The 57,671-nt window shown below is 71.9% G+C and carries 46 protein-coding genes (1 of these 46 cut by a window edge); 18 read left to right on the top strand and 28 right to left on the bottom strand.

Features of this window, described 5'->3' with window-relative positions:
- The 3 genes from sigM to murJ all read right to left on the bottom strand — a co-directional run.
- Positions 1 to 771 carry the 5' portion of an RNA polymerase sigma factor SigM gene (sigM, locus tag O7626_RS34290; protein WP_347404826.1) on the bottom strand. Its footprint begins 135 nt before the window's first position, so 771 of the gene's 906 nt are visible here — the first part of the coding sequence; the start codon lies at positions 769 to 771; its stop codon lies off the left edge, out of view.
- A gap of 46 nt (positions 772 to 817) precedes the next feature.
- Positions 818 to 2,443, bottom strand: coding sequence for a protein kinase family protein (locus O7626_RS34285; protein WP_278065131.1), 1,626 nt, complete (start codon positions 2,441 to 2,443; stop codon positions 818 to 820).
- A gap of 424 nt (positions 2,444 to 2,867) precedes the next feature.
- Positions 2,868 to 4,586 carry a murein biosynthesis integral membrane protein MurJ gene (gene murJ / locus O7626_RS34280; RefSeq protein WP_278065130.1) on the bottom strand — a complete coding sequence of 573 codons (1,719 nt, stop codon included), beginning with the start codon at positions 4,584 to 4,586 and terminating at the stop codon, positions 2,868 to 2,870.
- A 174-nt stretch (positions 4,587 to 4,760) separates the two neighbouring features.
- Here murJ and O7626_RS34275 point away from each other — a divergent pair, with 174 nt between their 5' ends.
- The gene (locus tag O7626_RS34275) at positions 4,761 to 6,239 is read left to right on the top strand and encodes a CCA tRNA nucleotidyltransferase (RefSeq protein WP_278065129.1); all 1,479 of its coding nucleotides are present in this window, start codon (positions 4,761 to 4,763) and stop codon (positions 6,237 to 6,239) included.
- Between the two features lie 22 nt (positions 6,240 to 6,261).
- Here the strand turns inward: O7626_RS34275 and O7626_RS34270 are convergent, their stop codons facing one another.
- Positions 6,262 to 6,993, bottom strand: a complete 732-nt coding sequence (locus O7626_RS34270) for an NIPSNAP family protein (RefSeq protein WP_278065128.1) — start codon at positions 6,991 to 6,993, stop codon at positions 6,262 to 6,264.
- Complete coding sequence (locus O7626_RS34265; protein ID WP_278065127.1) at positions 6,990 to 7,427, bottom strand: Rrf2 family transcriptional regulator; 438 nt, start codon at positions 7,425 to 7,427, stop codon at positions 6,990 to 6,992. The genes O7626_RS34270 and O7626_RS34265 overlap by 4 nt, the downstream gene beginning before the upstream one ends.
- A gap of 140 nt (positions 7,428 to 7,567) precedes the next feature.
- Here O7626_RS34265 and O7626_RS34260 point away from each other — a divergent pair, with 140 nt between their 5' ends.
- Positions 7,568 to 8,200, top strand: a complete 633-nt coding sequence (locus O7626_RS34260) for a hypothetical protein (RefSeq protein ID WP_278065126.1) — start codon at positions 7,568 to 7,570, stop codon at positions 8,198 to 8,200.
- A gap of 121 nt (positions 8,201 to 8,321) precedes the next feature.
- Here the strand turns inward: O7626_RS34260 and O7626_RS34255 are convergent, their stop codons facing one another.
- From O7626_RS34255 to O7626_RS34240, 4 genes are all read right to left on the bottom strand, one after another.
- A complete protein-coding gene (locus O7626_RS34255) occupies positions 8,322 to 9,851 on the bottom strand; it encodes an SPFH domain-containing protein (RefSeq protein ID WP_278065125.1) in 1,530 nt (509 codons plus the stop codon).
- A 95-nt stretch (positions 9,852 to 9,946) separates the two neighbouring features.
- Positions 9,947 to 10,468 (bottom strand): hypothetical protein, encoded by a 522-nt coding sequence (locus tag O7626_RS34250; RefSeq protein ID WP_278065124.1) that lies wholly within the window; start codon positions 10,466 to 10,468, stop codon positions 9,947 to 9,949.
- 265 nt (positions 10,469 to 10,733) lie between these two features.
- Positions 10,734 to 11,975 carry a hypothetical protein gene (locus O7626_RS34245; RefSeq protein ID WP_278065123.1) on the bottom strand — a complete coding sequence of 414 codons (1,242 nt, stop codon included), beginning with the start codon at positions 11,973 to 11,975 and terminating at the stop codon, positions 10,734 to 10,736.
- Positions 11,972 to 12,496: a SigE family RNA polymerase sigma factor gene (locus O7626_RS34240; RefSeq protein WP_278065122.1), complete on the bottom strand. Its 525-nt coding sequence runs from the start codon at positions 12,494 to 12,496 to the stop codon at positions 11,972 to 11,974. The genes O7626_RS34245 and O7626_RS34240 overlap by 4 nt, the downstream gene beginning before the upstream one ends.
- A gap of 189 nt (positions 12,497 to 12,685) precedes the next feature.
- Here O7626_RS34240 and O7626_RS34235 point away from each other — a divergent pair, with 189 nt between their 5' ends.
- Positions 12,686 to 13,780 carry a phosphotransferase gene (locus O7626_RS34235; protein WP_278065121.1) on the top strand — a complete coding sequence of 365 codons (1,095 nt, stop codon included), beginning with the start codon at positions 12,686 to 12,688 and terminating at the stop codon, positions 13,778 to 13,780.
- A 97-nt stretch (positions 13,781 to 13,877) separates the two neighbouring features.
- Here O7626_RS34235 and O7626_RS34230 read toward each other — a convergent pair whose 3' ends face one another.
- The 5 genes from O7626_RS34230 to O7626_RS34210 all read right to left on the bottom strand — a co-directional run bounded on the left by O7626_RS34230 (position 13,878) and on the right by O7626_RS34210 (position 19,330).
- Positions 13,878 to 16,109, bottom strand: a complete 2,232-nt coding sequence (locus O7626_RS34230) for an MMPL family transporter (RefSeq protein WP_278065120.1) — start codon at positions 16,107 to 16,109, stop codon at positions 13,878 to 13,880.
- A complete protein-coding gene (locus O7626_RS34225) occupies positions 16,085 to 16,705 on the bottom strand; it encodes a TetR/AcrR family transcriptional regulator (protein WP_278065119.1) in 621 nt (206 codons plus the stop codon). Before O7626_RS34225 ends, O7626_RS34230 begins: the two co-directional genes overlap by 25 nt.
- 229 nt (positions 16,706 to 16,934) lie before the next feature.
- Positions 16,935 to 18,515 (bottom strand): alpha/beta hydrolase, encoded by a 1,581-nt coding sequence (locus tag O7626_RS34220; RefSeq protein ID WP_278065118.1) that lies wholly within the window; start codon positions 18,513 to 18,515, stop codon positions 16,935 to 16,937.
- A gap of 177 nt (positions 18,516 to 18,692) precedes the next feature.
- A complete protein-coding gene (locus O7626_RS34215; protein WP_278065117.1) occupies positions 18,693 to 18,983 on the bottom strand; it encodes a hypothetical protein in 291 nt (96 codons plus the stop codon).
- Entirely contained in the window at positions 18,980 to 19,330 is a 351-nt protein-coding gene (locus tag O7626_RS34210) for a winged helix-turn-helix domain-containing protein (RefSeq protein ID WP_278066446.1), read from the bottom strand. Before O7626_RS34210 ends, O7626_RS34215 begins: the two co-directional genes overlap by 4 nt.
- A 146-nt stretch (positions 19,331 to 19,476) precedes the next feature.
- Here O7626_RS34210 and O7626_RS34205 point away from each other — a divergent pair, with 146 nt between their 5' ends.
- Positions 19,477 to 20,010, top strand: a complete 534-nt coding sequence (locus O7626_RS34205; RefSeq protein ID WP_278065116.1) for a methylated-DNA--[protein]-cysteine S-methyltransferase — start codon at positions 19,477 to 19,479, stop codon at positions 20,008 to 20,010.
- Positions 20,011 to 20,210: 200 nt separating this feature from the next.
- Here the strand turns inward: O7626_RS34205 and O7626_RS34200 are convergent, their stop codons facing one another.
- From O7626_RS34200 to O7626_RS34190, 3 genes are all read right to left on the bottom strand, one after another.
- Entirely contained in the window at positions 20,211 to 22,376 is a 2,166-nt protein-coding gene (locus O7626_RS34200; RefSeq protein ID WP_278065115.1) for a heavy metal translocating P-type ATPase, read from the bottom strand.
- A gap of 127 nt (positions 22,377 to 22,503) precedes the next feature.
- Entirely contained in the window at positions 22,504 to 23,583 is a 1,080-nt protein-coding gene (locus O7626_RS34195) for an inositol-3-phosphate synthase (RefSeq protein WP_278065114.1), read from the bottom strand.
- A 23-nt stretch (positions 23,584 to 23,606) separates the two neighbouring features.
- Entirely contained in the window at positions 23,607 to 24,251 is a 645-nt protein-coding gene (locus O7626_RS34190) for a PadR family transcriptional regulator (protein WP_278066445.1), read from the bottom strand.
- Positions 24,252 to 24,450: 199 nt separating this feature from the next.
- On the opposite strand from O7626_RS34190, the gene O7626_RS34185 reads away from it, so the two are divergent.
- From O7626_RS34185 to O7626_RS34175, 3 genes are all read left to right on the top strand, one after another.
- Positions 24,451 to 24,918, top strand: a complete 468-nt coding sequence (locus O7626_RS34185) for a DUF5318 domain-containing protein (protein WP_278065113.1) — start codon at positions 24,451 to 24,453, stop codon at positions 24,916 to 24,918.
- Between the two features lie 200 nt (positions 24,919 to 25,118).
- Entirely contained in the window at positions 25,119 to 28,022 is a 2,904-nt protein-coding gene (locus O7626_RS34180; protein ID WP_278065112.1) for a transglycosylase domain-containing protein, read from the top strand.
- A gap of 151 nt (positions 28,023 to 28,173) precedes the next feature.
- A complete protein-coding gene (locus tag O7626_RS34175) occupies positions 28,174 to 29,676 on the top strand; it encodes a glycosyltransferase 87 family protein (protein WP_278065111.1) in 1,503 nt (500 codons plus the stop codon).
- Between the two features lie 89 nt (positions 29,677 to 29,765).
- Here O7626_RS34175 and O7626_RS34170 read toward each other — a convergent pair whose 3' ends face one another.
- Positions 29,766 to 32,171, bottom strand: a complete 2,406-nt coding sequence (locus O7626_RS34170) for a hypothetical protein (RefSeq protein WP_278065110.1) — start codon at positions 32,169 to 32,171, stop codon at positions 29,766 to 29,768.
- Between the two features lie 13 nt (positions 32,172 to 32,184).
- Positions 32,185 to 32,964 (bottom strand): deoxyribonuclease IV, encoded by a 780-nt coding sequence (locus tag O7626_RS34165; protein ID WP_278065109.1) that lies wholly within the window; start codon positions 32,962 to 32,964, stop codon positions 32,185 to 32,187.
- 961 nt (positions 32,965 to 33,925) lie between these two features.
- Between O7626_RS34165 and rpsF the strand changes: the two genes are divergently transcribed.
- The 4 genes from rpsF (at position 33,926) to rplI (ending at position 35,599) form a co-directional block, all read left to right on the top strand.
- Positions 33,926 to 34,216, top strand: a complete 291-nt coding sequence (rpsF, locus tag O7626_RS34160; RefSeq protein WP_101368798.1) for a 30S ribosomal protein S6 — start codon at positions 33,926 to 33,928, stop codon at positions 34,214 to 34,216.
- Between the two features lie 74 nt (positions 34,217 to 34,290).
- Positions 34,291 to 34,851 (top strand): single-stranded DNA-binding protein, encoded by a 561-nt coding sequence (locus O7626_RS34155; RefSeq protein WP_278065108.1) that lies wholly within the window; start codon positions 34,291 to 34,293, stop codon positions 34,849 to 34,851.
- A 44-nt stretch (positions 34,852 to 34,895) separates the two neighbouring features.
- A complete protein-coding gene (gene rpsR / locus O7626_RS34150; RefSeq protein ID WP_007073789.1) occupies positions 34,896 to 35,135 on the top strand; it encodes a 30S ribosomal protein S18 in 240 nt (79 codons plus the stop codon).
- Between the two features lie 14 nt (positions 35,136 to 35,149).
- Complete coding sequence (rplI, locus tag O7626_RS34145; RefSeq protein WP_278065107.1) at positions 35,150 to 35,599, top strand: 50S ribosomal protein L9; 450 nt, start codon at positions 35,150 to 35,152, stop codon at positions 35,597 to 35,599.
- Positions 35,600 to 35,732: 133 nt separating this feature from the next.
- On the opposite strand, the gene O7626_RS34140 is transcribed toward rplI, so the two are convergent.
- Positions 35,733 to 38,144 (bottom strand): hypothetical protein, encoded by a 2,412-nt coding sequence (locus tag O7626_RS34140; protein ID WP_278065106.1) that lies wholly within the window; start codon positions 38,142 to 38,144, stop codon positions 35,733 to 35,735.
- Positions 38,145 to 39,001: 857 nt separating this feature from the next.
- Here O7626_RS34140 and dnaB point away from each other — a divergent pair.
- Complete coding sequence (gene dnaB / locus O7626_RS34135; RefSeq protein ID WP_278065105.1) at positions 39,002 to 41,776, top strand: replicative DNA helicase; 2,775 nt, start codon at positions 39,002 to 39,004, stop codon at positions 41,774 to 41,776.
- A gap of 48 nt (positions 41,777 to 41,824) precedes the next feature.
- On the opposite strand, the gene O7626_RS34130 is transcribed toward dnaB, so the two are convergent.
- From O7626_RS34130 to O7626_RS34100, 7 genes are all read right to left on the bottom strand, one after another.
- Complete coding sequence (locus tag O7626_RS34130; RefSeq protein WP_278065104.1) at positions 41,825 to 42,538, bottom strand: maleylpyruvate isomerase N-terminal domain-containing protein; 714 nt, start codon at positions 42,536 to 42,538, stop codon at positions 41,825 to 41,827.
- Positions 42,539 to 42,715: 177 nt separating this feature from the next.
- On the bottom strand, positions 42,716 to 43,120 hold the full coding sequence (locus O7626_RS34125) for a zf-TFIIB domain-containing protein (protein WP_278065103.1): 405 nt from the start codon (positions 43,118 to 43,120) through the stop codon (positions 42,716 to 42,718).
- A gap of 19 nt (positions 43,121 to 43,139) precedes the next feature.
- Positions 43,140 to 43,775, bottom strand: coding sequence for a phosphoribosyltransferase family protein (locus tag O7626_RS34120; RefSeq protein ID WP_278065102.1), 636 nt, complete (start codon positions 43,773 to 43,775; stop codon positions 43,140 to 43,142).
- Positions 43,776 to 43,877: 102 nt separating this feature from the next.
- A complete protein-coding gene (gene crcB, locus O7626_RS34115; protein WP_347404825.1) occupies positions 43,878 to 44,234 on the bottom strand; it encodes a fluoride efflux transporter CrcB in 357 nt (118 codons plus the stop codon).
- A 121-nt stretch (positions 44,235 to 44,355) separates the two neighbouring features.
- Positions 44,356 to 44,877, bottom strand: coding sequence for a fluoride efflux transporter CrcB (gene crcB, locus O7626_RS34110; RefSeq protein ID WP_278065101.1), 522 nt, complete (start codon positions 44,875 to 44,877; stop codon positions 44,356 to 44,358).
- A complete protein-coding gene (locus tag O7626_RS34105) occupies positions 44,874 to 46,382 on the bottom strand; it encodes a glycosyltransferase 87 family protein (protein WP_278066443.1) in 1,509 nt (502 codons plus the stop codon). The genes crcB (O7626_RS34110) and O7626_RS34105 overlap by 4 nt, the downstream gene beginning before the upstream one ends.
- A gap of 146 nt (positions 46,383 to 46,528) precedes the next feature.
- A complete protein-coding gene (locus tag O7626_RS34100; RefSeq protein WP_347404824.1) occupies positions 46,529 to 49,048 on the bottom strand; it encodes a bifunctional diguanylate cyclase/phosphodiesterase in 2,520 nt (839 codons plus the stop codon).
- A 711-nt stretch (positions 49,049 to 49,759) separates the two neighbouring features.
- Between O7626_RS34100 and O7626_RS34090 the strand changes: the two genes are divergently transcribed.
- From O7626_RS34090 to O7626_RS34065, 6 genes are all read left to right on the top strand, one after another.
- Complete coding sequence (locus tag O7626_RS34090) at positions 49,760 to 52,276, top strand: tetratricopeptide repeat protein (protein ID WP_278065098.1); 2,517 nt, start codon at positions 49,760 to 49,762, stop codon at positions 52,274 to 52,276.
- Between the two features lie 386 nt (positions 52,277 to 52,662).
- Entirely contained in the window at positions 52,663 to 53,109 is a 447-nt protein-coding gene (locus tag O7626_RS34085) for a hypothetical protein (protein ID WP_278065097.1), read from the top strand.
- A gap of 140 nt (positions 53,110 to 53,249) precedes the next feature.
- Complete coding sequence (moaC, locus tag O7626_RS34080; RefSeq protein ID WP_278065096.1) at positions 53,250 to 53,813, top strand: cyclic pyranopterin monophosphate synthase MoaC; 564 nt, start codon at positions 53,250 to 53,252, stop codon at positions 53,811 to 53,813.
- Entirely contained in the window at positions 53,810 to 54,292 is a 483-nt protein-coding gene (locus O7626_RS34075) for a MogA/MoaB family molybdenum cofactor biosynthesis protein (protein ID WP_278065095.1), read from the top strand. Before moaC ends, O7626_RS34075 begins: the two co-directional genes overlap by 4 nt.
- Before the next feature lie 95 nt (positions 54,293 to 54,387).
- A complete protein-coding gene (locus tag O7626_RS34070; protein ID WP_278065094.1) occupies positions 54,388 to 55,656 on the top strand; it encodes a molybdopterin molybdotransferase MoeA in 1,269 nt (422 codons plus the stop codon).
- Position 55,657: 1 nt separating this feature from the next.
- Positions 55,658 to 56,131: a molybdenum cofactor biosynthesis protein MoaE gene (locus O7626_RS34065; protein WP_278065093.1), complete on the top strand. Its 474-nt coding sequence runs from the start codon at positions 55,658 to 55,660 to the stop codon at positions 56,129 to 56,131.
- An 18-nt stretch (positions 56,132 to 56,149) separates the two neighbouring features.
- On the opposite strand, the gene O7626_RS34060 is transcribed toward O7626_RS34065, so the two are convergent.
- Positions 56,150 to 57,604, bottom strand: a complete 1,455-nt coding sequence (locus O7626_RS34060; RefSeq protein ID WP_278065092.1) for a glycosyltransferase 87 family protein — start codon at positions 57,602 to 57,604, stop codon at positions 56,150 to 56,152.
- Positions 57,605 to 57,671: the final 67 nt, after the last annotated feature.

Here is a 57,671-nt window from a genome sequence, read left to right as displayed (position 1 = left end):
CCCGCCGATGACCGAGGGCACCCTGGGACCCGGTGCCGGGTCCCGACCGTCGGCGACCGCGGGCCGGAGATGGCCGAGCAGCACGGCGAGTCTGGCTCGTCCCCGGGCGCAGCGGCTCTTCACGGTGCCCTCGGCCACGCCGAGGATCTCGGCCACCTCGGCGACCGGATAGCCCTGCAGGTCCACCAGCACCAGCGCGGCCCGCTGCTCGATCGGGAGTTCCCCGAGCGCCTGCCGCACCACGAGTGTGGTGTCGTGGTCGGTGGCCGGCGCGGCCGGCTCGACCCCGCCCTGCCACCGGGCGCCGTCGAGCGGGCGGGTGGGCTCCGGCAGGGGGACGGTCGGATGGGCCTGCCGGCGACGGATCCGGTCGAGGCAGGCGTTCACCACGATGCGGTGCAGCCAGGTGGTGACGGCCGCCTCGCCCCGGAACCGGGCCGCCGAACGGTGCGCGGAGAGCAGCGCGTCCTGGAGGGCGTCCGCGGCCTCCTCGCGGTCTGCCACCGTACGCAGCGCGACTGCCCAGAGCCGGTCCCGGTGCCGGTGGAAGAGGGTCGCGAAGGCGTCGCGGTCACCGTCGACGTGCGCCCGGAGCAACTCGGCGTCACTGCGCTCGCCGTCAGCCCGGGCGGCCGGGTCGAGCCGTACCCCGGGTGCGTCGGCGGCGCCCACGGTCGTGCCCGCCGTCCGGGCCGGGTCGGTCGGCGCCCAGGGGCGGACGGGGGGCGAACCGGCCCGGCCGGCAGCGTCGGAACCCAACCCGCCGGTCATGGCCGCACGATATCCGAGTCGCGCACGCGCTGCGGCGGCCGGTGGCTCACCGACTCTGGACCGTGATCTCCTGAACACCGACCTTCCACCGGGCGGCACCCGGCTCGGTCTCCGGCAGGTCGGTGATCCACAGCATCAGGTACTGGTACTTCTGGCCGGGGACGAACTGGCTGAACGTGACCTTGGTGCTGTCGGTCTTCTCGTACGCGTTGCCGATCCGGGTGCTGTACGCCTGGACGAGCGCCTGGTCGCCGCTGGCGGTAGCCGGGAAGTCCTTGCTGCCCGAGCGGAGCTCGGCGGAGACGCCGCTCTCGGAGAACTCCACCTGCACGCTCGTCACCTCCCGGGGCTCACCCAGGTTGATCAGGATGCCCATGCCGGACTTCTTGTTGCCGAACTTCGACCCGTTCCGGTAGGTCTCGGTCTCCCAGCCCTCGTTGGCGTCCCCGTCGACCGCCTTCTCCACCTCGTCGAGCTCGCTCCGGGTGCCGTCCGGGTCGATCACCCGGACCTGGTCGCCCTTGAGCGTGACCTTGCGCGGGGGAGCCGCCGGCGGCTCGGGGTCACCGGCGACGGCGGGCTCGGTGCTGACCCCGGCGCTCGGGGTGGGCCCGGCCTGCCCGGTGTTCGGGTCCCTGTCGCCGACCAGCGCGTTGATGCCGAGCGAGAGCCCGACCAGGGCGAGCACCAGCAGGACGGCGATCCCGATCAACATCCTGCGGTTGCTGTGGCTCGGCAGGTCGGGGCCGGCGTCGTCGCCGGAGGTGAAGCGGAGCGGTCCGCTGTCGAGGTAGTGCTCCTCGGCGGCGGCGTCGAGCCGGCCCAACTCGGCGGCGAGGACGTCCGACGACGGCACCGCGAGCTGCGAGTCGAGCAGGTCCATGGTGAGGTCGTCGAGATAGGCGGGAACGCCGGCGCGGACCTGCCGGGGAGCGGCGATGCTGCCGCTGGCGTCGCGTACCGCGTCGGGCAGCGGTGACCGGGACCGCCGGGTCGAGCCGGCGGTCAGCGACGCCTCGGCGTGCGGCCAGTGGCCGGTCAGTGCGTAGTAGAGAATGCCGCCGACCGCGCGTACGTCGGTCTCGGGGGTGTCGGCACCGTCGGTGCGTGCGTCGGCGAGCACCACCCGGCCGTCGTCGGCGACCATCACGGTGCCGGGGTGCAGGTTGCCGTGCACCATGCCGGTGGCGTGGATGGCGGCGATCGCCCCGGAGACGGCGTGCGCGACGCTGGTGGCCCGGGCCGGGTCGAGCACGCCGTCGGCGACGAGTTCCCGCAGCGAGTGGCCGTCCACCCACTCGCGGACGACGTACGCCCGGTCCTCCTCGTCGATCGCGTCGTAGACGCCGACCAGGTTGGGGTGGATCACCCGGCTGGCCGCCACCGCGGCCTGGAGCATCTCCTTGGCCGATTCGCCGCCGGGATAGCGCAGCACCACGGCGACCGGCCGGCGCAGCACCACGTCGACACCGCGCCAGACCTGCCGGCCGGCGCTGTCGTCGTTGATGTGCTCGGCGAGTTCGTACCGCTCGGCCAGGATCTCACCGAGGGTGGGGGCACCGAAGGTCATCACGGACGGAGCCGCCTCGTCCGCCTCCTGACCTTCGCCGACCTGGGTCACCCGTCCTCCCTCGGTGATCGTGTCGATCGATGGACCCGTGCTGCTAGGCATCTGGCTTCCCGCTCCGCCTCGAAGGAAATCGGACGGCCACCGGCACTCCTAGCCTAGGCGCTCGCCGCACCCGTCGAGAGCGACCTTACCCGGGTCTGACTGATCCCCGACACGCCATCTTGCGCCCGTGCGCCAACCTGCTGGGCGGATGTGTCGGGAAGCGCGCGGGATCGCCCGCTGTCAGCCACTGATGGCCCGTACTTTTCATAATCTATAGGTTGATTTCAACGCTTTGCTACCTGCTGTGCCGGCTTGGTCCCCGACCCGGCCCTCTCGTCGTCCGGGGTGGGCGGACACCCCGCACCTTCCCGGGTGCGCCGGAAGTATGCCGGACGCGGGCATCCGGAAGCACCGGGTCGCCGTCCGGACGGCGTCAGGTCGGTCACACCACACCGTCTGGTCGGGACACACACCGGCCCGCCGCTCACCGGCCCAGCCGGCGCCGGACCATGCCGACCACCGCGCTTATCTCCTCGACCCGCAGCAGCAGCGCCAGGCCCATGTAGGTGGCACCGATCGCCGTGCCGCCCATCGCCACCTCCAGGAAACCCAGCCAGCGGTTGTCGATCGCCTGGCCCGGCAGCAGCCACACCACCAGCAGGCCGACGAGGGTGGCACCGAGAGCGGCCACGACCACCCGGCCGAAGGTGTCGAGCATCGCGCGGAGGCCGATCGGGCCGATCCGGGGACGGAGCAGCCAGGCGGAGATCACCGCCGCGGCGACGTACGAGACGGCGTTGCCGGCCATCATGCCGGAGGCGAGTACCGAGGTGGAGAAGGCGACGAAGACGAGCACCTGCACCAGGATCCGGAGCAGTACCACCGGAATGTTGATCAGCGCCGGCATCCGGGTGTCGGGCAGTGCCCAGAACGCGAAGGTGAAGACCTGGCTGACCGCGAACGGGATCAGCGCCAGCGCGGCGACCAGCAGTACCGGCGAGATGGCCCCGGCATCGCCCCGGGCCGCACCGTAGTCGAAGAGGCTCACCGCGATCGGCTCGGCGAGTACGGCGTAGCAGACCGCGATCGGCGCGAGGACGGCGGTGACGGTCCGGACCGTACGGGACAGGTCGCCCGCCATGTCTCCGAACCGCCCGTCGGCGGCGGCGGCGCTCATCCGGGGCAGCAGGGCGGTGATGATCGAGACCGCGATGATGCCGTGCGCCATCATCAGCAGCAGGAAGACGTTGTTGTAGATCGCCGGCCCGGCCGACTCCCGGTCGACCTGGTTGAGCAGGTTGATCAGTACGACCAGGCCGATCGAGTTGACGGCGACGTAGCAGAACATCCAGCCGCCGAGCCGGCCCAGCTCGCGCAGGCCCAGCGCCCGGAAGTCGAACCGCCACCGCCAGCGGAAGCCGACCTTGCGCAGCGCCGGCAGCAGCCCGACGGCCTGCACGACGATGCCGAGCAGGGTTCCACCGCCGAGCAGCAGGATCCGGCCGGGACTCATCTGGCCCGGGTCGATGATCCGGGCGCCGTAGATGGCGATATACAGCGCACAGGCGGCGATGATGACGAGGTTGTTGAGGATCGGTGTCCACATCGGCGCCGCGAAGTGCCCGCGGGTGTTGAGGACCGCGGCGACCAGGGCGCTCAGGCCGGCGAAGAAGATGATCGGCAGCAGCAGGTAGGAGAGCTTGGTGACGAGGCTCTGGTAGTCGCCGCCGCGTCCCCCGGCGTAGATCGAGGTCAGTAGCGGCGCGGCGACCATGGCGAGCACCAGGGCGGCGCCGAGGGCGAGCACGGCGAGCGTGAGCAGGCGTTGGGCGTACGCCTGGCCGCCGTCGGCGTCGACCCGGCGTCGGCGTACCAGCACCGGCACCACCACGCTGGTCAGGATGCCGCCGAGCAGGAACTCGTAGACCATCTGCGGGATGAACAACGCGGTGGTGTACGCGTCGTTGACGGCGAACGCGCCCAGCGCGGCCGTCAGCATCAGGGTGCGCAGGAAGCCGGTACCCCGGCTCACCAGGCTGCCGATCGCCATGATCGCGCTGTTGCCGGCGGCGCTGCCGGCGGTCTCCGGCGGCGGCGAGGCGCCCTCCAGGGCCGGCGACGCGCCGATCAGCGTGGCGCCGTCCTGGGGCGGCGGGACACCGTCCGGCATGGCGTTCGCGCTGCGGTACAGCCCGCCAGCCATGTCAGCCTCCCAAGGGGTACGGCGGGCAGGGCACCCGCCAGCACTGTTGGAACCTTAGTCAACCCGGTCACCCGCCCGCCGGGCCGGCCGCGTCACCGCTCGATCCGGTCACCCGCCACGGCCGGCGTGCCCGGCGCCGGGAGGTTCCGGGCGGTTAAGTAGGCTGGCGATCCCATGTCCGAAACATCCGCCCCGAACAGCGCCGCCGGCACGCCGTCCGCCAGCCGGTCGGCGCTGAGCGCTGCCCAGCGCAAGGCCGTCGCCGAACTGCTCCGGGTCTCGCCGGTCGCCGACGAGTTGGGCCGCCGGTTCGCCCGGGCCGGCCACGAGCTGCACCTGGTCGGCGGTTCGGTCCGGGACGCCCTGCTCGGCCGGCTCGGCGACGACCTCGACTTCGCCACCGACGCGCACCCGGACGAGACGCTGCGGCTGCTCAAGGGCTGGGCCGAGGCGACCTGGGAGACCGGGCGCGAGTTCGGCACGATCGGCGCACAGCGGGACGGGCTGCGGCTGGAGATCACCACCTTCCGCGCCGAGTCGTACGACCAGGTGAGCCGGAACCCGGTCGTCCGGTACGGCACCAACCTCGGCGACGACCTGCGGCGGCGCGACTTCACCGTGAACGCGATGGCGGTCAGCCTGCCCGGACACGAGTTCACCGACCCGCACGGCGGGCTGGCCGACCTCGCCGGCCGGCTGATCCGGACCCCGGGCACCCCGGCCGAGTCGTTCGGGGACGACCCGCTGCGGATGCTCCGGGCCGCCCGGTTCGCCGCGCAGCTGCGCTTCGCCGTCGCCCCCGAGGTGCGTTCGGCGATGCGGGCGATGGCGGCCGACCTGGACCGGATCACCGCCGAGCGGATCCGGGACGAGTTCACCAAGCTGCTCTGCGGGGCCGACCCGATCGCCGGGCTGCGACTGCTTGTCGACACCGGCCTCGCCGACCGGTTCCTGCCGGAGCTGTCCGGGCTGAAACTGGAGATCGACGAGCACGCCCAGCACAAGGACGTCTACGAGCACACCCTGACGGTGGTGGGCAACGCGGTCCGGCTGGAGGAGGCGGGCTGCGACTTCGTACTCCGGATGGCCGCGCTGATGCACGACGTCGGCAAGCCGGCCACCAAGGCGGTCGGGCCGGACGGCCGGGTCAGCTTCCACCACCACGAGGTGGTCGGCGCCCGGCTGACCAGGCAGCGGATGAAGGCACTGCGTTACCCGAAGGACGTGACCGGCCAGGTGGTCGGGCTGGTCGGGCTGCACCTGCGGTTCTACGGGTACGGCCGGGGCGAGTGGACCGACTCGGCGGTGCGCCGGTATGTCACCGACGCCGGTGACCTGCTGCCCCGGCTACACAAGCTGACCCGGTCCGACTGCACCACCCGCAACCGCCGCAAGGCCGCCGCGCTGGCCGCCGACTACGACGCGCTGGAGGAGCGGATCGCGCGGATCCAGGCCGAGGAGGACCTCGCCCGGGTCCGCCCCGACCTCGACGGCAACGCCATCATGGAGCTGCTCGGCGTACCGCCGGGGCCGATCGTCGGTCGGGCCTGGCGGCACCTGAAGGAACTCCGCCTGGAGCGGGGGCCGCTGGACCGGGACTCGGCCGAGGTCGAGCTGCTGCGCTGGGCCCGGGAGCAGGGCATCACCGACTGAGCGGTGTCCCGGCGCCGCTGGGTCAGCGCAGTGCCGAGCGGGCCGTCGGGGCCAGCCGCAGCAGTCGCGGTGGCGTGCGCAGCGTGCCGGACAGCTCGGGCAGTACCTCGTCCCGCCATCGGCGCGACCGGTCCAGGTGCCGGATGTGGTCGTCGAGCTGGCCGGCGTCGGCGAACCGGCTGAGCCAGCAGACGACGTGCTCCCCGGTGCGTACCGGCAGTGCCGGGAAGGTGTTCTCGGCGTACTCGGTCGACAGGCAGGCGACGGCTGCGGCGCCGGTCTCGACGAGCAGCGGACGGATCCGCCGGTGGAAGAGGTCGACGAACGACCTGTCGACCGGCCCTGTCCGGTGGCAGAGCGTCGCCGTGAACCGCGTCGCCGGCCGGTCCCGGTGACCGACCGGCGGGCGTACGGCCGGCGCAGGAAAGCCGAACCGTCCGTCGAGCGGTCGGAGCAGGAGCACGTCGTCGGAGTCGACCATGGTGGCGTTGGCCTGCTCCCGGTGCCGCCGCCAGACCGGGCCGCCGTAGAACTCGTGCAGTGCGGCGGCCCGGCGGGGCATGTCGGGGAACCCGCGGAGCCAGACGAAGCGGTCCGGGTCGGCCAGGTCGTGGAACTGCCCGACGACCGCCATCCCGGCCGCTTCCTGCGTCTCGACGAACTCGCGGTCGAAGAGGTCGACGAGCGCGTCACGCCCGCCGCTGTGCAGGGTGTACTGCCGCAGTTCGACGACCGGGTGGCGTAGCTCGCTCATTCCTGTTCCGCTCCCAGCGTCTCGTCCAGTACCTCGGCGATCGACGTGCCCGCGAGTTCCCGGCGCAGCGCCCGGTCGACGTCGCCGTAGAACCGTCCGAGGGCCGGTCGGATGCCCCGGCCGACCGGGCACTCCTGGTTCGGCTCGCTGGGATGCAGGGCGAAGAGTGGCTCCCGCTCGACAGCGGCGTAGACGTCGAGCAGGGTGATCTCGTCCGGCGGGCGGGCCAGCCGCCAGCCCGCGCCGGCCCCGTGCCGGACGGTGACCAGACCCGCCTGTCGGAGGTGGCCGAGACTGCGCCGGATGACCACCGGGTTGGTCCGCACGCTCGCCGCGACCTGGTCGGAGGTGAGCACCGCTCGGCCACGCCGCTCGGAGAGCGCCAGCCAGGTCAGCGCGTGGACCGCGATCGTGAGCCGACTGTTCGCCGCCATCGTGCCGCATCGCCTCCTCGGATTGGCTGTAACAGCTTCTGTTACAGCCAATCGGGATGTCAATGCCGGAACGGACGGTTCGCCGGCCCGACAACGTTCGATACCGTGCTATCCGGTGTACGACCGGCGGGGAGGTGACCGTGGCCGTCTCGGGTCGGCCGGGCGACCGCTCCTTCCTGGTGCCGATGGTGGCGCTGGCGTCGACGTTGCTGGCCCTCGTCGTCGCGACGGTGCTCGTACTCGTACTCCGGCAGGCCGGCGCGTCGGACCCGACCGGCGCCGGCTCGACCGGCTCGACCGGTACCGACGGCACCTCCCCGGCGGCGAGCAGGCCGGGCGGCGACGGACCGGTCCCCGCCGACTGTCTGTCCGGCCGCTGGCGAGTCGTCTCGCACCGGGAGGACGTCGACGTGCCCGGGGTGGGACGGCTGAGCTTCACCGGCGGCACCGGCTCGACCCTCTCGCTCAGCGCCGACGGCGTCGGGATCGCCGACTACGGCACCGGCACCGCCTTCGCCAGCAGTTACGGCGGTCGGGAGGTGGTGCTCGAACTGCGGGGGCGGGTCGACTACCGCTACGCGCTGGTCGGCGACCGGATCGAACTGCGGGACGTGCGTTCCGCCGCCGAGGTGCGGCTCCGGGTCGGTGCCGGTACGCCCGGACCGTGGCGGCCCTACACCGCCTCGACCGCCCCGTCGGACTACGTCTGCGCGGGCGACTCGCTCGACCAGCGGTCCCTGGTCTCCACCACCTCGTACGAGCGGACCCGGTAGGGAGTCCGAGCCGGGTCGACGGCCGCGTTCCCGCCCCGGCGGGCATGGCTGCCGGGACGCCAGGCGGCCCGGCGCCGGAGCGGCAACTCCGGGGCCGGGCCGCAGGTGGAAGGTACCGCCGTCAGCTCTTCGGCTCGACCGCCTTGCCGCCGTTGGTAAGCGTGCCGTCGACGACCTGGTCACCACCGCTGCGGGCCGTGCCGAGCCGGGCGAGCAGCCCGGTCAGGTCGACCCCGGTCAGGTCGCTGCCGAGCTGGAGCCCCTGGGCCACGTTCGCCGCCACCGACTTGGTGAGCGAGGAGGCGCCGTCAGTGGAGATGACAGTGATCTTGTCGATCGCGCCGACCGGCGCACTCGCCGCCTCGACCACCTGCGGGAGCACCTTGACCAGCAGGTCGAGCACGGCCGCCTCACCGTACGCCGAGAAAGCCTCGGCCTTGCGGGACATCGCCTCGGCCTCGGCCTTGCCCCGGGCGAGGATCGCCGCCGCGTCCGCCTGGCCCTCCCGCTCGACCGCCTCGGCGATCGCGGTACGACGGCGCTGCTCGGCCTCACCCTCCTTGGCACCCTCGATCGCGTTCGCCTCGGCCAGCGCCGCCCGGCGGGCCCGCTCGCCCTCACCGGTCAACCGGGCCTGCTCGGCGGCAGCCTGGGCGGCGGCAATGGTGGCCTGCCGCTCGGCGTCGGCGGCCAGCACCGCCGCGTTGCGGGACGCCTCGGCCTCCTGCTCCACCTTGTACCGGGCCGCGTCGGCCGGCTTGCGGACCTCGGTGTCGAGCTGCCGCTGCTTCAGCTCGGCATTGCGCTCGGCGACCTTCTGCTGCTCGGTCAGGATCGCCTGGTCCCGCTCGGCCTGGGCCAGCGGCCCGGCGGCGGCGGACTTCGCCTTGGCGGCGTCGATCTCGGCCTGGATGCCGGCCTGCTTCAGCGCCAGGTTCCGGTTCGCCTCGGCGATCTTCTCCTCGGCGAGCAGCCGCTCCGTCTCGGCGACCTGCCGGGCCCGCGCCTCGGCGATGGCGGCGTCCTTGAGCACCCGGGCGGCCTCCGGCCGGCCCAGGTCCTGCAGGTAGGAGCCCTCGGCCAGGATGTCCTGGAGCTGGAAGGTGTCCAGCACCAGACCCTGGTTGGTCATCGAGTGCTCGGCCTCCTCGGCGACCGCGCTGGCGAAGGCCGCCCGGTCCCGGATGACCTCCTCGACGGTGAGGCGGCCGACGATCGAGCGGAGCGCACCGGCCAGTACCTCCCGGGTGAAGCTCTCGATCTCGTCCTGCTGGTGCAGGAACCGCTGCGCCGCCGCCCGGATCGCGTCCTCGGTGCCGCCGACCTTGACGATCGCCACCCCGTGCAACTCGGCCCGGATGCCCTGCTTGCTCACCGCGCCCTTGATGCTGACGTCGATCCGCCGGCTGGACAGGTCGAGCGACTGGAGCTTCTGCACCACCGGCAGGACGAAGACCGAGGCGCCGAGTACGACCTTCTGGCCGGACATGTCGGTGGACCGGCTACCGTCGGCGCTCTGTGTCGTACGGCCCTTGCGGCCGGTGACGATGAACGCCTCGTTCGGCCCGGCGACCTTGATCCGGGAAAGCACGAAGAGGACGAGGATGAAGGCCAGGAGTACTGCTCCGCCGATGGCGACGAGGATCAGCATGACAGGCGTCCGTTCGGTGAGGGGGTTGGCGTGTGCGGTCGGCCACCCACGCGCGCGTGGGTGGGTTCGGTCGTGCGTGGGAGTGGGTTGGTGGGTCAGAAGGTTTCGACGAGGACGCTGGTCTCGGTCAGTGCCTCGACGACGAAGATCTGTGCGCCGAGCGCGATCGGCCGCTCGGCCCTGGCGTTGAGCTTCACCGGCTGGCCGGCGACCCGGACCCGCACCTCGCCGTAGCCGGTGCCGGGGATCGGGGTGACCACCACGCCGAGTGCTCCGACCAGGTCGTTGCGGGTCGGCGTGGCGTCGGTGCGCATGTTCCGGGCTGCCCGGGAGAGCCGGGCCGCGAGCCAGCCGGCCGGGACCGCCGCCAGCGCGCCCAGCCCGGCAGCGGCGACGACCTGGCTGACGGTACGGCCACCGAGCAGCTCGTTGGCGATGGCCCCGCCGAATCCGAGTACGCCGGCGAACGCGGCGATCGCCTCCAGGCTGATCGGGCCGTCGACGTCCGGGTTGCCGATGTGCGCCAACTCCGTGCCGAGCAGGGCGAGCACCAGCACCGCGACTCCGGCGCCGCCGATGATGAGGAAGATCAGAGTCCCCGCTGCCACGACTTGCAAGGTAACCGCCCCGGGCAACCTGGACGTCCGCTGAACGCGACCACCTGGCTCTGGGCCGATGCCGGGCGGCGGCCGCAGGAAGCCGGACGTCCACTGTGGTGTGGTCCGGTTCCGGTTCGGACGCCGGCCGGTGGGCAGCGGATCGGGGCCTGGTCACCGTACCCACCCCGGCCGGACGTCCGTGCGACATTAGCCGTTCGGCGTCGGCCGTGGGTGCGGATCCATCCGGTATCCGGGCCCTGCGTACCGGATCGTTACCCGAGAATCACCTGACCGCGACCGTGAACTCGTCGCTCCGCATCAGCTCGGCGGGAAGCTCGACCCGCTCGTGCTCGGCCCCGGCCGGGTCGACGAGCAGTGCGACCAGCCTGCCAGGCTGACCCGTACCGTCCAGATAGAGCAGTCGGGCGGGCCCGACCCAGGCGACGTCGGCGCTCGGCAGTTGCCGGAGCACCTTTCCGGTGTCCGTCGAGACGAGCTGTGCCGCCGTCTGCGCCTCGCCCCTGCGGCCCGCGGCATCCGACGCCCGCGGTATCGCGCCACTCTCGGCCCCCGACACCGCGCCACCCGAGCCCGGCGACAGTACGGAGACCACCACCATCGAGCCGTCCGGAGACCACGCGGCCGAACTGAGGATGTCGCCCCGGACCGGCAGGAACCGGGTCGGCACGCCGTCGTCGACCGCGAAGAGTTGCAGGCCGGATTTTGCGGCCGGCGGGTTTTCCCCGGAAAGGTCGAACACCGGGCCGGCCAGCGGCAGCGCCACCTCCTTGCCGCTCGGCAGCCAGGTGAACTGGCATGCCTGGACGCAGCCGCCCAGGTCACGCGTCTTGACCGGGTAGCGCTGGAACGAGCCGTTGTCGGGAGTCAGCAGCCCGATCGAGTACATCCCGGTCTTGCGGTCCTGGAGGGTGATCAGCAGCCGTCCCCCGTCCGGCGACCAGTCGAACGCCAGGACAGTTCCGCCGGCCCTGAACCAGCGCGGCTTGCCGGTCGCCAGGTCGTAGAGCCCCACGTCCGTCGGACGGTCCGTCCGGCGCACCGCCGCGACCGTCCGGTGCGGGCTGGCCCGAACCGCCGTGTAGGTCGCCGGCAGGCTGACGTAGCGACGGTTGGCCGGGTCGTACACCCAGGTCGGGCCGGCCGCCCCGGTCGAGCCGGCGGTCAGCAGCAGTGCGCCGCCGGGCAACTCGACGGGGTTGTGCGACCAGTCCTGGCCGGGGGTCGGCCGGGGTGTCGGCGAGCCGGTGGCGGTCGCGACCGGAGCGGTCGCCGCCGGTGGCCCGCCGACCGCCAGCGGTGGCCGCGGATCGGGCCGGAGCCAGACGTACGGCGCCACGATCGCGCCGATCGCCACCACCGCCGCTGCCGCCGCCATCGTCTGCCGGCGCCGGCGGATCCGCCGCCCCTGTGCGATGGCGGCGGACGCGAAGTCCGGCGGCTGGTGGGGACTACCGGCCAACTCGTGTACGGCCTCCCGCAGCAGCCGATTCGCGCGCTCACTCATCGCAGGGCCTCCGCCCGCTCGGTCAGATCCGCGAACTCCGGCACGAGTTCACGGAGTTTGCCCAGTGCCCGGGACGCCTGGCTGGCCACGGTGCCAGGGCGGCAGCCGAGTGCGGCGGCGGTCTGCTCGACCGTCTGGTCCTCCAGATAGCGCAGCACCAGTACCGCCCGCTGCCTTGGCGGCAACATCATCAGCGCGTCCCGGAGCATCATCCGGACCGCCGTCTCGTGGTCGTGCTGGGTGTCGGCGGCCGGGGGTTCCGGCACCTCGGCGTGCGGCACCTCGGCCCGCCGGCCGCGCCGCCGCCAGGCCGAGACCTGGTCGTGGTAGAGGATCTGCCGGACGTACGGCTCCGCGTCACCCCGGATCCGGGGCCACCGGGCGTACGCCTTCGCCAGCGCGTTCTGCAACAGGTCCTCGGCGGCGTAGCGGTCACCGGCGAGTGCCTGGGCGACGCGGAGCAGCACATCGCCCCGCTCGTGCACGAACGCGGTGAATTCCCGCTCGGACGCCCGACCCACGGCACACCTCCCGCTGTCCTAGACGCCGCTGACCGGGAGAAGTTTGCCTCCTTGCCGAAGACTTGTCGGCGAGCGGCATCACCATCGGCCGTCGGTACAGTCGCCGGACGTGCGCCGAGCCGCGGCCAGGCACAGGGTTGGGCGGCGGGCGAGGCGACCGGCCAGGACGGGGCGACGGACGGGGGAGAGATGGATCGGCGGTTCGCCGACCGGGCGTGGCTGGCGGCTTTGGTCCGGGACGGTCTCGGCACCGACCGGCGGATCGAGGGGCTGACCCGGCTGCGCGGCGGCACGAAGAAGGGCGTCTACCGGCTCGGCCTCGACGACCGCTCGACGGTGGTCGCGTACGTCTGGAGCCCCGACGAGAACTACTGGCCCGAGCGGCGCCGGCCGGCCGGTGACGATCCGTCCGATACCGCCGGCCGTGCCGACGACCCGGCCCGGGACGTGTTCGGGGACGCGTCCGGCAGCGAGCTGTTCGAGGCGGCCGACGCCATACTCGCGGCGGCCGGAGTCCGTACCCCGGAGGTCCTGCTGCTCGACCGGAGCCGGAGCCGTTACCCGGCCGACGTGGCGTTGGTGGAGGACGTGCCGGGGCCGAACCTGGAGCAGCGGTTGGCGGCCGACCCGGTGCGGGCGGCCGGCACCCTGGCCCGGCTGGCCGAGCTGCTGGCGGCGATGCGCGACTGCCGGGGCACCCGGCTCGGCAAGGTGGCCACGCTGGCCCGGCCGACGGACGGGACCGACCGGACGGCCGACGCGTCAACTCCGGTGTCGGGCGCGTCGGCTTCGGTGTCGGGCGCGTCGGCTCCGCAGCCGTCGGCGGTCGAGGTGGTACGGGACCGGGCGCTGGCCGACCTCGCCGAGGCCGCCCGCCGGGACGGGCGGATCGCCGGCGACCGGGTACGGCTGACCGAACTGCTGTCCGGCCTCTCCGCCGGGATCGCGCCGCGTACGACGTACGGGTTGGTACACGGGGAACTCGGCCCGGACCACGTACTGGTCGACGCCGACAGCGAGCCGGTGCTGATCGACATCGAGGGGCTGATGTTCTTCGACGTGGAGTGGGAGCACGTCTTCCTGCGGCTCCGGTTTGGCGAGCACTACTCCCCGCTGGCCGTCGACGGCCTCGACGAGCGGCGACTCCGGTTCTACCAGCTCGCCCAGCACCTGTCGCTGGTCGCCGGTCCGCTGCGGCTGCTCGACGGCGACTTCCCCGACCGCGATTTCATGCGCGGCATCGCGGCCCGGCACGCCGAGCGCGTACTGGCATTCCGTCCCTGATCCTGACCCGGGCCTGTGCCGGCCGGGCGCCGGAACGGGCCGTGGGCTGTCACCACCCCTCGGCGGGGTGGTGACAGCCCACGGCGCGGCCGAGGGTTCAGACCCCGGCCGGAACCCGCTCGGACTCGGTCTCGGTGGCGAGGTGGTGGCGCAGCCGCTCGCCCTCGATGTCGACGTTCGGCAGGACCTTCGACAGCCAGCCCGGCAACCACCAGGCACTGCGGCCGAGCAGCGAGATCACCGCCGGCACGATTGTCATCCGGACCACGAAGGCGTCGATGGCCACCCCGACGGCGAGGGCGAAGCCCATCGACTTGATCACCGGGTCGTCGAGCAGGATGAAGCCGGCGAAGACCGAGGTCATGATGAGCGCGGCGGCGGTGACCACCCGGGCACCGTGCCCCATCCCGTTGATGGTGGCCTGGGTCGGGGTGTCACCGTGCACGAAGTCCTCCCGCATCCGGGAGACCAGGAACACCTCGTAGTCCATGGCCAGGCCGAACAGGATGCCAATCAGCAGGATCGGCAGGAAGCTGACCAGCGGACCCGGGGTGTCCAGGCCGACCAGCGCACTGAGGTGGCCCTGCTGGAAGACGAGTACGGTGAGCCCGAACGTGGCGCCGACGGTGAGCAGGAAGCCCAGCGCCGCCTTCAACGGGACCAGCACGGACCGGAACACCAGCATCAGCAGCAGTACCGACAGACCCACCACGAGCAGCAGGTACCACGGCATCGCGTCGGCGAGCTTCTCCGAGACGTCGATCCCGATCGCCGTCTGACCGGTCAACGCCACCTCGGTGTCGGCGAGCCCGTCGATCGGGGCGACCTTCTCGCGTACCTGGTGTACCAGGGTCTCGGTCGCCGGGTCGGTCGGACCGGTCGTCGGGATCACCGCCAGCACGGCGGTCAGCCGGTCCCGGCTCAGGTTCGGCGGGCTTACCGCGAGCAGGTTCTCGGTGCCCTGGAGCATGCCGGTCACCTCCTGGGCGACCGTGCCGGTCCGCTCCGGCGAGTCGCTGGAGACCACGAGCGCGAGCCGGTTGTTGAAGCCCGGCCCGAACCCCTCGGTGATCAGGTCGGCGGCCTCGCGCTGCGGCGTACCGTGCGGGGCGGTGCCGTGGTCCGGCAGCGCGACCCGCATGTCGGCGGCCGGCAGTGCCAGCGCGCCGAGGCCGAGCACGGCGACCAGGATCAGCGGTACCCGCAGCCGGATGACCAGCCGGGCCCAGCGGAACCCGAACCCCTCGGCGCCGGCGCCCGTTCCGGTGGCGGCGCCAGATTCGGTGGCAGCGGCCGACGCCGCAGCGGGCGCGGCGCGCCGCAGCCGGCGCGGCAGGATGCGCCGGCCGGCGAAGCCGAGCAGCGCGGGAAGCAGCGTCAACGCCACGAGTACGGCGACCGCGACGGTCCCGGCGGCAGCCAGACCCATGATGGTCAGGAACGGGATGTTCACCACCGCCAGCCCGGCGAGTGCGATGACCACGGTCACCCCGGCGAAGAGCACCGCCGAGCCGGCCGTGCCGATCGCCCGTCCCGCCGCCTCCTCCGGTTCCAGCCCTTCCAGCAGGTTCTGCCGGTAGCGGGAGGTGATGAAGAGCGAGTAGTCGATCCCGACCGCGAGGCCGAGCATCAGGGCGAGTACCGGCGCGGTGCTGGTCAGCTCGACGACGCTGCTGAGCGCGTAGAGGCCGGCCATTCCGGCGCCGACCCCGATCAGCGCGTTGAGCATCGTCATCCCGGCCGCGACCAGCGAACCCAGCGTCACGACCAGTACGACCAGGGCGACCACCACGCCGATCGCCTCGGTGCCGCCCACCTCGGGCACGCTGGACATCACCTCGCCGCCGTGTTCGACCCGCAGCCCGGCCGCCGTCGCTGCCGAGCCGCTGCGCTCGTACGCCTCGCGCTGGGCGTCGGTGACATCGTCGGCCCGGTCGGCGAACTGGACCTGCACCAGCGCGTGCCGGCCGTCCTGGGAGAGCGCCCCGGTGGTGAACGGGTCGAGCGCGCCGACCACGCCGGGCAGACCGTTCGCCTCGCGTACCAGCTCGGCCACTGCCGCCTGGCGTTCCGGCGTGCCGAGCTGCTGGCCCTCGGGGGCGGCGACCACGATGGTGCCGGTGGCTCCGCTCGCCTCCGGGAACTCCTGCTTGAGCGCGTCGATGGCGCGCTGCGACTCGGTGCCGGGGATGGTGAAGTTGCTCGAGGTCGGGCCCATGAACGCCGCTGCGGCCCCGCCGAGCGCGGCCAGTAGGACGAGCCAGAGGATCACCACGAGCCGGCGGCGCCGGAACGAGGCCCGGCCTAGTCGGTAGAGGACAGTCGCCATGTGTCGTTCGCTTCCTTGGTCGTCGGTCGGATCGGGGTGTCTGGTGTGGTGGTGGTCCGGAGGTGGGGGTGAAGGGCGCGGCGGGCGACCCTGACCAGTGCGGAGCGGAGTTCACCCGCGTCGTCGTCGGGGTGGTCGATGACGATCGCGGTGATCCCGGCGAGCAGGACGTGCGCGGCGATCTCGTCGGCCGGGTCGGTCGAGCGGCCGGCGAAGGCCGCGACCAGCCGGCCGGTCGCCGGTTGCAGGTCGGCGAAGGCAGGGTGGTCGAGCAGGTACGGCAGGTCGTGGTAGATCAGTGCGACCTCGCGCCGGTACGTCACCACCAGGTCGACGAAGCCGTCGATGGCGGCTTCCCGGGCGGCGTCGTCGTCCAGCGCGGCGAGGCGGGTGTCGAGGGCGACCAGCTCGCCGGCGGCCGGGGCGACCAGGGCGAGCAGGATCGCCTCCTTGCTGTCGAAGTGGTAGAGCAGGGTGGCCTTGGAGCAGCCGATCTCGACCGCGATGTCGTGCAGGGAAGTGCCCTTGAATCCCGCGTGCGCGAACTGCCGGGCCGCCACGGCCAGGATCTCGGCGCGGGTCCTGCCGCGTGCCATCACCGTCACCTCCGCGCCCCAGCGTGCCCTGACCGATCGGTCAGTAACTAACCGAACGGTCAGACTGTGACCCGAATAACTGAACGAACCTCACCCCTGTCTCGCCACCGCCGACGGCGGGCACGGCACAGACCTGGACACCAGAGGCGTTACCGACGGACGGTTACGCCTCTGGTGTCCAGGTGAGCAGGGCGACTGCCCCGCGGTGTGCGACGTTGGTCGGCGAAGGTCAGCGTGCCGGGAACGCGGCGTGGTGGGCTGCGGGGCAGCTGGCGCCTCGGGGTGGTACGACCAGGTCGACCAGGTAGCGGTCCACCGTCCCCCGGGTGCACTCCGTTGCGGTGTAGACGCCGTGCCCGGCGCCTTCGTAGCTGAGCAGTACGCCGTACCGGCCGAGTTGCCGGGCAACGCTGGTGGCCCAGTCGTAACCGGTGACCGGATCGTGTACCGCGTTGAGCAGCAGGATCGGGTGGTCGACGCGGACCCGCAACCGGTGCTGCGGATGCTCCACCCTCGGCGCGCCGAGGCAGGCCTCCACCCCGGCCAGCGCCCGTGGGTAGGGCAGGTCGGTCCCGATCCGGGCCATCTCCCGCAGCCGGGCGGCGTACTCCCGGTAGTTCCGGATCGGCAGCTCCCAGTCCTGGCAGAAGATCGCCTGCGGGTCGGTCTCGGTTGCCGACCCCGTCCCGGTCGACTCGCCCCGCCACCCCGGCAGCGCCGCCCCCGCCGGGCCGGCCGGGACCAGCCCGGCCAGCCCGGCGATGGTCTCGGCCAGTTCGGCGTCATGCGGCTCGTAGAGAGCGCGCGGGGCGAGGAAACCGCTCAGGGCGTACGGGGTGAGCGTCGCCGAGGGGTCGTCCGGGTCCGGTACCTCGCCACGTCCGGCCAGGCCGAGCAGATCCGCCCAGATCGTCCGGACGTCCCGCCCGTGCAGGGCGCAGCCCTCGGTGCGGTCGCACCAGTCCACGAAGGCGTCGAACGAGTCCTGCGCGGCGGAGGTCTGCGCGTTCAGGAAGTCCCGGGTGCCGACACTGTGGTCGAGGACGCTCTCCAACACCATCGCCCGGATCCGGTGCGGGAAGAGTTCGGCGTAGCGCTGGCCCAGCAGGGTGCCGTACGAGCTGCCGTGGAAGGTCAGCGTCGACTCGCCGAGGGCGGCCCGTACGGCGTCCACGTCCCGGGCCGTACTCGACGTGTCGACGTGGTCGAAGAGCGGCCCGGTCCTGGCCCGGCAGTCCGCCCGGAGCCGCCGGTTGTACGCCACCGTGGCGTCGAAGTCCTGCTGACTGGTCAGCACGGGTGCCGGGCGCCGGACCAGCAGCTCGGTCGAGCAGCGCACCGGGTTGCTCCGGCCCACTCCGCGGGGGTCGAAGCTGACGATGTCGAACCGGCTGCGAAGCTCGGAGCCGAATCGGCCGGCCCCCTCGACGATCCGGTCGACGCCGGAGTCCCCGGGGCCGCCCGGACCGAAGAAGAGCGTCCCGATCCGGGTCGCCGGGTCGGTGGCGGTACGCCGGGCCAGGGACAGCTGGAACCTCGGCCCGTCGGGACGCTTCCAGTCGACCGGTACGGCGAGGGTGCCACACTCGGCGGTGCTGTCGTCGGGGCACGGATGCCACTCGACGACCTGGCCCGGCGCGCCGGACGGCAACCCGGCCGGTCCGGCGGCCGGTCCGGCTGTCGCGGGCGGCACGGTCAGGGCGAGGGACGTGGCGAGACCGGCCAGTACGACGGCGGTACGGCGCGGCGCGCGTCGGCCGGATGTCCCGGACGGGGCGCCGGGCGCGGGTGGTTTGCTTCCGGGCAGCATGAAGTGCTGTCCTTTCGGTCGAAGGAGCGTTGCGCTGAGAACTCGCCCTCGGGCGAGGTGGTGCTTCTTCCTCCTGGGCCGTCGAGTTGGCGCTCGACGGCCCAGGGCCGGCGGCCGGCCGTCCCCGGCCCGGGTCACCAGCAGCTCGGGCGTCCCGGCCAACCTCGGGCGTACCGGCTACTCGACGTCCTTGAGGACGCGTTCGAGGGAGACCATCCGGGCCTCCATCGCGGCCAGCCGGGAGCCGACCTCCGCCAACTGCCGCTCGGTGTTCTGCTGGCTCTGCACCGCCGTCTGGGCGAGCGCCTCGTACTCGCCGGCGCGGTTGGCCGCCATCCTCGCTCGCCTGGTCCGGAAGACCTGGACGATGACGGTGGTGACCACGACGATGATCAGGACGAAGAGGCCGATCGCGCCGACCACCTCGTTCACGTCGTCGCTCATGCCCGCCCAGTCGTTTCCATTCATCCCCGTGATCCCTTCTCGCTGTCCGGAGCTTCCGAAGCATCCGGATCGTTCGGAGCATCCGGGCCGTCCTGCTCCGGCGGCGGCAGTGTCCGGGCCGCCGCCGCCACGGTGTCCGGAGTCAGCTGTACGTCGAAGCGGTTGACCTCGTAGAACTTCATCGCCTTCCCGTCCTCGGAGATCTCCAGGTGGGCCGAGACCAGGCCGGCTGTCTCCAGCTTCCGCAGGTGCACCTGGAGCAGTGCCCGACTGATGCCGAGGTCGCGGGCCAGTTGGCTCACGTAGTTGCGTCCGTGGACCAGTGCCGCGACGACCCGGATCCGGTGCGGGTTGGCCAGGGTCGCCAGCATCCGGACCAGGTCGTCACCGCTCGGCTCGGCGCGGATCACAATGAAACCCTGCACATGCCATAGAAACTTAGCAGGTGCCGAGAAACTTTGCGAGGCGCGGCCGGGCGGGCCCCGGCGCCGCGCACGCGCGGGTGGAGAATGGTCGGATGCGCTGGACCGAGTTCGACTCCCCGATCGGGGTGCTTGCCGTCGGGATCGACGACGTCGGCGTCTGTGGCGTGCACTTCGGGCCGGTGGAGGGGGCGCTGCCCGCCGCCGCACTGCCCTGGGCCACCGCCCCAGCCACCACCGCCCCAGCCACCACCGCACCGGCCGCCGCCGGGCTGCGGGCGGCGGTCGGGCAGTTCCGGGCGTACTTCGCCGGGGAGTTGACGGAGTTCGCCCTGCCGCTCTCGGTACGCCGGGGCTCGGAGTTCGAGCGGGCGGTCTGGACCGAGATGTCGAAGATCCCGTACGGCGAGACGCGCACCTACGGCCAGTTGGCGGCGGCGGTCGGCGACCCCGGGGCGGCCCGGGCGGTCGGGGTGGCCTGCAACCGGAACCCGATACCGGTGATCGTGCCCTGTCACCGGATCGTCGGGGCCGGCGGCAAGCTGGTCGGCTTCGGCGGCGGCCTGCCCCGGAAGCGGCAGCTGCTGGAGCTGGAGGCACGCATCGCCTTCGAGCGCGCCTGGGCCTGACGGGCCCGCGTCCAGGACTGGCTGACCCGGGCCGGGGGAGCCGGACTGCTGCGCCAACCGTCCGCCGCCCGCCGGCCGTCGTCAGCCGGCCGCTGCTGCTGCTGCCGCCGCAAGCCAGCCACCCCTGTTGAACCAGCCGTCGTGCGGACACCCGGCGGCGAGCCCAGCGCCCTGCGGGGCCAGCCGCACCGGCGGCGGACTCAGCGTTCCTGTGGGGCCAGCCGCACCCGGCGGAGGAGTTGGGCGTTCAGCGCCACCACGATGGTCGAGCCGGACATGAGTACCGCGCCGACCGCCGGGCTCAACGCGACCCCGGCCCAGGCGAGCACCCCGGCGGCGAGCGGCAGCGCCACCACGTTGTAACCGGCGGCCCAGGCCAGGTTCTGCAACATCTTCCGGTACGAGGCCCGGGACAGCCGGATGACGCCGGTGACCCCGCGCGGGTCGGAGGAGGCGAGTACCACCCCGGCGGACTCGATCGCCACGTCCGTGCCGGCCCCGATCGCGATCCCGACGTTGGCCCGGGCCAGTGCCGGAGCGTCGTTGACCCCGTCACCGACCATCGCCACCGTGGCACCCCGGTGCTGGAGGTCGGTCACCTTGTCGTCCTTGTCGGCCGGAAGCACCTCGGCGAAGACCTCGTCCACCCCCGGCCGGAAACCGAGCTTCGCGGCGACGGTCTCGGCGACCGGCCGGGCATCGCCGGTGATCATGGCGATCCGGCGTACCCCCTCGGCCCGCAACTCGGTGAGTGCCTCGGCGGCCTCGGGGCGTACCTCGTCCTCCAGGGCCAGCGCGCCGAGCACGCGCGGTCCGGCGTCGTCGAGGCGTACCAGATAGAGGACGGCTGCGCCGCGCGCGGACCAGTCCCCGGTGATCCGGTCGAGGTCGGCGCCGGGCCGGGCGGACAGCTCGCGCAGCAGCGCCGGCCCGCCGACGGCGAGGTCCCGCCCGTCGACGGTGGCCCGTACGCCCCGGCCGGTGAGCGACCGGAAACCGGTGGCGGTCGCCGCGCCGCCGCGGCCGGCGGCAGCCGCGACGATGGCCCGGGCGAGCGGATGCTCGCTCTCCGCCTCGACGGCACCGGCGAGCCGGAGTACCTCGTCCTCGGCGTCGGCCGGTCCGCCCCGGCCATCGGCACGGTGTTCCGGGTCGGCGGCACGGTGCTGCGGGCCGCCGGCACGCTGTTCCGGGTCGGCGGCGACGGCGGTGACGGTGTGCGCACCCCGGGTGAGGGTGCCGGTCTTGTCGAACAGCACGGTGTCCACGGTGCGCATCCGCTCCAGCGCCAGGCGGTCCTTGACCAGGATTCCGGCCTTGGCGGCGACGGCGGTGGAGAGGGCGATGACCAGCGGGATCGCCAGGCCGAGCGCGTGCGGGCAGGCGATCACCAGCACCGTGACGGTACGCACCACCGCCTCGTCGACGTCGCCGAGCGCGGACCAGACCACGAAGGTGACCGCCGCGGTGGCGGTGGCGACGTAGAAGAGCCAGGCGGCGAACCGGTCGGCGAGCAGCTGGGCGCGGCCGCTGGACTGCTGCGCCTGGCTCACCAACCGCTGAATGCCGGCCAGTGCGGTGTCGTCGCCGACGGCCTCGATCCGGACCCGGATGGCGGAGTCGGTCGCCACGGTGCCGGCCACCACCCGGTCGCCGGCGGTCCGGGAGACCGGTCGGGACTCGCCGGTGACCATCGACTCGTCCAGCTCGGCGGTGCCGGCCACCACCTGGCCGTCGGCCGGCACCCGGGCGCCGGGGCGGACCAGCACCACGTCGCCGATCCGCAGCTCGGTCAGGGAGACCAGGTGTACGCCACCCTCGCCGTCGACCCGTTCGGCCTCGTCCGGCAGGAGTGCGGCCAGGGCGGCGAGGGCACCCCGGGCCTGCCCGATCGCCTTCATCTCCTGCCAGTGCCCGAGCAGCATGATGGTGACCAGGGCGGCCAGCTCCCACCAGAAGTCGAGATCGAAGGCGCCGAGGCTGGTGGCGAGCGAGGCGACGTACGCCACCGTGATGGCCATCGAGATCAGCAGCATCATCCCCGGCGTACGGCCGCGCAGCTCGTGCACTCCGCCGACCAGGAACGGCCAGCCGCCGTAGAGGAAGACCACCGAGCCGAGTACCGGCCCGACCAGCGACATGCCGGGGAAGTCGAGCGAGTAGCCGAACCAGTCCATCACCATCTGGCTGGTGGCGACGATCGGCACGGTCAGGGCCAGGCTCAGCCAGAACTTGCGCCGGAACACCTCCGGATCGTGCCCGGCGTGCTTGTCATGCCCGCCGGGCCCGCCATGCCCGCCGGGCCCGCCATGCCCGCCGGGCTCGCCATGCTCGTGCTGGCCGTGCTGCTGGTGGTCGTGCTGCACGACAGATCACCCCCTCGGGAACGAATATACCCCCCCGGGGTAATAGGACAAGCGGTTCGGGCGGACAACACGGAAGCGGGGTCGGACCGTCTCCGGTCCGACCCCGCTTGGCGCAGGTGTCGCGGGCTCAGCGCTCGATGGTGCCGGCGATGAAGTTCTCGACGGCCTGGTGGGCGTCGTGGTCGGCGTACTGCTCCGGCGGCGACTTCATGAAGTAGCTCGACGCGGAGAGGATCGGTCCGCCGACGCCCCGGTCCAGGGCGATCTTCGCGGCCCGGACGGCGTCGATGATGACCCCGGCCGAGTTGGGCGAGTCCCAGACCTCGAGCTTGAGTTCGGCGTTCAGCGGTACGTCGCCGAACGAGCGCCCCTCCAGCCGGATGTACGCCCACTTGCGGTCGTCCAGCCACGGCACGTGGTCCGACGGCCCGATGTGCACGTCACCCTTGTTGATCTCGTGCGGGATCTGCGAGGTGACCGACTGGGTCTTCGAGATCTTCTTCGAGACCAGGCGGCTGCGCTCCAGCATGTTCATGAAGTCCATGTTGCCGCCGAAGTTGAGCTGGTACGTGCGCAGCAGCTCGACCCCCCGGTCCTCGAAGAGCTTGGCCAGCGCCCGGTGCACGATGGTCGCGCCGACCTGGCTCTTGATGTCGTCGCCGACGATCGGCAGCCCGGCGTCGGTGAACTTCTGCGCCCAGGCCGGGTCGGAGGCGATGAACACCGGCAGCGCGTTCACGAAGGCACAGCCCGCCTCGATCGCGGCGGTGGCGTAGAACTTCGCCGCGTCCTCGGAACCGACCGGCAGGTAGCAGACCACCACGTCGACCCGGGCCTCGCGCAGCGCGGCGACGACGTCGGCCGGCTCGCGGTCGGACTCCTCGACGATTTCCCGGTAGTACTGCCCCAGCCCGTCCAGGGTCGGGCCGCGCTGCACGAGCACGCCGGTCGGCGGTACGTCGCAGAGCTTGATGGTGTTGTTCTCGCTGGCGACGATCGCCTCCGCGAGGTCCATGCCCACCTTCTTGGCGTCGACATCGAACGCCGCGACGAACTCCACGTCCGATACGTGGTAGTCGCCGAAGGTGACGTGCATGAGACCCGGGACGCGGTCGTTGGGGTCGGCATTGCGGTAGTACTCGACGCCCTGGACCAGGGACGAGGCGCAGTTACCCACACCGACGATGGCGACGCGGACGGAGCCCATCGCGTTTGCCTCCTTTGTGTTCATCACGGCCGCTCCGACTCGTTCCTGGACTGCCCAGGCGGAGGCGGGATGTTCTCTTCTGACGATCCCGGGGCGGTGCCCGGGGTGGACCCATCCGGGGTCCGGCCGGAGCGCTCGTTGGCGATGAGCTCCTCCAACCAGCGGACCTCTCGCTCACAGGCGTCGAGTCCGTGACGCTGAAGTTCGAGCGTGTACGCGTCGAGCCGCTCGGCCGCCCGGCTCAACACGTCACGCAGCCCCTCGCGTCGCTCCTCCACCTTGCGGCGCCGACCCTCCAGGATCCGGAGCCGGGTCGCACGGTCGGTACGGGCGAAGAACGCGAAGTGGACCCCGAAGCCGGTGTCCTCGTAACTCTCTGGACCGGTCTGGGCGATCAGTTCGGCGAACCGTTCCTTGCCCTCCGCGGTGATTTTGTAGACGACCCGTCCCCGGCGGCTGGTCAGCGCCGGGATCTCCTCCGCGCCGGCCGGTGTCTCGGCCGCCTCGGTGATCCAGCCGGCCGCCTGCAACCGACGCAGGGTCGGATAGAGCGAGCCGTAGCTGATCGCCGCCCGGATCGCCCCGAGCTTGGCGGTGAGTTCCTTGCGGAGCTCGTAGCCGTGCATCGGGGACTCCTGCAGGAGACCGAGGATGGCGAGCTCGAGCACGAGCACCCCTCTCCGCATCTCCGTGGGACCCCGTCGGCTTCCCGCCGTTGGGAACCCGTTCACCGAACCGATGTATCGGCCCGATACATCGCACCGTAGACCCTCCGGGCCGACGAGGCAAACCCCCGTACGGCACAGGCTTGATCACATTCAGTGACGAGAGTCGCCTCGTCCGGCCGGAGCCAGTACTCTTCTGCCCATGCGTTCGCAGCGCCAGGTCGTCGACTACTCGCTACAGAAGCGAGCGGTGCTGCGTGAGGTGCATTCGGGCCGGGTGGGGACGTACGAAGTGTGCGACGCCTCGCCCTACCTCAAGAACGCCGCCCGATTCCACGGCGAGCCGACCGAGACGCTCTGTCCGGTATGCCGGCGGGAAAATCTGACCCACGTCCACTACATTTACGGCGATGAACTCAAGCAGTCGGCCGGTCAGGCCCGCACCCGAGCGGAGTTGTCGGTGCTGGCGATGACCCTGCGTGAGTTCCAGGTGTACGTGGTGGAGGTGTGCCGCGGCTGCGACTGGAACCATCTCGTCGAGCAGTTCCTGCTCGGCCGGGACGGCCTCGCCGCCGACGAGGGTGTCGGCGCCGCCGAGCCGGCCGCCGGTGCGGCCGTGGCCGCGTCGACGGGCACCTCCGGCAGACGAAGGCGTGAGGCGCGCCGGTGACCTCGACTCGTTCCCCGGGCTACGGGATCTTGCTCCGCCGGCGGGACGAGTCTTATCCAGGAAACCGGATAAGTCCGGTTTTTCCTGAAGTTGCATCATCCGTGGAGCGGCATAACCGATCCCGGGTGAAGCGTGTTCCAACTCACGGCAACCCGGTGGTGGCGCGCATGGCCATCACCGCGACCGGCAGGGTGTGACGAATGAACTCGTACGGCGATCCTAGTTCCGCGCGCGGTCGGGCCCAGTACCCGGGCGCGAACGGCGACCACGGACCAGCGGACGATGCATACCAGCGCCCGTCCTGGGACGACCCGGGAGCCGCTCGCCGCTCGTCCGACGGCGACCGTGGCGGCTGGCCCGCCAACAACGGCCGGGCCGGCGGCACGTCGGCCCGGGCCAGCGTCAGCGGCCGGGGCTCGGCCGGCCGGGCCACGCCGCCGGGGCGGGACTCCGGCGGCGGCGGTTGGGCCGCACCGGTGTCGCCCGCCTCCGGCTCGGCCTCGGTCGGCTCGGCTTCGGTCGGCTCGGCATCCCCCGGGCGGGCCCGGGTCGGCGGCCGGGCAGGTGTCGGCAGCGCGTCGGTGCCCGAGGCACCCGGCTCGGGTGGCGGTTACGGCGCAGGCCGGGCCTCCGCCGGTCGGGCCAGCGTCGGCACCGCCTCGGTCAGTGGCGGCGGCGCGAACGGTGCCGCCGGTCGGGCCCGGGTCGGCCGCGCCGTCGTACCGGTCTCGCCGGCCGGTCCGGGCGGACCGGACGACCCGGACGGCCCCGGCGGCCGGCGCGGGCGCCGGGGCGGCGGTGACCTCGATCCGGCGGCGCAGAAGCGGGCCAAGAAGCGCAAGCGGGTCAACATGCTGATCGCCGCGTTCGCCGTCTTCATCATGCTGGCCGGCGGCGGCGTGGTCGCCGCGACCTACTACTCGACGAACGTCCCGATGCCCGACCAGCTCCCGCTGCCGCTGGCGACCACCATCTACGCCGCCGACGGGAAGAACCCGATCGCCAAGCTGGGTGAAGAGGCTCGGCAGATCGTCACGATCAAGCAGATCCCGGACTACGTCCAGCGGGCGGTCGCCTCGGCCGAGGACCGCAAGTTCTACGAGCACGACGGGGTGGACTACGTCGGCATCGCCCGGGCCGCCTGGAACAACTTCACCGGGGGCAGCAAGCAGGGTGCCTCGACCATCACCCAGCAGTACGCCCGGAACGCGTACGAGAACCTCCAGGACGACAGCTACCAGCGCAAGGCCAAGGAGGCGATCCTCGCCTCCAAGCTGAACGAGAAGTTCAGCAAGAACGAGATCATGCAGCACTACCTCAACACGATCTACTTCGGCCGGGGCGCGTACGGCATCGAGATCGCCGCACAGACCTACTTCAACAAGTCGGCCGCCAAGCTGACCGTGTCCGAGGGCGCGGTGCTGGCGGCGGTGATCAAGCAGCCGCAGGTGGACACCTCGACCGGGCACAAGGGCTTCGACCCGGCGGACAACCCGGAGGAGGCCAAGGCCCGCTGGGAGTACGTGCTCAACGGCATGGTCGAGAAGAAGTGGTTGAGCCCGGAGGAGCGGGCCAAGCAGACCTATCCGAAGGTGCAGAAGCGGAAGAGCGCCAACGAGGCTTTCGGGGTCAAGACCCCGCGGGGCAACGTGGTGAACTACGTCAAGGCGGAGATGGCGGAGCGTGGCCTCTGCACGATGGGGGCGCCGCCACCGGGCAAGGTCGACTGCTCCACCGCGCTCCGGGACGGCGGCTACAAGATCAAGACCACGATCAACTGGAAGATGCAGGCGGAAGCGGAGAACGCGGCGCAGCGCAAGAAGGGCTCGCCGATCTACGACGAACGCAAGAACCTGATGGCCGCACTGGTCTCGGTCGAGCCGAAGACCGGCAAGGTGCTCGCCTACTACGGCGGTGACAGCGGGGCGGACTACGACTACGCCGGCCTGAACACCGACTCCGCCGGTGTGCTCAGCGGCGGCCACCCGCCGGGTTCGAGCTTCAAGGTCTACACCCTGGCGGCGGCGATCAACGAGGGCATCTCGATCGACTCGATCTGGGACGCCCGGCCCTTCACGGTCAAGGGCACCAAGATCAAGGTGCAGAACGCCGGCCGGGACGTGACGAAGACCTGCGACCAGGCCTGCACGCTGAAGGAATCCACGATCAAGTCCTACAACGTGCCCTTCTACCACATCACGGAGAAGATCGGCGCGGACAAGGTGCTGTCGATGGCCCGGCAGGCCGGCGTCCGGACCATGTGGGAAACCAGGGACATCCCGCCGAAGTGGCACGACCTGACCAAGGAGAAGCCGGAGAACCTGGCCCCGGACCCGTTCTTCAACATGTTGGCGTACGGGCAGTACCCGATCACCGTGCTCGACCACGCCAACGGGCTGGCCACGCTGGCCAACGGCGGCGTCTACAACAAGGCCCACTTCATCGAGCTGATCGAGCAGCAGGACCCGGAGACCGGTCAGTGGAAGAAGATCGGCGGGGCCAAGGCCGACCCGAAGCAGCGCATCCCGAAGGACGTGGCCGACGAGGTCACCTCGGTGCTGAAGAACATTCCCAAGGCGAACAACGGCAACCTCGAGGGCCGCGAGGAGGCCGGCAAGACCGGCACCTGGGAATACAACCAGACCAAGGACAACGCGCACGCCTGGATGGTCGGCTACACCCCGCAGGTCGCCACCGCGGTCTGGGTCGGCAGCAAGGACCCGAAGGCGCCGCAGATCAAGACCAAGGGCGGCGACAACATCGGTGGTAGCGGGCTGCCGGCCGAGATCTGGCAGAAGTACATGAGCGACGTGCTCAAGGGCAAGGAGGCGCTCTCCCTGCCGGACTCCAAGGAAATCGGCGACAAGGAGGCCGGCAACGGCAAGGAGAAGCCGACGCCTCCGCCGGTCCCGCCGAACCCGGGCGGCGGCAACCCCGGCGGCGGCAACCCCGGCGACAACCCGCTCTGCCAGGGCCCGAACCCGCCGCCGCTGATCTGTGGTGGCGGTGGTGGCCCGGGCGGCGGCGGTCCAGGCGGCGGTGGTCCGGGCGGCGGCGGTCCGGACACTCCGGAAAATCCTGACGGTGGTGGCGGCGGAGGTTAGCCATTCGCCTCGCACCGCAGCGCACCGAGTGCCTGTACGGCCGGCGGCCGGGTCCTGGTGACCCGGCCGCCGGCCCGTTTCCGACGCCATCCGCCGACACGGGAGGGCCGGGCCGGACAGAAACCGACCCGGTACGGCAGGATGCCTGTTCATGAGCGCGCAGTCGCCGGCAGGCATCGACGGACCTGAGCAGACTGACCACCCGTCCCGGTCGGACGGTTTCGTCCGAGGGCTCTCCGAGGTGATCGGTGGCCCGATGGGCAGCCACGCCAGCGGCGTCGAGCGTCGGGGCACCCAGACCAGTGGCCGGTTCTGGACGGCCGCCCGGATCGTGCTCGCGCTGACCTGCCTGACCCTGGCCCTGCACTGGGTGCAGAAGTCCCCCTGCCAGGACGGCGCCTGGCAGAACAACGTCCAGTACACCCGGTTCTGCTACACCGACGTGCTCGCCCTCTACTACGCGGAGGGGCTCAACGAGGGCAAGGTGCCCTACCGGGACCACCCGGTGGAGTACCCGGTGGTCACCGGCTACTTCATGGGCGCGCTCGGCCTGCCGGTGCACAACATCGGGGTGGACCGGCCCGACATCAACCAGGCGCAGTGGTTCTACAACCTCAACGCCCTGGTCCTGGGCGCGCTCGCGGTGGCCACCGTGGCGATGATCCTGGCCCTGCGCCGCCGCCGGCCGTGGGACGCGGCACTCTTCGCCCTCTCCCCCGCGCTGCTGGTCACCGCCACCGTCAACTGGGACCTGCTGGCCATCGGACTCGCCGCGATCGGCATGTACGCCTGGGCGAAACGACAACCACTGGCCGCCGGCATCCTGCTCGGACTGGCCACCTCGGCGAAACTCTGGCCGCTCTTCCTGCTCTGGCCACTCTTCCTGCTCGGGCTGCGTACCGCCCGGGTCAAGGAGATGCTGGTGACGATCGGGACGGCAGTCGCCACCATCGTGGCGGTCAACCTGCCGATAGCGATCCTCTATCCCGACAACTGGCGGCGCTTCTTCGACCTGAACAGCGAGCGGGCGGTCGACTGGGGCACCCTGTGGTATGTCGGCCGCTACCTGGACAGCAAGTGGAACAGCGGCAGTCCCGGCGACCAGGGGCCGTTCCAGTGGCTCAGCAACAACATCCCCACCCTGAACACCCTCTCGTACGCTCTGATCACCCTCGCCTTCCTGGCCATCGGCGCGCTGGCGCTCTTCGCCAAGCGCCGCCCCCGGCTGGCCGCGCTGGTCTTCCTGATGGTCGCGGCGTTCCTGATCTTCAGCAAGGTCTGGTCCCAGCAGTTCAACCTCTGGCTGCTGCCGCTGCTGGTGCTGGCCCGGCCGCGCTGGGGTGCCTTCCTCGCCTGGCAGCTCGCGGAGGTCGGCTACTTCCTCGCCTTCTACGGCGAGCTGCTCGGCGCCGGTGGCAAGCAGGTCTTCCCCGAGGGGGTGTTCGTGCTCGCCGCGACGCTGCGGCTGACCACCGTCGTGGTGCTCTGCGTACTCGTCGTCCGGGACATCCTGCGGCCGGAGGACGACCCGGTCCGGAGCACCTACCTCGACGACCCGGACGGCGGCGTCTACGACGGCGCGCCGGACGCATCCTGGCTCGACCGGCTGCGCGGTCGACCTGCACCCGCCGAACCGGCACCCGCCACGACCTGACCGGGGCGGTTGCGGGCGCCCCGGGCGGGCCGGCACGACCTGCCCTCGACAGCGGGACCCGGCGCCGGGGCAGCCGCCCGCCGGCCGGATCAGAGCCGGTAGACGACCGTCTCCCCGACGTCCTCGCGGCTGATCCCCAGGCTGTCCACCGGCAGGTCGACGGTGGCCTGCAACGGCGTGCCGGCCACCCGCTCCCGGAGCACGATCACGGTACGCACGCCCATGTTCCGCAGGTAGTCGATGCTCGCCTGGTCCGGGAAGTTCGCCGTCGCCTGGCGCACCTCGGCGAGCCGGCTCGGGGTGAACCCACTGCCGCCGTTGACGACGTCCTGGAAACGGCTCGTCGACCAGAGCATCACGTGCTGGTCGGTCTTCTGGTCCGACGGAAGCACCAGGAGCGGGCCGGTGGCGACCCGCATCGACTGCGGCTGCACCGGCACCACCGGATGCGGCGTCGCGTTCAGCCCCTCGACCAGCACCAGCACGATCGGCAGCAGGGTGACCAGCCGGAGGAACGGGCCGGGCCGGGGCGGCACCCGTTCGACGGCCGAGATCTCCCGGGCCCGCCGCGCGAAGGCACCGACCGAGCCGGCGGCGAGTACGGCGAGCAGCAGGGTGACCCAGATCATCAGCCGGCCGGGCGTACGCAGGCCGTCCCAGCCGGGCAGGTGCTCGAAGAGCGGAAGATAGGTCCAGGTGCCGCCGAAGAACCGGGTGCCCGACGCCAGCACCCCGGCGACGAGTACGGCCGCCAGCAGCAGCAGACGCTGACGTACCGTCCAGATCGAGAAGAAGAGGCCGGCGACGGCGAGCGCGAGCAGGACGTACCCGGGCAGCAGGGTCGTCTCCGGCAGTCCGGGCAACCCGGCCCGGACCGGCTCGTGCAGGTCGCCCCAGATCAGCGACTCCGGCGGGGCGGTCAGGAAGCCACCCGGCGGCGGCGAGTAGTTGTGCACCTCCTCGGCGGTCCGCCGGGCATAGGGGTGCAGTTCGGCGACCTTGAAATATGGGATCGCCAGCAGGGCACCGGTGGCGGCGAAGGCGGCGCCGCCCCAGAAGTCCGCCAGCAGCAGCCGGAACCCGACCGGTTGGCGGGGCCGGCGCAGGATCCGCCGGACCAGCCAGCTCAGCAGCACCACGACCGCGATCAGACCCAGCACGTACGCGAAGACGAGCCCGATGCCGAAGCCGAGGCTGAGCTGCCAGGCGGCGACCAGCCAGCCGGCCAGTGCCCAGCCGGATCGTCGACGCTCCGGCCGGTAACCGTGCCGCAGCGACCAGCCGTGCCCCCGGGCCAGCATGGCCAGGGCGAGCGGGATACCGCCGTTGGAGATCACGTGCAGGTGACCGGCCTGGCCGAGCAGCCACGGCGCGTACGCGAAGCCGATCCCGGCCACTGCCGCACCGATCCGTCCCGCACCGAGCTGCCGCACCAGTGCGTACGCCCCGACGGCGGCGAGCGCGTGGGCCAGTACGAAGAGGATGTTGTAACGCAGGATCGCCGCTTCCGGACCCTGGCCGAGCATGCCCGCCGGGGCGTACCCGAGAAGGGTGTCGGAGAAGGCGAAGGTCCAGGTTTCCGGGAAGAAGGCGTTGCTCTGCCAGAGCTGGGCCGGCTTGGTCAGCAGGATGTGCCCGGACCAGGCGACCTGCCAGGCCTGGAGCGTCGGATCCCAGTAGTCCTGCGGCAGGGTGTGCCGGGGGTAGCGCAGCGTCGGCCAGGTCATCAGCACCGCCAGCGCCAGCGCACCGAGCCCGGCCAGCGTCCACTCGTGTACGAGTCGACGGCCGACGGCCCGGCCGATCCGGCCGAGGCGACCCGGTACCAGCTCGGGAGCGGGCCCGAACGAGGCGAACGGGTCGGTGGGCTTCGCCGGCTCCGCACCGCCGGTGTCCTTGCCCGTCGCGGCGTCCTTGCCCGTCGCGGTGTCCTTGCCCGTCCCGGCGTCCTTGCCGCTTTCGCCCTGCCCGCCGCTCTTCTCCTTCTCGGCGTCCGTGCCGGTCTTGGCCTCCAGGCCGGTCTTGGTGCCGTCGTCGGTCCTGTCGTCCGTGCCGGTCTCGGCGTCCTTGCCAGGCGTTGCGGTCTCGTCGGTCGGCTTGGCGTCCTCGCCGGCCGCCCGCTTCCCGGCGTCCTGCCGTGCCCTGTCCCCGGTGCCGTCGTCCGCCGGCTTTCCGGCCTCGGGGGCCTGCTCGGCGTCCGGGGCCTGCTCCGCGTCGGGAACCCGCGTGGCCTCCGGGGCTGGCGTGGCTTCCAGAGCTCGCGTGGCATCTGGGGCTGGCGTGGCGTCCGGGGTCCGCGTGGCGTCCGGGGCTCGCTCCCCCGCACCGGGGGCTTGCGCGGCGTCGGGGCCGCCGTTGTGGTTGCCCGGCCCGGCCGGCTCGACTGCCGCCGGGCCGGTGGTGGCAGCCCCGCTCATCGTCCCGTCCGGCGCGGCGGGCCCGGCCGGCGAGCCGGACCGGGTGGTCTCGTTGGCGTTCGACTGGTCCGTCGACATCGGGGTCCTCGTCCTACCGGCCCACGCGGTCACGCAGGTAGGCGATGTCCGCGGCCTGGCCCTCGACCCCGCCGGGGGTCTCGACGATGGCGGGTGCGCCCGCGGCCCGGACCACCGCCACCACCAGCTCGGGATCGATGCTGCCGCCGTCCAGGTTCTCGTGGCGGTCCCGGCCGGAGTCGAAGGCATCCTTGGAGCCGTTGGCGTGGATCAGGTCGATCCGGCCGGTGATCGCGAGTACCCGGTCGACGATGTCCAGCAGGTCCTCGCCGCCCGCGTGGGCATGGCAGGTGTCCAGGCAGAAACCGACGTCGTACTCGCCGACCGCGTCCCAGAGCCGGGCCAGGTTGTCGAACCGGCGGGCGCAGGCGTTGTCGCCACCGGCCGTGTTCTCGATCAGCACCGGTACGGCGTGCCCGCCGGACTCGGCGGCCTGGGCGAACGCCTTGCGCCAGTTGTCGAAGCCCTTGGCGATGTCGTCGCCCGCGTTCACGTGCCCGCCGTGCACGATCAGCCCCTTGGCGCCGACCGCGGCGGCGGCGGTGGCGTGCCCGAGCAGCAGCTTCCGGCTGGGGATGCGGATCCGGTTGTTGGTGGTGGCGAGGTTGATGACGTACGGCGCGTGGATGTAGACGTCCACCTCGGAGTCGCGCAGTCGTTCCGCGTCGGGCCTGGGCTGCGGGGTCTTCCAGTCCTTCTGCGGATCGGCGAGGAAGAACTGGACCGCGTCCGCCTTCCGCAGGGCCGCCTCGTCCAACGGATCCGTCGCGTCGACATGGGCTCCGATACGCATGAAGGCGAGCCTACGTCGCGCCGGCCGACCGGGCGGGGACGGGCGCACCTCCGTGGCCGCCAGCTCGGCGCGGTACGGCCCCGGGGCGGTCCGCGTCACCCGCCCGGGGATGGATCGTTTCTCCAGGTGAGATCCGTTCGCCCGGCGCAGGTGAGCTTCGTTCACCTCGGGGTCGGAGGCGGATCGATCCACAGAACACGCCGGAAAGAGGGAAGACGTGGCCCTGTCGCTCCGACGCCGCCGCGCCACCGCTGCGGTCGACGCGCTCGTCGCGGTCGCCACCGCCGCCGGTTCGCGTCGCGGTCGACGGTTCGCAGGCCACTGGCCGGGGTCACACCGGTCCGGGTTTTCCCCGCCGGGTCGCCTCGGGCGGATCGAGGTGGGGTCGGGTGCCGCATGGTCCCGATGTGGCCGACCCCGGAGCGCCGGGCGCCGCTGCGACGCGGCGCCGGGCAGCCACCCTCCGCCGCCCGACCGACCCGGCGGGGGTGCCGCCGTCCTGCCGCGCGCTGTCCGGCCAGGTTCGATCGCTTGCCGGACCGTGCCGTCGGCGCCGGCGGCACCCGTGGGTGTGGTAAGCGTCTCGGCAGGAGTAATTGGGGCGTTTTTCGCTCAACGCACAACACCGACTGTTATCGCGTAAGATGACAATACAATAGGCTCCGCGGGGCGCCTTCCGTCCAACTCATCGGTGTGGTCGTTCCTCCCCAGGTCCCACCCAAAGAATGCGGACGGGATGCGCCCCGCGGCTTTACGTCGAAGAACCTCCTCCGGTCGCCGACCGGAGGAGGTTCTCGCGCCGGTACGCCGGGTCTGGCGACGCCCGGATCCGGTGGACCGGGTATCCTGCTCAGGTTGCCCGTGAGCGTGACGGGATCCCTCCCGAGAGCGCGCGGCAACGACGCATGACCTCCTGTCACGGAAGGACCGTGGCCGCTAGCCCAGAGGAGGTGAGCACGTCTTGCGTCATTACGAGATCATGGTCATCCTCGATCCAAGCCTCGAGGAGCGCACCGTCGCCCCGTCGCTCGACACGTACCTCAACGTGATCCGGACCGCGGGTGGCTCGGTGGAGAAGCTCGACGTGTGGGGTCGGCGACGCCTCGCGTTCGAGATCGACAAGAAGGCCGAGGGGATCTACGCCGTCATCGACCTGCAGGCGACGCCTGCGGCGGTGGCCGAGCTGGACCGGCAGCTCCGACTCAACGAGTCCGTGCTGCGCACCAAGGTCATCCGGCCGGAGACGCGCTGACGCGTTTCCGGCACGCCCGGATCAGCCTCATCCGACCTGTCGTACTGCTCTGGCAGCCTGGCAGGGACTGATGAGTGCGCGAGGAGATGGTCATGGCAGGAGACACCACCATCACGGTCATCGGCAACCTGACCGACGACCCCGAGTTGCGTTTCACCCCCTCCGGCGCCGCGGTCGCCAAGTTCCGGGTCGCCTCGACGCCCCGGTTCATGGACCGGACGACAAACGAGTGGAAGGACGGCGAGCCGCTCTTCCTCTCGTGCACGGTCTGGCGCCAGGCGGCGGAGCACGTCGCCGAGTCGCTACAGCGCGGCGCCCGGGTGATCGTGTCGGGCCGGCTCCGGCAGCGGTCCTACGAGACCCGTGAGGGCGAGAAGCGCACCGTCATCGAGCTGGAGGTCGACGAGATCGGCCCGTCGCTGCGGTACGCCACGGCGAAGGTGCAGAAGATGTCGCGCTCCGGCGGCGGCGGTGGCGGGTTCGGCGCCTCCGGTGGCGGTGGCGGTGGCGGCGGCGGTGGCCAGGGCGGTGGCGGCGGAGGCAACTTCGACGACCCGTGGGCCACGGCGGCTCCGGCCTCCTCGCGCTCGTCCGGTTCGGGCGGCGGAAACTTCGACGACGAGCCCCCGTTCTGACCCGCGTGCCGAGCACACGGGATCGTAAACCAGGAGCAAGAGCAATGGCGAAGGCTGCGGCACTGCGCAAGCCGAAGAAGAAGGTGAACCCGCTCGACAAGGACGGGATCACCTACATCGACTACAAGGACACCGCGCTGCTGCGCAAGTTCATCTCCGACCGCGGCAAGATCCGCGCTCGGCGGGTGACCGGGGTCACCTCCCAGCAGCAGCGGCAGATCGCCCGTGCGGTCAAGAACGCCCGCGAGATGGCGCTCCTGCCGTACACGGCCACGGCCCGCTGAGAGGAGGCGCCGACATGAAGATCATCCTGACTCAGGAGGTGTCGGGCCTCGGCGGTCCCGGCGACATCGTGGAGGTCAAGGACGGCTACGGCCGTAACTACCTGCTGCCGCAGGGCTTCGCGATCGCCTGGACCAAGGGCGCGGAGAAGCAGGTCACGGTTATCCAGCGGGCCCGCGCGGCCCGGGAGATCCGGGACCTCGGGCACGCCAACGAGGTGAAGGCGCAGTTGGAGGGCCTCAAGGTCAACCTGACCGCGCGCGCCGGCAACGGCGGGCGGCTCTTCGGCTCGGTGACCCCCGGCGACGTGGTCGACGCGGTGAAGGCGGCCGGTGGGCCGTCCCTCGACCGGCGTCGGCTGGAGCTGCCCGGCACCATCAAGTCGATCGGTAGCCACCAGGTGCGGGTCAAGCTGCACCCGGAGGTCACCGCACGGTTCGACCTCAAGGTCGTACCGGGCAAGTAGCCGGTCCACGCGACGATGTGTTCCGGGGTGCCGTCCGAGTGACGGCACCCCGGATCCGTCTTTACCGGCTCCCCGTCACACCCGTCCGGCTCTCCGTGCCCCGTCCGGCTCCGCTGCGGGTCGGTCCCGGCGCTCAGCTGACCGGCTGGCCGCTGAGGGCGGTGAAGAAGACGGTGGAAAGCCCACCACCGACGACCGCCGCCGCGAACCCCACGGTCACTGCCCGCCAGGTGCGGTTGAACCAGCGCATCAGGACGGCGACCACCAGACCGGTGGCCAGCGCGGCGAGGAACCGGGGCACCCCGGCCAGCAGCGCGGAGATGGCCTGGCCGCGCTCCGACTCACAGGCACCGGAAGCCCCGGGTACGCAGTCCACCGGCACACTGCCGTCGAGGGTGAGTACCCAGACGAAGATGGCCAGTACGGCGACGGCGTTCCAGGAAGCGGTGTAGAGGACGGCGGGCAACGAGCCACCGGGCTGCGAATCGAGCAGATCGTCTTCGAGTCGTCGGCTCAGCGGGCTTGGCCGGCCGGTCCTGTTCACCGAGGAGAGCAGTCCGTCACCCGGGGTACGGCGTCGGGTCGTCGTCGTGCCCACCGCACCGACGCCCCGGGCGGAGCCGGCCGTAGCCGGGCGACCGCGACCCGCCGGACCGGCCGGCCGGCGGACCGGTGAGACCGGCTGGCTCGGCCGACGCGCCGGCGACACCGGTCGGGCCGGTGGCGGGTACGCGATCGCCGGTGACCGCGGAGCCGAGTCCGGGATGCCCATCCAGCGCGGATCGTCCCCGGCCAGCCGGGTGCCGGACCAGAAGGTGTCGGCACTGTCCGGCTCGCCCCGCGCCACATCCCGGAAACCACCCTCGGCCGGGTCGTCGCGCCCGCTCCGGGCCGGGTCGTCGCGCCCACTCCGCGCGTCCGGAGCCAGCCCGGCGAGTTCGCCGCGTCGCCACTCCGTGGTGTCGGTGAACCTGTCGAACTGACCGGTGTCGGTGCTCCGGTCGCGGCGGCGACCGGAGCCGGAGCGGTCCGGTGGATCGGAGTCGGCGACCGGATCCAGCATGCCCGTGTCGGTGAGCCGATCCCACGGCCCCGCATCGGTACGCCAACCCGGGCTGCTGGCGTCCCAGCGCCGCTCCTCCGCGCCCGGACCGGAATGCCGGGCGCGGCGGCCCTGATCGCCCCGCCCGTCGGGGTCCCCGCCGGTCCGGCCTACCGGTCCGGCGTCCCGGGAACGGCGCACCGGCTCGGCGTCCGGCCCGGATTGCCGGCGCCGGCCACCGGTGCCAGCCGACTTCGGCAGCGGGTCGGCACCGCGCGACCGACGGCCGCCATCGGAACCGGACTCGTTCGGCGAGCGGGTCCAGCGGGCGGCTGACCTGGACTGTCCGGCACCCGAGACCGGCTCGGCCGAGGCGCTGGCGTCCAGCGGCTCCGCGACCTCCGGCGGGTCTTCGGCGCGATGCCGCGAGCGCCGTCCGGGCGGTGCCGTACCGGTCGGGTCGTCGGGATCCCAGCCGGCCGGTTCGGCACGGCGGCGACGACCCGGCACGGGCTGCGCCGAGCCGTACGTCGTGCCTTCCTCGCGTTGGCCGGCTCGGCCCCACCGGCCGGCACCGGGTTCGTCGGCCCGTTCCCGCCAACCGGTCGGGTCGGACTGGTGCCGTCGGTCGCTGCCACCGGTCGGCGACTCGGCGGCTCCGACACCCCAGCCCGAGGTGGGTACGCCCGTCGGGTCGTCCGGATCGGCCCGGCGCCGCCGGCCCCGCCTGGAAGACGCGGAACGGTCGCCGGGTCCGCTGTCGGCGCCGGCACCGGTGGTCGGCGCGGCGTCAGCCCAGCCGCCCGAGGTAGGTGCGTCGGAAGCCCAGCCGCCCGAGGTGGGTGCGGCAGCGCCGTCGGCGGTGGTGGGCGTCGCGCCGACCCATCCGCTGGTGGGTGCCGTGCCGGCCCAGTCATCGGTGGGTGCCGCGCCGACCCATCCGCTGGTGGGTGCGTCGCCGACCCATCCGCTGGTGGGTGCGTCGCCGACCCATCCGCTGGTGGGTGCGGCGGCGGCCCATCCGCTGGTGGGTGCGGCGGCGGCCCATCCGCTGGTGGGTGCGGCGGCGGCCCATCCGCTGGTGGGTGCGTCGCCGACCCATCCGCTGGTGGGTGCGGCGGCGGCCCAGTCGTCGACCTCGTCCGAGTGCCGTCCGCTTCCGGTCCGCCGCCTCCCGTGCCGGCCGGCGGCTCCGAACTCGTCGGGGGCCCCGGCACCGCTCCCGGTGGCCGCACTCCTGCCGCGCCCGGCCACCTCGTCCCGCCAACCGCCGGCCCCGCCGCTCGGTGCGCCCCAGGTGTCACCGGTGCGCTCGGCTCCGGAGCTGACGCCCGCTGTGCCGCCGGGCGTGCGCCAGGTGTCCGCACTCCGCTCGGCGCCGGAACCGACGCCCGCTGTGCCACCCGGAGTACGCCAGGAGTCGTCGGTGTGCTCGGCGCCGGTGTCGTCGCCGGTTCCGGTGCTCGGACCGCGCCAGTATTCGCCGCTGCTGTCCCAGGTCACGTCCGGGGCGATCCGGCGACGCCCGGCTCGGCCGCTCTCCGTCGCCGGCCCGGTCGCCGCGTCGGCACGATGGTGCCGGCCTCCCGGGAGCCCGCCCGACTCAGGGTCGGCGGACCAGGCAGGGCGGTCGGTGCTGTCGGTGCGGTCGGGGTACGGCCCGGGGGCGGTGGACCGGAGTGGCTCGGTGGACTCCCGGGCCCAGGACGGCGTGTAGCTGTCGACCGGGTCCGGTGCGCCCCGGTGCCGTGCCCGCCGTCGGCTCGGAGTGCGGTAGGTGACGTCCGACCGCGAATAGGGATCATCCGACCAGGGCGGCGCCGGGTCGCCCCGGCCGGCGCTCTCCTGCCACTCATGTCGGGCGAGCTCACCCCGCCCTCGATCCCGATCCCGATGGTCCACAGCCGAGGCGTGACCTTTCTGGTTAGTCGATCGCGAGGAGTCTGGTAGGTCGTTCGCGAGTAGCCGTACGCAAGATTCCCGTCGCCCGATGATACGCCGTCCCGGTGGCCCGGATTTGACCAGTTTCTTTCCTCCACAAGGTGGGGATCGAGTCGGCGCAGGTCAGGCGTGCTCCAGGCTATCTTCCCCAATCGGTATCCACAGTCTGTGCACAGGGCTGCACACACCTCGCCGGGAACCGTCCACAGGTTGTCCCGAACTCCGTCCACCGCCCTGCTTGAGGCGCTGACCTCTGCGTCCGTATCGTTGCGGCCTGACCCTGCCATCCGTGTCGACATCCCCCGGTCGAGCCGGCTGGCCAGGGCAGTGTGGTCCGTCGGCGATCCGGAGCCGTGGGTCAGCCGAGAAATGTCGTACGTCGGCGGTTCGCTAGGGGCCAGCCGGTATGGCGGAGGGGGATGCCCGTGTCGGTCGCCGACGACATCCGTGGGGAGTCGCGCCCGCCGCATGCGCAGCCGCGACCGCCGTCCCCACCGTCGACCGAGGCCCCGCCGGCCCGCGACGGACAGTTCGACAAGACCCCGCCGCAGGACATCGCGGCCGAGCAGTGCGTGCTCGGCGGGATGCTGCTCTCCAAGGACGCGATCGCGGACGTCGTCGAGATCCTCCGCACCAACGACTTCTACCGGCCGGTGCACTCGACGGTCTTCGACGCGATCCTGGATCTCTACGGCCGGGGTGAGCCGGCCGACGCGATCACCGTCGCCGCGGCGCTCGCCGACTCCGGCGACCTGGCCCGGATCGGCGGTGCGCCCTACCTGCACACGTTGATCGCGAGCGTGCCGACCGCGGCCAACGCCTCCTACTATGCCCGGATCGTCGGCGAGCGCGCGGTGCTGCGCCGCCTGGTCGAGGCGGGCACCCGGATCGTGCAGCTCGGCTACGGCTCGTCCGGCGGCGGCGGCCGGGACGTCGACGACGTGGTGGACCTGGCCCAGCAGGCGATCTACGACGTCACCGAGAAGCGGGTCAGCGAGGACTTCGCCGTGCTCGCCGACATGCTCCAGCCGACGCTGGACGAAATCGAGGCGGTCGGGGCTCAGGGCGGGGTGATGACCGGGGTGCCGACCGGCTTCACCGACCTGGACCGGCTGCTCAACGGCCTGCACCCGGGTCAGTTGATCATCGTGGCCGGCCGACCCGGTCTCGGCAAGGCCCTGGCGCTGGACACACCGTTGCCGACGCCCGACGGCTGGACCACGATGGCCGAGGTCCGGGCCGGTGACCGCCTGCTCGGCGCGGACGGTCGACCGACCCGGGTGACCCACGCGTTCGAGGTCATGCACGACCGGCCGTGTTACGAGGTCGAGTTCTCCGACGGGTCGATCCTCGTCGCCGATGCCGAGCACCTGTGGCGGACCACCACCGGAACGGGCCGCAGGCAGGCCGGTGGAGCGCTCCGACAGATCCATCGATCCGGCGAGCCGAGACGCCAGCCGTCGGGAGCCGCCGAGCCGGCGTTCACCACCATTCCGGATTGCCTGGTCAGCTCCGCCCAGTCGCAGTCGCAGTCGCAGGTGCAGTCGCAGTCGCAGTCGCAGGTGCAGGTGCGGTCGAGGTCGCGGGCGCAGGCGCGGTCGCGGGTCGGCGTCGACGACGGCCGCCGGTCGATGGCTGGGCTGCTCGCCGTCGCCGAGCCTCCGACCAGCCGCGCCGTCGCCGGGACGCCGCAGGTCGACGTCGTCACCACCGAGCAGATCAGGGCGACCCTGCGGACCACCGACCGGGACCGGCGACCCAACCACGCCGTCGAGAACTGTGCGCCGCTGGAGCTGCCCGAACGCGACCTGGCCGTTCCGCCGTACACGCTCGGGGTCTGGATCGGGGCCGGTCACCGCGTCGCCGGCCGCTTCGGCGCCGTCGACCACGAGGTCGTCGCCGGGGTCGAGCGGGACGGATTCCGGGTACGGCCGTCGGGCGCCGACGATGTCCACACCGTCCTCTCGGGCTCGCCGCGGTCGCCGCTGTCACCGTTGCCGGCTCGGGATCTCGTCGGGGACCTCGGCGTGCTGGGCGCGCTCGACAGGCACCTGCCCGGCGCATACCTGCGGGCGTCCGAGGCGCAGCGCCGTGCCCTGCTCGCCGGGCTGATGGACACCGACGGCACGGTCACGCCGAGCGGCGCTCTCCGGTACACGTCGACATCGCACCGGCTGGCCCTCGACGTGCGGGAGCTGGTGGTCAGCCTGGGCTACCAGTGCACGGTCGCGACCAGGCGGGTGAGTGGTGGCGGCGCGGAGACGTCGACCGGTTACATCGTGGACTTCGATACCCCCGACGAGATCTTCCGACTCGGCCGCAAGCGCGCGGCGCACCGCGACCGTCGCGGCGCAACCGGTCCGCGCGGGTCGGACCCGAGTGACCGCAGGCGGGACGCGAGGCACATCGTCGCGGTACGCCCGGTGCCGAGCGTGCCGGTGCGCTGCGTGACCGTGGACAACGCCGACCACCTCTACCTGGCCGGCCGCTCGATGATCCCGACGCACAACTCGACGGCCTCGATGGACTTCGCCCGGAACGCCGCGATCCGGCACAACTGTGCGAGCGCCATCTTCTCGCTGGAAATGAGCAAGGTCGAGATCGTGATGCGGCTGCTCTCGGCCGAGGCCCGGGTGCCGCTGCACGTACTGCGCAGTGGGCAGCTCTCGGACGACGACTGGACCAAACTGGCCCGCCGGATGGGCGAGATCAGCGAGGCGCCGCTCTTCGTCGACGACACCCCCAACATGAACCTGATGGAGATCCGGGCCAAGGCCCGCCGGCTCAAGCAGCGGCACGACCTCAAGATGATCGTGGTCGACTACCTCCAGCTGATGAGTTCGCCGAAGCGCACCGAGAGCCGCCAGCAGGAGGTCGCGGAGCTGTCCCGGGGGTTGAAGCTGCTGGCCAAGGAGGTCGAGTGCCCGGTGATCGCGGTCAGCCAGCTGAACCGTGGCCCGGAGCAGCGCACCGACAAGCGGCCACAGTTGTCCGATTTGCGCGAATCAGGATCAATTGAGCAAGATGCCGACGTTGTCATTCTTCTGCACCGTGACGACTACTACGACAAGGAGTCGCCCCGGGCCGGCGAGGCGGACTTCATCGTCGCCAAGCACCGGAACGGGCCGACGGACACCGTGACGGTGGCCGCGCAACTCCACCTGTCGCGTTTCGTGGACATGGCAATCGTCTGATCGGGGCCATCGTCTGACCGGGGCCATCGTCTGACCAGCGGGAACAGCTCAGCCGAGCAGCGGGAACCAGCCTGCGGCCTCGCCGAGCACCTGCCGGTCGTGTGCGGTCAGCGGAATCCGCCCGGTCCCCTTCAACAGATAGTCGACGTCCGACCAGTCGGCCGGACAGATCGCCTCGGCGCTGAGCAGCCCGTCGAGCGTCGCCACCGCGATGGCGACGCCGTCCCGCTCCGGCTCGGGGGCGCCGGGCAGGTCCACCGCCAGGTCGAGGTGGTGCACGACCGCCTCGGTGACCAGGGTGGCAAGGAAATCGGGTACCGCCAGCACGTGACCCTGGGTGCTGACGTACCCGAGCGGGTCGGTCGCGGCGGCGGCCCGGACCGCCGCCGGTGCGGTGTCGGTCCAGAGCCGGACCACCCCGCGCGGCCGGTCGAAGGCGGCGGCGGACCGGCGCACCCAGGCGGCGTGCCGCCCCTCCTCCGGATCGCCCGGGGAGAGCCAGTAGCTGACGGCGTTCACGTCCGCCGGCCCGACCGCCGGGCTGGCGAGCGTGACCAGGGCGCGCTGCGCGTCGAGGACGAGATGCAGCAGCAGGTCGACGACGAGCCAGCCCCGGCACCGGGTCGGCCGGTGCAGGTCGGCGTCGGCCAGGCCGTCGACGGTCGCGGTGATCCGGGCGTACGCGGATTCGAGCGCACGCCACGGCTCCGCCACCCGGCCGACCACGCTGCCCGCACCCTCGGACCCGTCCGTGCCGTCCACCCCGCTCACCTCCGCACATGCCGGATCCCCGCACCCGGCGACGTTCCTCCGCCCGCCCGTCGAGGACGCGCGAGGTACGTTGCCTGGCACGGGGATCCGCGACGACGCCGGTCGCCGGCCGACTCGGTCACCGGTCTTCCCAGCAGGGCACCGGGACCGCGCTGGCGGCGGGGCCGGTCAGTCGAAGAAGTCGTTCAGGAAGCCCTTCCGCTTCTTGTGCCGGTAGTGCCCGTGGTAGCCGTAGTGCGGCTGCCCGTGCTGCCCGTACGCGGGAGCCGGTGCCGGCGGGTAGCCGTGGCCGGGCGGTGGCGGCGGTGGCGGCGCGTGGCTCGGACCCCCGTAGGCGGGCTGGTGCGGTGCCGGGGGAGGCGGAGGCGGCGGATATCCGGCGCCCGGCGCCGACGCGGGGCGTGGCGCCTGGGACTGCTGCTGGCTCCAGTTGGCCTCGGCCTCGAACAGCTTCTCCAACTCGCCACGGTCCAGGAAGATGCCACGGCATTCGGTGCACTGGTCGACCGTGACGCCGCTGCGCTCGTACTGCCGCATGTCGCCACGGCACTTCGGACAGGTCATCTGCATCACTCGACGGTACCCGGTCGGGTCACCGAGGTCCCGTCAGCGCGGCCACCACTTCCGCATCCGGCACCTCGTGGAAGTCGTCGTAATACCGGCTGACGGCGCCGAAGTCGGCCGGCCGCTCCGGGCAGACGACCTCGTCGGCGGCTCGGCTGAGCAGGTCGTACGCCTGCGGTGCCCCGACCGGGACGGCGAGCACCACCCGTCGGGCACCCAACTGCTGGGCGACACCGACGGCGGCCCGCGCGGTGGCACCGGTGGCCAGCCCGTCGTCGACGACCACCGCGGTCCGGCCGTCCAGCCGCAGTGGGGGACGGCCGGACCGGTAGAGCCGTTCGCGCCGTTCCAGTTCGGCGGTCTCGGCCCGGACGACCTCCTCCACCTCCGCCGGGTCCAGCCGGTCGGCGATCTCCTCGTTGAGTACCCGCAGCCCGCCCGGCCCGACCGCCCCGAAGGCCACCTCGGGTGCCTCCGGCAGCCCCAGCTTCCGGACCACGAGTACGTCGAGCGGAGCGCCGAGCCGCTGCGCCACCGCCGCCGCCACCGGTACGCCGCCCCGGACCAGGCCGAGGACGACGACGTCGGGGTCGCCGGCGACCGAGCCGAGCCGGTCGGCGAGTACGGCACCGGCGTCTGCCCGATCCCGATAGGTCGCGTCCATGACTCAGGTTTACGCCCCGTCGGCCGGCCCCGCTTGGCAGACCACGCAGAAAGTCGCGTCCGGGCAGCCGGAAACACCCCGGCCGACCGGCAATCCGACTGGCTATCCGTGGTTGCCGAGCCACCAGCCGAGGGTAGCGGCGGCGAGCCCGGCAGCGAGGGTGGCCAGCACGTTCAGCAGCGCCCGGCGGTGGCCGGCCGGCCCGTCCCGGAGCAACTGCACGGTCTCGTAGCCGAACGTCGAATAGGTGGTCAACGCGCCGCAGAAGCCGGTGCCGACCAGCGCGCCGAGCCAGCCCGGCAGGGCGGTACCCGCGCCGGCCACCAGGCCCAGCACCAGCGAGCCGACCACGTTGACGACGAACGTCGCCCACGGCGCGGGGCGCGACCGGCGTTCCACCAGCCAGTTGACGGTGAGCCGGCCGGTTGCCCCGACCGCGCCGCCGACCAGCACCGCCACCCAGATCAGCGTCGCCGTCCCGCCAAGCGTCGCCGTCCCGCCAAGCGTCGCCGTCCCGCCAAGCGTCGCCGTCGCGCCAAGCGTCGCCGTCCCGCCAAGCGTCGCCGGTTCGCCGGGCCGGTCACGGCCGCACCCGGTCCGCCAGCCACACGCCGAGGCGTACCGCCACCAGCGCCCCGGCGAGCGTGCCGAGCAGGTAGCCGACGGCGACACCGGGTCGGCCGGCAGCGAGCAGTCCCCGGGTTTCCACCGCGTAGGTGGAGAACGTGGTGAAGCCGCCCAGGACCCCGGTGCCGAGGAACGGCCGGACCAGCCGGTGCGGGGCGGCGGCGGTGGTGACGAGCCGCATCAGCAGCCCGATCAGGGCACAGCCGGCGAGGTTGGTCAGCAGGGTCGCCCAGGGTACGCCGGCCGGGGCATGCGGCCAGAGCACCGCCAGCCCGTACCGGCCGGCCGAGCCGAGTGCCCCGCCGAGGGCGACGGCGGCGAAGACGTCCCAGCCGGGCCGACCCGGCAGCGCGGGTGGCTCGTCGGGTTCGTCTGGTTCGCCGGAGCCGGCGCGGCGGGCCGGGTCGACGGGGCCGACCGGGTCGACCGGGTCGACGGGGCGGGCCGGGTCGACAGGGTGGCCGTGGGCGTTCACGAGCTGCTTGCCGGCATTTCCGGGATGGTCGCCGGTGTCGGGTCAGCGTCGTCGCTGGCGGCGGCTGTGCGATCGGGCTCCGGGGTGGCGGCTGTGCGATCGGGCTCCGGGGTGGCGGCTGTGCGATCGGGCTCCGGGGTGGCGGCGAGCCGGAGTGCCGGGACCCAGGCCAGGAAGGCGACCGGATAGAGCAGGTACCCGAACCGGGTCGACGGCATCAGCAGGATCGCGGCGAGCAGCCCGTACCCGCAGAAGAGCGCAGCGGACGCGGCCGTGCGGGGCGGGCGGCGCAGCAGCAGGACGGCGATCAGCAGCCCGGTCGCGAGCAGCAGTCCGGCGGCCACCCCCCGGCCCGCCGGCAGCGACTGCGCGATCAGGTAGCCGGGGAACGGCGAAGCGGCCGGGCTGCTCACCAGGCCGTGTCCGAGCGGGAAGCGCAGCACGTTCTCGACCAGCGCCGCCGAGTCCACGAGCTGGGCCGGGACCAGCGCGACGACGGGCAGCCCGAGTGCCCCGACGGCCAGCCGCAGCCCTGACCGGCGGCCCCGGACGGCGGCGTGCACCAGCAGCACCAACGCGACCGGCCAGGCGAAGAGTTTCAGTGCCGCCGCCAGCCCGACCGCCAGTCCGGCGCCGACGAAGCGGTCCCGGGCGGCATAGCCGAGGGCGAGCAGGCAGAGAGCGAGGACCGGCAGGTCGTCGCCGCCGGTGGCCAGGGTCAGCGCGCAGACCGGCAGTACCGTCGCGAGCTGTACCGCCCGGACCAGTGCCGCGTCCCGGACCAGCGCCGCGTCCCGGATCGCCGACACCGCGCGACGGTCGCTGTCGCTGCTGCTCTCGTGGTAGCTGTCGTGGCCGCCGCCGCCGTTGTCGTTGTCGTTGTCGTGGTTGCCGCACGCCGGTGCCGGGCCCGAGTCGCGGTGGGCGGGCGCCGGGCCCGAGTCGCGGTGGGCGGGCGTCGGACCTGCCGGGCGGCGCAGCAGCAGCACCGCCAGGCCGAGCGCGACCGCGGTGGCCACGGCGAACCAGATCCGGGCGTCCGTCCACCAGGCGGTCCCGGCGAGGGCGCGGGGCAGCCCGAAGAGGGCCATGCCCGGCTGGTACGGGGTGTAGCCGAGAAGTTGCTCGCCCCCGGGCAGCGCCGCGATGGCGTCCCGGGTGAGGTACGGCGTGCCGTGCTCGACCAGCCGGACGCCGGAGTTCTCGACCACCACCACCTCCTCCTGGGCACGGTCGAGCCGTCCGCCGACCCGCTCGACTGCCTGCCAGACGAGCGGCAGCAGCGCGGTGGCAGCCCAGGTGAGGACGGTCGTCCCGCCCCGGGCGGCGGTTCCGGTGAGCCGCGAGCCGGGCCGGTGGCGCCGGACGAGCAGCTGTCCGAGCACCAGGACGGTGGCGGCGAGGTAGCCGAACGCGGCGACGCTGCCCCAGGCACGGTGCGGCAGCAGGGTGGAGGTGGCCGCGGTGAGCGCGGCGAAGCCGGTGGAGAGGAGATAGAGCACCAGGTCGGCGGCGAGGCCACCGGCGGCCCGGTCGGCCCGACGCCAGTATCTCCGGCCTGCCGTTGCCCGGGTCGCCGCGGAACTGTCCCGTTCGTCCGTGCCACTCACGCGGGCAAGTCTGGCAGACTCGCCGATCCGCACGCCGTGGGTTACGCCGGCAGGTGCGGCAGGCGTTCGGCGCGGCGCGGGCCAGGGCGGCGGCCGGGCGAGAGCCGGACCACGGCGCCCTGGTCGTGCAGGGCGGGAGCCAGCGTGCCGGGACGACCGCCGGCCCCCTGGTGCAGGGCGGCGAGCAGCCGGGCGGCCGGCATCGGCCGGGCGAAGAGGTGCCCCTGCCCGGCGACGCAGCCCAGCTCCCAGAGCGCGCGCCGCTGCGGCTCGCTCTCCACGCCCTCGGCCACCACGCTCAGGTTGAGACTGCGGCCCAGGTCGACCGTGGACCGGATCACGGCGGCGGCCTCGGCCGAGGTCTCCATCGCGGTGACGAACCCCCGGTCGATCTTCAATTCGTGTACCGGAATCCGGGACAGCACCGACAGCGACGAGTACCCGGTGCCGAAGTCGTCCAGGGCGAGTTGGATGCCGGCGTCCCGGAGCTGCCCGAGAACCTGGTCGACCACCTCGAGCTGACTGAGCGTCAACGTCTCGGTCAGCTCCAGCACCAGCCGGTCCGGCGGCAGGTCGTGCGCACGCAGCCGGGCCAGTACCGAGCTGGGGAACCGGGCGTCCAGCAGGCTGCGCGGCGAGACGTTCACCGCCACCGGCAGGTCGAATCCGGCCTCCCGCCACGTGTTGACGGCGATCAGCGACTGGTCGAGTACGGCTTCGGCGAACGCTGGCAGCAGCCCGGACCGCTCCACCGTCTCCAGGAACCGCAGCGGGTCGATGGTGCCCCGGGCGGGATGCCGCCACCGGGCCAGCGCCTCGGCCGCGACCACCTCACCGCTGCCGAGGTCGACGATCGGCTGGAAGTTGACGGTGAACTCCTGGTCGGCGACGGCCCGGGGCAGGTCCCCGCCGAGCGAGAGCCGGCCGAGGTCGGCGGTGTCCCGGGCCGGGGCGTAGGTGGCGATCCGCCGTCCGGCCCGCTTCGCCTGGTACATCGCCACGTCGGCGCGGCGCAGCAGTTCGGTCATCCCGCCGCTGCCGGGGGCGACCGCGATGCCGCCGCTGGCCTCGACACTGATCCGCATCCCGTCCAGCTCGATCGGCTCGTGCAGCGCGCTGAGCAGCGCCTCGGCCCGGTGCGCGGCGACCGCCGGCGCGGGCAGGCCGTGGAAGAGCACCGCGAATTCGTCGCCGCCGAGCCGGGCGACCAGGTCCTCGCCGTGTACGGCAGTGCGCAGCCGCTCGGCCACCTGGATGAGTACCCGGTCGCCGGCCGCGTGCCCGAGGGTGTCGTTGACCTCCTTGAAGTGGTTGAGGTCGATCAGCAGCAGCGCGACGACTCCCTCGGAGCGACGCTGTCCGAGCTGTTCGGCGCCCCGGTCGAGCAGGTGCCGCCGGTTGGCCAGGCCGGTCAGCGCGTCGTGCGCGGCGGCGTGCGCGTGCTCCTCGGCCACCCGGTTCAACTCGGCGTACGCGGAGGCGTTGCGGACCGCCGTGCAGAGCGCCGAGGCGAAGGTACGCAGGGTGTACTGCTCCCGCTCCGACAGCTTCACCGGCCCCCGGAACCGCAGCCGCAGCATTCCGATGTGGCTGCCGTCGTACCCCTTCATCTCGATCGGTACGACTGATCCGTTGACCGTGGAGGGCTCCGCGGTGAGCCCGTCGTACGTGACAGCCTCGCTGTTGCCCCGCACGGTACGCCCGGTCGCCCGCAACTCCACCTCGACCTCGTCGGCGGAGAAGAGGTTGGCGGCCTGGGCGACAGCCGTGTGCAGTACGGCGTTGATGTCCACCACGTTGAGCGCGTCCGTGGTGTGCGCCAGGTCCTGCCATGCCTGCCGTTCGGCCCGCGCCCGCACCCGCGTCGAGTACGCCAGGTGCAGGCTGAGCGCCAGCGGCGGCACCGCCACCAGCAGCCAGGTCTGGACCTGGAGGAGGATCAGGGTCAGGACTGTCACGACGAATCGCACGCCGTAGCCGATGAGTCTGAGGTCCCAGTTGGAGGTGAACTGCCGGAGGATCTTCCGACGGGCTGCCAGCGCGAGGACGGGCATCGCGACGATCTCGTCGACGAGTGCGGCGACGGCGTACGCCAGGGCCACTGGGGCGATCATGTGATGCAAAGTGGTGGGCGTCCATACCCAGTCGATGAGTGACAGCGTGGTGCCGGCTGCGGCGGCCACCAGCATGTTCTTACTGACGTTGAATATCGTCTTAACCAAAGATGAACGATGGATCCGGCTTGAGATTACGAGGCTGATTCCGGTGCAGAGCACCACCCAGGACGTTGGCGCGACGGCCACACCGATCACGATCGCGGTGTCGTTCCAGGTAATGGCGTGTGTGGTGGAGCGGATGCGGATCGGTGCCCGCACGTTCGCACTTACCGTGATCATAACGACGAGCGCCAGCGCCATCACGAGGTCGCTGGTGGATCGGGGTGGCTGGGGATTCCGCAACACGGACCACACTGTCGCGACCGCTGCGAAAACAGCGACGAGACCGAGGAGCGGCACTAGCCGCTGATCGGTCTCGTTGTCGAGGCGCTGTCCCTGGCTCACATCGGTTCCTCAACGTCACCGAACCCTGGTGGTCAGTAACGGTAGCAACCTGACGTGCGCTGTGTGACGGGTCCTATCTCCTAGTACCAGTCGTTGGAACGCATCGGCCCTGCTCCCTTCACGTGGGGGTGTCCGTGAGCAACCAAATTGTTCGAATAGTCCCCGTCGCTTGTTGCTCTCGATCGATGGTTGAAGCTTAGGGGCAGAAGCAGACGGTTAGCGACAATAAATGTCGCTATAATCAGTATTAGTCAACTAGCGCCTGATTCGTCACGCTCTGTCCATATCCTGGAAACTCAGAGCGCCAGTTCGGGGCCTTCGTGGTGGGGCTGAGCCGCCCACTTTCCAGAAGTACCCGCCAGGGTTGGCTTGAGCCTCGCCCGGAATCAGTGACTCCGTCGTCAGGGATGGTGGTCTGGTAGGGATCGACGGGGCATGCACTCGACCCGACTGGCATCGAGTGTCGACCGAGACTTGCTGTGCCTCCATCAGGTGACCTGGTAGAACTCGCTTCGTGTCGATCTGCTGACCCTGGGTTCCGGTCCCGCGCGGTCCGCCGACGCTCCCAGAAGGTTGTCTCGTTGTGTCGAACTACGTGTGACGTCACCGGCGGACATCGAATGACGCCGGTGAATGTATCTGTGTGTCCGTCGATGCACTGCGGGGGGTCACCTGTTCGGCTCGTCCTTTTTGTACGCCTTGGGGTCGTAGATGATCGAGGTTCGGCTTCTCGGGCCGTTACAGGTCCACGTCGACGGAGAGTCGCTGCCCCTCGGCCCGCCGAAGCAGCATGCGGTGTTGGCGATGTTGGCGACGCGTCCGGGGCGGCTGGTGACCCTGGAGGAGCTGGTCGACGAGCTGTGGCCGGACACGGCCCCCGCCTCGGCGGTCGCGAATCGGGATCTTCCGACAGCCGGCCTGCGGCAGGAAACCCTGCCTGTCCTGGCCGGGCCAGCCAAACCTGGCCTTTCTCCGGCGCCTCGGCGCGGTGCTGAGCAGGTACTACCGACTCGCTGGTTGCCTCGGCCCGTTCTTGCTCTCATCGGCCGGACCGAGACCGTCCAGCGGATGGTTGAGGCGGTGCGACGAGCGGACCCAGCGGCACCCGTGATCCAGGTTATCGATGGGATGGCGGGCATCGGGAAGACTGCCCTCGCAGTACACGTAGCCGCCGCACTCAGTGACCGGTACCCGGATGCGCAGCTCTTCATCGATCTGCACGGGCACAGCGCGGCCAGGCCGGTCGATCCGGCCGATGCGGTGGTGACACTGCTACGGCAACTCGGCGTACCGGCGAGCCGGATCCCACCCGAGTTCGACCATCGAGTCGCCTTGTGGCGGGCGGAACTCGGCGGCCGACGGACTGTCGTGGTCCTGGACAACGCCGGCAGCAGGGACCAGATCGAACCGTTGCTGCCGTCCGCGCCCGGTGCGCTGGTACTGGTGACGAGCCGTCGCAGGCTGCTGGCCAGTGACGGCATCCCACCCGAATCGTTGGGAGTCCTGCGCGAGGACGATGCCATCGAACTGCTGGCGACGGTTGCCGGGCCGGGTCGGATTCGTGCCGAACTCAAGGCCGCTACAACGGTGGTACGTCGATGCGGCCACCTTCCGCTGGCGATCCGGCTGGCAGGGGCCCGGCTTGCGCACCGGCCCGGCTGGCGGGTGGCAGACCTGGCCCAGCGTCTCGAGCACAGTGGTCACGTACTCGGAGAACTCTCTGCGGAGGACCGAACCGTCGCCGCCGTCTTCGCGCTGTCTTACGAACCTCTTGCGGAGCGGACACAGCGAGTGTTCCGGCTCCTCGGACTACATCCCGGCGAACACTTCGGGTTGGGTCTGGTCGCCGCGTTGGCTGACATGTCACTGGAGCAGTCCGAACTTGTCCTCGACGAACTCGTCGACCGTCATCTTGTCGAGGAACTCCGCGCAGGCCGGTTCCGGCTGCACGACCTGTTGCGTGGGTACGCCGAACAGTTGGTCACATCCGCGCTCGAATCCGCCGAACGGCGATCGGTAACCCGCCGAATACTCGACTATTATCTTCATCTTGCTCTTGTCGCCACCCGTGCAATCGAACCCGTCGAGTTGACGGACCAGTTAGGACTGGATCGGCCGCTGCGTCCAGATCTGGTCATCTCCGACGGTTCCGTCGGCCCTGAATGGCTTGAAGAGGAGCGGGACACCCTGCGACGCCTTGTCCGCGTCGCGGCCGAGGACGGACATCTGAACGAGGTGTGGCGCTTGGCTCGGGTGATTTGGAGATTCTATTTCATCCAGGGATACAACGACGAAATCCTGGAGACCCACCGCCACGCACTGGAGGCGGCCATCCGACTGGGCAATTCTGCGGCGATCGCCACGATCCACAATTATCGGGCATATGCGTGGCTGCAGAGCGGCCAACCGCAGCGGGCACTACGTGACCTGGAACGGGCGATCCAGGTACGGAAGTCCGTCGACGACCGTCGGGGTGTTTGCGTAAGTAGAACGAGCTTGGCGATTGTGTACTGCCAACTAGGTAGGCTGAATGAATCGGTGGCAATCCACCGGCAGTCATTCAACGAGCGCAGACGATGGGCGATCGACGTCCTGTCCGCCCTACCGAGCTACGGCTTGCCGTTGATGCTCCTGGGGCGGTACGCCGAGGCCCTTGAGGTGCACAGGCTGCACCTGTGTGCCAGCCGGATCGCCCGAGACCAGTTCAACGTCGCGGTGGCACTCACCAACATCGGAGCAGTCAGGCTGCGCCTCGGTCAGCATGATGTCGCAATCCGGTACCTGCGAGCGGCTCTCCGTCTCAAGGACAGAGCGGGTGATTCGTTCGGGCTCCCGTTTGCGCTCGACAACCTCGGCACGGCCCACCGGAAGCTGGGCCAGCTGCAGGAGGCTCGGCGGCACCACGAACTCGCATTCGCCGCCGCCGCGCGTCGAGGTGAGCTGCTCGCCCAGGCTGCGGCGCTCAACGGTATCGGGCTGACGCTCGCGGAGCTGGGTAGGCAGGCAGAGGCACTGCAATACCATCGCGACGCGCTGGCGCTGGCGACACGAGCGAGCTACGCCTACGAGCAGGGGCGAGCCTTGGCCGCCATAGCTGACCATCTTGGATCGTGCGATCCGGCCGAGGCGCGCCGCCATTGCGAGCGGGCGTTGATGATATTCAGAAGTATGGGCGTGCCGGAGCGCTTCGAGGTTGAGTGCCAGCTGGCGCAGCTGGTCGAGGATTAGGCGTGTCGAGTTCCGGTAGTGCCAGCGGCGCGTACTCGCCGAAGGTCGGTGGGCTTTCGCCGAGTCCAGACACGGCGTATCGAGGACGTATCGAGGACGTATCGTCGGCACGGATAGTTTCTTCCGCGTCGGCCACGGGGGTTGTCCGGAAGACGGACAAACGGCGCGGGGACCGGCTGACGGTGATCGCCCCCCGATCACCGCGGCGGGTGAGGGTGAGGGAGCGGGTACGGCTGTCGTGTGGCACCTCGCGACAGAGTTCAGAATGGGGATCGCTCCCTCGCCCGAACCGCCCGACAGATGTCAGAAGACGAACCGGACCCTGCCGCTCGAACTGACGTACCCTCGGATTGCGTGACCAGGGCCGTCACCTCGCGGAGCAGCTGATGACCGATCCAGTCCCGTCCCGGGCGGCGCGAGAGCCTGCCGAGGCTGGCCGACCGTCAGGACCGGGCGACCCGCCTGTCCGGCCGTCGCGTCGGTGGCTGGCGGTCTGGAGCCTGTTCTTCGTGCTGGTGTGGGCGAGGTGGGATGTACCGGCCGCAGCTCAACGCTGGTACGCGCTGCTTCTGCTCGCGGTTGCGTCAGCGCTGCTGGTGGGTGCGATGCGCAGCGACCGGAACGTCCCTCCCCGGTCGCCGTCGACGAGCAGCGGGTGGCGTCCCTGGGTGTTGTTCGCGACCGTCGCGATCCTGTCCTGCGCCGCCGTGGTCGGCGGCGGACTGGCCCTACGGAGCCTTGCGGTTCCGTTCCCCTTCACGTCGAGCAGCATCGTGGTGGTGATCGGCGTGCTGGCATCGACGAGCTGGTGGCGTCAGCGGCGGCAGAGGTAGCCCGTCGGCCAAGGAGAGGAAGAGGTGGTCCGCTCCGAAGAGAGCTGACCCGGTGCCGTGGCGAATCCGGACAGGACGGTCGCACGGCCCGTCCGCGGACGCGGGCAAGCGACGACGGCCCGGCCGGTAGGCTCGCGGACGTGACCGACCCCGCGCAGCTCGAGCAGACCGACCCCGCGCAGCTCGAGCACGGCGAGCGCGCGCAGCCGGAGCAGACCGACCCCGCACACCTCACCCACGTCGACGCCGCCGGGGCGGCCCGGATGGTCGACGTCTCCGCCAAGCCGGTCTCGGTGCGCCGGGCTGTCGCGGCCGGCCGGCTGCGGACCACGACCGAGGTTGTCGAGTTGCTGCGCCGGGACGGGCTGCCGAAGGGTGACGCGCTGGCCGTCGGTCGGCTCGCCGGGATCATGGGTGCGAAACGCACCCCGGACCTGATCCCGCTCTGCCATCCGATCGCGTTGCACGGGGTCACCGTCGACCTGGAGCCCGGCGACGACACGGTCGAGATCACCGCGACGGTCCGGACCGCCGACCGGACCGGCGTCGAGATGGAGGCGCTGACCGCCGTGGCCACCGCCGGGCTGGCGCTGATCGACATGGTCAAGGCCGTCGACCCGGCCGCCAGCATCGAGGGGGTACGCGTGCTGCGCAAGGAAGGCGGCAAGACCGGCGACTGGAATCGACCGGCGGACCGGCCGTGATCCGGGCGAGGGTGGTCGTCGCCTCCAACCGCGCCGCCACCGGCGTCTACGCCGATACCAGTGGCCCGCTGCTGGTCGAGGGCCTGACGAAGCTCGGCTGCCAGGTCGACCAGCCGGTGGTGGTGCGCGACGGTGATCCGGTCGGCGTCGAGTTGCGCCGTGCGGCGGCCGAGGGCGTCGACGTGGTGCTGACAAGTGGCGGCACCGGCGTCAACCCGACCGACCGGACCCCCGACGTGACCCGGGAACTGCTCGACTACGAGATCCCGGGCATCGCCGAGGCGATCCGGGCACACAGCCGGGACAAGGTGCCGACGGCCGCGCTCTCCCGTGGCCTGGCCGGCGTGCTCGGCCGGACGCTCGTGGTGAACCTGCCGGGTTCGACCGGCGGCGCCAGGGACGGGCTCGCCGTACTCGGGCCGATCCTCGGGCACGCGGTCGACCAGCTCCGGGGCGGCGACCATCCGCGTACCGACTGAACTCGTCGGCGGGTGGTCGTACCGCGAGGATAGGCTCGGACGGTGAACGTGAGGAGCGGGCAGCAGGCCCCGGGACGCGCGACGGACGGGGCGTCATGACTGCCGAGACCGCCGTCGCGAGCGACCCGTCGACCGTGCCGCCGACGCTGGGCTGGGCGCAGGCCCGGTCCCGGGTGTACGAGGCCGGCGTCGCCGCCGCACCGGAGCCGGTCGAGTTGCCGGTCGCCGAGGCCGACGGCCAGACCCTCGCCGAGCCGCTGACCACCCTCACCGACCTGCCGGCGTTTCCCACGTCGAGCGTGGACGGCTGGGCGGTGCGTGGCAGCGGGCTGTGGCGGGTCGTCGGACGGGTCCTCGCCGGCAGCACCCCGGCACCGCTGGTCGAGGACGGCACCGCCGTCGAGATCGCCACCGGCGCGATGCTGCCGGACGGTGCGACCGGAGTGCTCCGGGTCGAGGAGTCGACGCGGACGGCCGACGGGCTGGTCACCGGCACGCTCCGCTCGACGCCGGAGTGGCGGGCTCCGGGCGAGGAGGCGCACGCCGGGGAGGAGCTGCTGCCGGCCGGTACCCCGGTCGACCCCGGCGTGGTCGGGCTGGCCGCCTCGTGCGGCTACGACACGCTCCGGGTCCGCCGGGCGCCCCGGGCCGCCCTGATCATCTTCGGTGACGAGCTGCTCACCGCCGGTCGTCCCGGCGCCGGCCGGGTACGCGACTCGCTCGGCCCGGCCGTCCCCGGCTGGCTGCGCCGGTACGGCTGCACCATCGGCCCGGACGACGTCGTCGGGCCGGTGGCCGACACCCTGGAGGCGCACGTCGAGGCGCTCCGCCAGGGGTTGCGCACCGCCGACCTGGTCTGCACCACCGGCGGCACCATGCACGGCCCGGTCGACCACCTGCATCCGGCACTGCGCGAACTCGGCGCGGAGTACGTGGTAAACACCGTGGCCGTACGCCCGGGTTTCCCGATGCTCGTCGCCCGGGTGACCGGGCCGGACGGCCGGGTCCGGTTCGTCGCCGGGCTGCCCGGCAACCCACAGTCGGCGATCGTCGCGATCGTCTCCCTGGTCGCGCCGCTGCTGGCCGGGCTGCGCGGCCGGGTGCTGCCGGAGCTGCCCCGGGTGACGCTGGCCGAGCCGGTGCCCGGACGTGGCGACCACACCCACCTGGCGCTGGTCCGGGTCGACCCGGCCGGCGACCTCGCCACTCCGGTCCGGCACGTCGGCTCGGCGATGCTGCGCGGCCTGGCCGGGGCGGCCGGGTTCGCCGTCATCGCCCCCGGCGGCAAGGGTGAGCCGGGTGACCGGGTGCCGGTCGTACCGTTGCCACTGCTGCCCGGCGAGCGTCCCCAGCGAGGAGTGTGAGATGAGCGTACGTAGCGAGCACGCCGTCGACCCCGGAGCCGTGCCCGTGCCGTCCGGCGCCCGGGTGCACACCGCTGTCGGCACCGACCCGCTGGACGTGGCCGTCCACGAGTCCCTGGTCGCCGCCGACGCCGCCGGGGCGGTGGTCTCGTTCCAGGGCGTGGTACGCGACCACGACCACGGCCGGTCGGTGCTCCGGCTGGAGTACGAGGGCCACCCGAGCGCCGCCGACGTGCTCCGGGAGGTGGCCGCCGAGATCGCGGCCGATCCGGACGTGCACGCGGTGGCGGTCTCGCACCGGATCGGGCCGCTGGAGATCGGCGACGTGGCCCTGGTCGCGGCGGTGAGCACGGCGCACCGGGCGGCGGCCTTCGCGGCCTGCGCCCGGCTGGTCGACGAGGTCAAGGCCCGGTTGCCGGTATGGAAGCGGCAGCTCTTCGCCGACGGCACCGAGGAGTGGGTGAACTGCCCCTGACCGGTGCGGCCGGGTCGGCTAGCGCTGGTTGGCGAGCCGGCGGTCGGACCGGGAGCGGTCGAACCGGGCGTGTTCGGCGTAGAACGCCGGCTCGGCACCGGGCCGCCACGGCAGCGCGGCGACCAGCAGGATGATCGCCAGGGCCAGCGAGTTCTCCATCAGGGCACCGAAGAAGCCGTCCTGGTAGTGCGACACCTCCGGCAGCTGGTGCTCGTACGGCCAGATTGGCGAGATCAGGAAGAGCAGGTAGAGCCCGATCGCCGCCCCGCCGTGCCGCAGGCCGGTCAGGGTCGGGAACCAGATCGGGGCACGCAGCCCGGTCATCGCGGCCGGGCCCGCGCCGGGACTCGACAGCGGGTGCCGTGGCCCCCGGCTGGCCGTCCGGCGTCGGCTCGCCGCGTCGGCCAGGACCAGGATCGCCGGGATGACCCAGACCAGGTGGTGCGACCAGGAGATCGGGCTGATCACGTTGGTGGTGAGCCCGACCAGGGTGAAGGCGGTCAGCTCGTCGCCGTCGGCGTGCGAGTGCGAGGCGCGGGAGAGCCCGAGCGCCAGCAGCAGCATCGCGAACGCGAGCCAGAGCAGGGTGGGGGTCTCGATCGAGTCGTACAGCCGGGCGAGCACCCCGGCCAGCGACTGGTTCGGCGTCATGTCGGCGGCGCCCACCCGCTCGGTCTGCCAGAGCACCGACATGAAGTAGGTGGTCGACTCGCGGCCGGCGATCGCGAAGGTGCCGACGGTAACCGCGATCGCGGTGCCCACCGCGGTCATCGCGGCCCGCCACTGCCGGGTGATCAGCAGGTAGACGATGAAGAGCGCGGGGGTGAGCTTGATGGAGCTGGCCAGGCCGATCCCGACCCCGGCCCAGACGCCGCTGAAGAAGAGCCGGCGCAGCGGGCCGTCACCGGCGCCGACCCGGCTGCCGCGCCGGGCCCGCCAGCGCAACGCCACCAGGTCGGCCAGGACGAGGCCGAACAGCAGCAGGTTGACCTGACCGTAGCCGAGCGTCTCCCGGGCCGGCTCGATGGCGACCGCCATCGGCACGGCGAGACCGAGGGTGAACCAGAGCGACCAGCCGAGCCGGTCGGTGATCGGTTTGAGCAGCGCGGCGAGTACGACCGCCAGGGTCGCGACGCTGGCCACGATGTTGACCCAGCCGGCCAGGCCGAGCGGGATGCTCGCCATCGGCAGCATGACCAGGCCGGCGAAGGGCGGGTAGGTGAAGCCGAGGGTGGTCCTGGGCGCGATGAAGTCGTAGAGCTCGTGTCCGCCCGCCCACCAGACCACCGCACCGTGGTAGATCTTCATGTCGAAGAAGTTGTACGGCCGTCCGAAGGTGCCGATGGCGAGCCAGGCGGCGTAGCAGACGACGGCGACTATGCCGATCCGTACGACTGCTCGACGGTCGATTCCACGAGCAAAGCGGCGGGCTGAGGCGAGGCGGCCTAGCCGTCTTTCGACGGTCGCCGGCATGGCGTGGCCACCCCCGTACCGATGTCGGTCTTCCGTCCAGGTCCTCCAAGGAGCCTAGAACGGCGTC

It is taken from the genome of Micromonospora sp. WMMD1102, from assembly GCF_029626265.1.
Lineage (GTDB): Bacteria > Actinomycetota > Actinomycetes > Mycobacteriales > Micromonosporaceae > Plantactinospora.
This window is presented reverse-complemented; position numbering and strand designations above follow the sequence as displayed.

Excerpts from the sequence above, each read along its gene's own strand:
- O7626_RS34285 (WP_278065131.1), bottom strand. The coding sequence starts at position 2,443 with ATGCCTAGCAGCACGGGTCCATCGATCGACACGATCACCGAGGGAGGA.
- murJ (WP_278065130.1), bottom strand. The coding sequence starts at position 4,586 with ATGGCTGGCGGGCTGTACCGCAGCGCGAACGCCATGCCGGACGGTGTC.
- O7626_RS34275 (WP_278065129.1), top strand. The coding sequence starts at position 4,761 with ATGTCCGAAACATCCGCCCCGAACAGCGCCGCCGGCACGCCGTCCGCC.
- O7626_RS34270 (WP_278065128.1), bottom strand. The coding sequence starts at position 6,993 with ATGAGCGAGCTACGCCACCCGGTCGTCGAACTGCGGCAGTACACCCTG.
- O7626_RS34265 (WP_278065127.1), bottom strand. The coding sequence starts at position 7,427 with ATGGCGGCGAACAGTCGGCTCACGATCGCGGTCCACGCGCTGACCTGG.
- O7626_RS34255 (WP_278065125.1), bottom strand. The coding sequence starts at position 9,851 with ATGCTGATCCTCGTCGCCATCGGCGGAGCAGTACTCCTGGCCTTCATC.
- O7626_RS34245 (WP_278065123.1), bottom strand. The coding sequence starts at position 11,975 with ATGAGTGAGCGCGCGAATCGGCTGCTGCGGGAGGCCGTACACGAGTTG.
- O7626_RS34235 (WP_278065121.1), top strand. The coding sequence starts at position 12,686 with ATGGATCGGCGGTTCGCCGACCGGGCGTGGCTGGCGGCTTTGGTCCGG.
- O7626_RS34230 (WP_278065120.1), bottom strand. The coding sequence starts at position 16,109 with ATGGCGACTGTCCTCTACCGACTAGGCCGGGCCTCGTTCCGGCGCCGC.
- O7626_RS34225 (WP_278065119.1), bottom strand. The coding sequence starts at position 16,705 with ATGGCACGCGGCAGGACCCGCGCCGAGATCCTGGCCGTGGCGGCCCGG.
- O7626_RS34220 (WP_278065118.1), bottom strand. The coding sequence starts at position 18,515 with ATGCTGCCCGGAAGCAAACCACCCGCGCCCGGCGCCCCGTCCGGGACA.
- O7626_RS34215 (WP_278065117.1), bottom strand. The coding sequence starts at position 18,983 with ATGAATGGAAACGACTGGGCGGGCATGAGCGACGACGTGAACGAGGTG.
- O7626_RS34210 (WP_278066446.1), bottom strand. The coding sequence starts at position 19,330 with ATGCTGGCGACCCTGGCCAACCCGCACCGGATCCGGGTCGTCGCGGCA.
- O7626_RS34205 (WP_278065116.1), top strand. The coding sequence starts at position 19,477 with ATGCGCTGGACCGAGTTCGACTCCCCGATCGGGGTGCTTGCCGTCGGG.
- O7626_RS34195 (WP_278065114.1), bottom strand. The coding sequence starts at position 23,583 with ATGGGCTCCGTCCGCGTCGCCATCGTCGGTGTGGGTAACTGCGCCTCG.
- O7626_RS34185 (WP_278065113.1), top strand. The coding sequence starts at position 24,451 with ATGCGTTCGCAGCGCCAGGTCGTCGACTACTCGCTACAGAAGCGAGCG.
- O7626_RS34180 (WP_278065112.1), top strand. The coding sequence starts at position 25,119 with ATGAACTCGTACGGCGATCCTAGTTCCGCGCGCGGTCGGGCCCAGTAC.
- O7626_RS34175 (WP_278065111.1), top strand. The coding sequence starts at position 28,174 with ATGAGCGCGCAGTCGCCGGCAGGCATCGACGGACCTGAGCAGACTGAC.
- O7626_RS34170 (WP_278065110.1), bottom strand. The coding sequence starts at position 32,171 with ATGTCGACGGACCAGTCGAACGCCAACGAGACCACCCGGTCCGGCTCG.
- O7626_RS34165 (WP_278065109.1), bottom strand. The coding sequence starts at position 32,964 with ATGCGTATCGGAGCCCATGTCGACGCGACGGATCCGTTGGACGAGGCG.
- rpsR (WP_007073789.1), top strand. The coding sequence starts at position 34,896 with ATGGCGAAGGCTGCGGCACTGCGCAAGCCGAAGAAGAAGGTGAACCCG.
- rplI (WP_278065107.1), top strand. The coding sequence starts at position 35,150 with ATGAAGATCATCCTGACTCAGGAGGTGTCGGGCCTCGGCGGTCCCGGC.
- dnaB (WP_278065105.1), top strand. The coding sequence starts at position 39,002 with ATGCCCGTGTCGGTCGCCGACGACATCCGTGGGGAGTCGCGCCCGCCG.
- O7626_RS34120 (WP_278065102.1), bottom strand. The coding sequence starts at position 43,775 with ATGGACGCGACCTATCGGGATCGGGCAGACGCCGGTGCCGTACTCGCC.
- O7626_RS34090 (WP_278065098.1), top strand. The coding sequence starts at position 49,760 with ATGATCGAGGTTCGGCTTCTCGGGCCGTTACAGGTCCACGTCGACGGA.
- O7626_RS34085 (WP_278065097.1), top strand. The coding sequence starts at position 52,663 with ATGACCGATCCAGTCCCGTCCCGGGCGGCGCGAGAGCCTGCCGAGGCT.
- O7626_RS34070 (WP_278065094.1), top strand. The coding sequence starts at position 54,388 with ATGACTGCCGAGACCGCCGTCGCGAGCGACCCGTCGACCGTGCCGCCG.
- O7626_RS34065 (WP_278065093.1), top strand. The coding sequence starts at position 55,658 with ATGAGCGTACGTAGCGAGCACGCCGTCGACCCCGGAGCCGTGCCCGTG.
- O7626_RS34060 (WP_278065092.1), bottom strand. The coding sequence starts at position 57,604 with ATGCCGGCGACCGTCGAAAGACGGCTAGGCCGCCTCGCCTCAGCCCGC.